This window comes from Pseudorhodoferax soli, from assembly GCF_003337555.1.
Classification (GTDB): domain Bacteria; phylum Pseudomonadota; class Gammaproteobacteria; order Burkholderiales; family Burkholderiaceae_C; genus Pseudorhodoferax; species Pseudorhodoferax soli.
This window is the reverse complement of the sequence record NZ_QPJK01000005.1, coordinates 506,673-563,165: the sequence shown is the minus strand read 5'-3', so window position 1 is coordinate 563,165 and position 56,493 is coordinate 506,673. Positions and strand designations below refer to the sequence as shown.

Below are 56,493 nucleotides of genomic sequence, written 5' to 3'. Positions count from 1 at the left end.
CACCAAGCTGGGCTACAAGAACCCTAAACACATCCAGGCGATGTTCGTGACCAACACGAACCCTGGCGGCTACTGGGAAGACCAGGGCTACAACTGGTTCGGAGGCAGTTGAGGGCAGCCGCCCTCAGCGCTTGCGAAACGTGCGGCTGCGTTCATGACGAACCGGCTCTTTCAAACCATCGACTCTCTCCCAAGGACAACTGCCATGAACAAGCTCACCACCACCCTGCTCGCCACCTTCATCGCCATCGGCTCGGTCTCGGCTTTCGCCGCCGACGAAATGAAGAAGGATGGCATGGCCAAGGACAGCATGGCCAAGGACGGCATGAAGAAGGACTCCATGGGCAAGGACGCCATGGGCAAGGACGCCATGGCCAAGGATGGCATGAAGAAGGATTCCATGGCCAAGGACGGCATGGCCAAGGACTCCATGGCCAAGGACGGCATGAAGAAGGACGCGATGAAGCCGTAAGCGCAACCCCGCCCCACCAGCGCCGCCACAAGGACACCCATGGTCTATTTCATCCTGTCGTACCTGGCCGGGGCGCTGACCCTTTTCGCTCCCTGCATCCTGCCGGTCGTGCCCTTCGTGTTCGCACGGGTCGACCAACCGTTCCGCACGAGCGGCCTGCCGCTGCTGGCCGGCATGGCGCTGACCTTCGCTGCCGTGGCCTCGCTGGGCGCCTTCGTCGGCGACTGGGCGGTGCAGGCCAACGAGTACGGCCGCACCGCCGCGCTGGTGCTGCTGGCCGCGATGGGCGCCATGCTCATCGCACCGCGGCTGGCCCTGCTGGCCACCCGCCCCCTGGTGGCCATGGGCAACCGGCTGTCGGCCACCGCGTCGCAACCCGGCGGCCGGGAACGCAACCCGGCCACCCTCTCCTTCCTGCTCGGAGCCGCCACCGGGCTGCTCTGGGCGCCCTGCGCCGGCCCGGTGCTGGGCCTGATCCTGACCGGTGCCGCGCTGCACGGCCCGTCGGTCCACACCTCGCTGTTGCTGCTGGCCTACGCCCTGGGCGCCGTCAGCGCGTTGGCCGTGCTGCTCGCGGTGGGCCAGCGCACCTTTGCCGCGCTGCGCCGCACCATGGGCATCGGCGAAGGGCTGCGCAAGGCCGTCGGCGTGGCCGTGCTCGCCGGCGTCGCCGCGATCGCACTCGGCCTGGACACCGGCACCCTGGCTGAACGCTCGCTGCCCGGCGCCAACGGGCTGGAGCAGCGGCTGATCGACCGCTTGCGGCCCCAGCCTGCGAGCGCCCCCGCCGCCATGCCGGCCGGCGGCTTCCTGCGCGTGCAGGCGCCCGCGCCGGTGCCTCGCCTCGACCTGCCGGTGCTGGGCGCGATGCCGCCCATCGAAGGCGCGGTCGGTTGGCTCAACTCCCCCGCGCTTTCGGCGCAGGACCTGCGTGGCAAGGTGGTGCTGGTCGACTTCTGGACCTTCGGCTGCATCAACTGCCGCAATGCCCTGCCGCATGTGCGCGAATGGCATCGCAAGTACAAGGACCAGGGCCTGGTGGTGTTGGGCGTGCACACCCCCGAGTTCGCCTACGAGAAGAACACCGCGAATGTGCAGCGCGCGCTCGTCGATCTCGACGTGCCGTTTCCGGTCGCGCTGGACAACAACTTCGCCATCTGGCGCGCGTTTCGCAACAACTACTGGCCGGCGCTCTACTTCGTCGACGCCAGGGGACAGATCCGCTTCCACCATGTCGGTGAAGGCGCGTACGAGAAGTCGGAGCAGGTGATCCAGCAACTGCTCGATGAAGCCAGAAAGGAACCAAGGCCGTTATGAAAAATACTGTCACCACCAGCCAACCCGTCCTGTCGCGGCGCGGCACGCTGACCGCCATGAGCTTGCTGCTGACCGGTGCCTTCGCCGCGTGGAAGGCCCTGCCGGCGATGGCCGCCGAGAGTGCGGTCGCCATCCCGCCACCCAAGGATGCCGGCACCCCGGCAGCCGGGGCCACCAGCGAGACCGCGGTGCTCGCAGGTGGCTGCTTCTGGGGCGTGCAGGGCGTGTTCCAGCACGTCAAGGGCGTCACGCGCGCTGTCTCGGGCTACGCGGGCGGCGAGGCGCGCACGGCCAACTACAACGCCATCGGCTCGGGCAGCACCGGCCATGCCGAGGCCGTGCGGATCACCTACGACCCGCGCGAGATCGGCTTCGGCCAGATCCTGCAGATCTACTTCTCGGTGGTGCACAACCCCACGCAACTCAACCGGCAGGGGCCGGACTTCGGCACGCAATACCGCTCGACCATCTTCGCGCAGAGCGCCGAGCAGGCCCGCGTGGCCAAGGCCTACATCGCGCAGCTGGACCAGGCCCGCAGCTTCGGCGCGCCCATCGCCACCACCATCGAGCTGGCCAAGCCGTTCTACGACGCCGAGGCCTACCACCAGGACTACATGACGCTGCATCCCAACCAGCCCTACATCGCCATGCACGACCTGCCCAAGCGCGAGAGCCTCAAGCGCGTGTTCCCCGACCGCTACCGCGACAAGCCGGTGCTGGTGGGTGCGAGCACTTGAACTGGAGGACCATCGTGATGAACGCCCGCAGACAACTGTTCCGCGCGCTGGGTGCCGGCGCCTTGCTGGCCGGCCCCGGCTGGGCGCTGTTGCCCACCGCGCGTGCGGCCAAGGCCTATGCCGTGAGCCGCACCGACGCCGAATGGAAGGCCCAGCTCACGCCCCAGCAGTACCAGGTGCTGCGCCAGGCCGGCACCGAGCGGCCCTACTCCAGCCCGCTGAACAACGAGAAGCGGGCCGGCACCTTCAGCTGCGCGGGCTGCCAGCTGCCGCTGTTCTCCTCGGCCACCAAGTTCGAGAGCGGCACCGGCTGGCCGAGCTTCTGGAAGCCGCTGCCCGATGCGGTGGACAACAAGAGCGACCGCAGCTTCGGCATGGTGCGCGACGAGACGCTGTGCGCACGCTGCGGCGGCCACCTGGGCCACGTGTTCGACGACGGCCCCAAGCCCACCGGGCTGCGCTATTGCATGAACGGGCTGGCACTGGCGTTCACGGCCGGCACTGCGCCGCCGGCCTGACCTCTCGCCGGCCTGACCTCTCGACTGGCGGCCAGGCCGCTGTCGATCCCGCAAAGCCGGGATGGACCGCCCCCCCGTCGCAGCGCACCATGCCGACCGGCACGGCTGCGATGAACGGGAGCACACCATGGACGGTCGCAAGCAAGGCGGCATGCGCCTTTCGGCACGCTGGCTGCTCGGGCTGGTGCCGGTTGGCGCGCTGACCCTGGCCGTCCTGCAGTGGCTGAACCACGACCGCGTGCACGGCGCCCTGTGCGCGCTGGACGGACTGGCGTGCACGGGGCCCCTGCTGCCCACGGCTTTCGACATGCAGGGCATGCCCAGCCAGCTGCCCGCCACGCTGCTGGCCGAGCCGCTGCACCTGCACGCCGACACCGGCTTGCTGCGCCGCAGCTGCGCCGGCGAATGGGTGCTGGGGTTCGGCGCCCGCATGCAGCTCGATCCGGTGTCCGTGGGCGAGCGCCTGGCCAGCGGGTCCGGCTGCGTCGATGTGCTGCGCCAGGGCCTGCATGCCAGCATGGCCGCTGGCCGGCTGCGCCATGGCGACTGCGAAGCCACGCTGGAATCGGCCACGCTCGACTGGACCGGCGCACTGACCGCCACGCTGCGCGCCCGGCTCGCCCCGCAAGCGGCGGCCGGCTGCGCCGCGCTGCTGCCGGCCGCCCTGGCGACTGCGCTCGCGCAGCCGGCCGGCGTGCAGCGCGTGGAACTGGGCCTGCGCTACGGCCTGCCCTACACGCGGCGCGAGGCCATGTTGGCGAGCCCCGGCAATGCAGAAGGCCCGACAGGCTGGGTGCGCCGCGCCCTGGCCGCCGCCGACACGCTGCAGCAGCTGCGCATCGACCTGCCGGACGGCAGCGTGTCGCTGCAATTGGCCAGCACGCCCGGCGCGCCGGCGACCGGCAGTTCACCGGCACTCACGCTCACTGCGCAGGCGCAGGGCAGCGTGGTCCGGCTGCTGCCCGAGGCGGTGAAGCCGCTGCTGGCCGCGCCGGCGCCGCTGACGGTGCGCTGGCACCTGGACCACGAGGAGGGCGCCGTGCAGGTCGACGGGCAGCGCTTCGAACGCGTGGCCGCGCAGCAGCGCCCGCCCGGCCCGACGCCGCTGCCGGCGGCCGAGTGCGGGCCGGCCCACGCGGCCGCGCCCGCGGCGCTGCACTTCGTCGAGGCGGACGACAGCGGCCAGCCGGTGGACCCGGCCCAGTCCACGGCGCTGTTCGGCGCGGTGGACGATGCGGTGGCCGGCCCGGGGGCGCTGGTCGCCGTCTTCGTGCACGGCTGGCAGCACTCCGCAGCCACCGGCGACAGCTACGTCTGCGACTACGGCAGGCTGATCGGCGCCATCGACACCATGGAGCAGCAGGCTGCCCGCGCCGCCGGCCGGCCAGCCCGCACGGTGCTGGGCGTGTACGTGGGCTGGCCCGGCCGCCTGTATGCCGGCGAGATCGCCAACGGCACGACCTTCTGGAACCGCCTGCAGGCGGCCGACCGCCTGGGCGCCCAGGGCGCGTTGCTGCGGCCCTTGATCGCCGGGCTGGCGCAGCGCGTGGCCCGGGGCCGCCCCGATCCGCGTGCCGACCGGCGCAGCGCCCTGGTGGTCACCGGCCACAGCCTGGGTGCGCGTGCCGTCTTCCAGTCGCTGCGCGACGCGCTGCTCTTGCCGGACGGCAGTGCGCAGGCCGCGGCGCGGCCCGACCTGGTGCTGCTGGTCAACCCCGCCTTCTCGGCCGAGCAGTACCGCGGCATCCACGACCGGGAGCGCCGGTGCGAGCCGATCGGCATGCCCCTGGTGTCCTTGTCGTCGGAAGCGGACCTGGTCACCCGCCAGGTCTACCCGGCCGGCCAGGCCGTGACCTTCGATGCGGCGGCGCGCCAGGCCGCACCCTTCCCGGAGCACGTCTACACGGCCGCCAACTTCGGCGCGTTCGTCACGCACCGCTTGCGCATGGAGGTGCTCGATGGCCAGCCGCCGCGCCCGGACGGTGCGCAGACCATCGTGCGCGGGTTCGCGCGGGTGCCCGCCGGATCGAACGAGCTGTACGCCGACAACCCGGTGACGGTGTTCCACCAGCCGCACAGCGGCCGCCCGGCGCCCGGCGACGCCTGGTACCGCCTGCATCTGCAGCCGGTGGCCGGGGCGACGTCGCCGTGCCCGCAGGATGCGTCGCGCGTGGTCGAGGTCGACGCGCGCGTGCTGCCGGACCACGGCACCGTCTTCACGCCGGCCTTCATGGAATACGTGGTGCGGCTGCTGAACCGCCAGACCATGGCGCACGCCAGCGCGTCGGCGCCGCCGCGCTAGCCTTTGCAGGCGCCAGGACCATGGCGATTGCCCGCCTGCACCGGGGGACCCGGGCGCCCGGCGGGACCGGCGTAGAGCTCCTGCATGGACTCGGCCGTGAGGCCCATGGCGGTGGCTTCGAGCGCACTGCCCTGCGCGCTGCGGCTGCCCCAGCCGCGCGCATGCACGGTGGTGCCGGGCTGCAGCCAGGGCATCAGCACGGCGCCCACGTGGCGCGGAAAGCGCACGATGCTGCCGCCAGCCAGCGCCTGAACCCTCCGAAATCAACAGCCTGCGAGCGAGCAAGGGGGGCGCCATGGATGCTGGCGGGACAGGGGATGTCCGCTTTGCGGACAGGGGCTGCGGAGCCCGCTCGCGTCAGCCTGGCCGATTCACCCCAGACGCAGGAGCGCGGCAGACGCGGCGCACACCAGCAGGAACGGGATGCTGAGGCGGTGGAATTCGCGCATGCCTTCCGGCAAGCGCGCCAGGCGCAGCGCGATCAGGTTGGCCAGCGAGCCCAGCACGCAGCCGAAGCCACCGACGCTGACACCGGCCGCCAGGGCCGGCAGGTCGCGCACGGTGCCGTCCAGCAGGATGGTGGCCGGGACGTTGCTGATGACCTGCGAGGCCACGATGGCTGCCAGGTAGGCGCGCCAGCCCTCGGCGATGGGCCACTGCTGCAACAGCGCAGCCATGGCTGGCAGCTCGGCCACCTGGCGCAGCACCACGAACATCAGGGCGATGGTGAGCAGCAACGCCCAGTCGATGCCGCGCAGGACGCGCGGCGCGGCCAGTGCGAATGCGCCGAACACCAGGCCCAGGCCGGCCAGCAGCCAGTGGCGGTCGAGCGCGACCACGAAGGCGACGAACAGCCCGGCCGCCAGGGCCAGAAGGCGCGGCTGCACGGCCGCCGCCTCGGTCGCGGGCTTGAGCGCAATCGGCGTGCGCGGCACCAGCCACCAGGCCGCTGCCAACAGCCAGAACAGCATCACGGCCACGGTGGGCGCCATCATGCCCATGAAGCCGACGAAGCTCTCGCCCGAGCGGTGCCACAGGTACAGGTTCTGCGGGTTGCCGATGGGTGTGAGCGCCGAGCCCGCGTTCACGGCCAGCGCCTGCAGCACCACCAGCCGGGCCAGCGGCAGGTGCGCCTGCGTGGCCAGCACGCGCGTGAGCGGCACCAGCAGGAACAGGCTCACGTCGTTGGTGACCAGGGCCGACAGCAGCGCCGCCGCGGCCGTCAGCAGCAGCGCGAGGCCGCGCAGCGTGGACACGCGCCCGAGCAGCCGCTGGGCCGTGGCCTGCAGCATGCCGCTGCGCTCCACCGCCTGGGTGATGGCCAGCAGGCCGGCCAGCGCCCCGATGGTCTGCCAGTCCACCAGCTGCAGCGTGGCCACCGGCCCGCGCGGCTGCCACCAGGCGAGCACGGCGGCCAGGGCCAGCAGGACCCAGAGCAGCGTGTTGCCGGCAGGCGCAGGTGCATCGCCGGCGGCAGGGGACGGGGGAGCGGTGGAAGAGTCGGACATGTTCAACAAAGTGGGCGCACGGCAGTGCAACCCCGGGATGGTTCGATTTCCGTGCCAGCCGGCCGGCCTTGCAGATCAAGGACTTGGCGCACGGCCGGCGCACGCGGTGGATGCAGGCGGACAGCCGGGTGTCTCCTTCGCGGACGTTTCGCGGACGTTTCGCGGCGTCTCAGTCCAACCCGTACTGCGCCATCTTGCGGTACAGCAGCTGGCGGTGGATGCCCAGCGCGCGCGGCCTCGGCGCGGTTGCCCTGGCTGCGCGCCAGCGCTTGGGCGATGAGCTGCCGTTCGAGCCGCTCCACCGCCTCGGGCAGGCCGGCCTGCAGCCAGTCGGCCGGCAGCGCGGCAGCGTCCTGCGCCACGGCCGGCGCGGCGCCGTCCAACCCCAGGTCGGCCGCGTCGATCACCCGCTGGCGCACCAGGGCCTGGCAACGCTCCATGAGGTTGCGCAGCTCGCGCACGTTGCCGGGCCAGCGCTGGCGCACCAGGGCCTGCGCGGCCGCAGCCGACAAGGCCTTGGGCGCCCCACCCTCCTGCCGCGCGGCGGCACGGCGCAGGAAGTGCTCGGCCAGCGGAATGATGTTGGCCAGCCGCCCGCGCAGCGGCGGCAGCCGCACGGTCAGCACATCGAGCCGGTAGAACAGGTCTTCGCGGAAGCTCCCCTCGCGCACGGCCTGCGCCAGGTCGCGGTGGGTGGCGGCGACCATGCGCACGTTCACCTTGTGCGTGCGGTGCCCGCCCAGCGGGGTGACCTCGCCTTCCTGCAGCACGCGCAAGATCTTGGCCTGCACGCCGGCGGCCATGTCGCCGATCTGATCGAGCAGCAGCACGCCGCCGTCGGCCGCGCGGAAGCAGCCGGGCCGGTCGGACGTGGCGCCCGTGAAGGCGCCGCGCACGTGGCCGAACAGCTCGCTCTCCAGCAGCTCCTTGGGGATGGCCGCGCAGTTGATGGCGACGAAGGGGCCGCCGGCCCTGGCCGAGTGGCGGTGCAGCGCGCGCGCCACCATGTCCTTGCCGCTGCCGGTCTCGCCCAGCACCAGCACCGGCGCCGGCGCCGCGCTGGCGGCCGCCAGGCCGGTGCGCTTGTGCACCGCGCGCATGGCCTCGCTCGGTCCCACCAATGCGTCGTCCTCGTCGTCGTTGTCGACCGCATCACCGGCGCCCTGCCCGGCCCCGGCCGGCGCCGCGGTGCGCAGGGCGCGCGCCAGCACGTCGGCCACCTCCTGGCGCGTGACCGGCTTGGCCAGGTGGTCGAACGCGCCCAGGCGCATGGCCTCGATGGTGTTGCCGGCACTCGCGTAGGCGGTCAGCACGATGACCGGGGGAAGGCTGGCCAGCCGGGCACGCAGCGCGGCCAGCACCTCCAGTCCGTCCATGCCGGGCATGCGGTGGTCGAGGAACACGGCCGCGAAACGGGTGCGCACGGCCAGCGCCAGCGCGTCCACCCCGCTGGCGGCCTGCACCGCCTCGTGGCCCAGGCCCTGCAGCGTCTCAGCCAGCGTCTCGCGGCAGGCGTCGTCGTCGTCGACGATCAGCAGGCGTGCCACGACATCTCCAGTTCGAAGCGAGCGCCGGGCGTGCGCGCCACATGGCGCAGTTCGCCGTCGTGGGCCAGCGCCACCTCGCGGGCCAGCGCGAGGCCCAGGCCGGTGCCACCGGCGCGCCCGGTTGCGAAGGGCTCGAACAGCTGGGGCAGCAGGCCGTCGGGCACGCCCGGGCCGTCGTCGTCCACCGCGATCAGCAGCGCCCCGGCGAGCGTGCGCCCGGCCGACAGCAGCACCTCGCCGCCCGGTGGCGCATGGCGCACGGCGTTGTCCAGCAGGTTGTCGACGGCGCGCGCCAGGTGCACCGGGTCCAGGCGCGCAGCCGCTTGCCCGGCGTGGCGCAAGGCCAGCCGCACGCCCCGCTGGGTGGCCTGGCGCTCCACGGCGGCCAGCCGCTCGGCCAGCCAGGCCGGCAGGTCGGTGCAGTGCATCGCCAACTGGACCGGCTGCACCAGTGCCAGCAGGCTTTGCACCAGGCCGTCGAGCCGGTCGATCTGGCCGACGATGGCGGCCAGCGCGTTCTCGGCCTTCAGCCGCATGGCCGCGATGGGGTTGCGGCTCTCGTGCGCGATGCCGCCGGTCATGCGTCCGAGCGCGGCCAGCCGCTGGTCGCGGCTGCGCTGCTGCGCGGCCTGCTGCAGCTGCGCGCGGGCCTGCTCGAACCGCGCCCGGTAGCGGTTGAAGCTGTCGACGATGCGGTCGAACTGCGGCGCGGCCGGCGTGGGCACGGGCACGGATTGCGCGTAGCGTGCCGCAATGGCGCCGCAGGCCTGCTGCGCGACGGCCCGCTGCGTCTCGACCTGGGCGCCGGCGCTGCTGCGGTACAGCACGACCATCACCACGGCAAGCGTGGCCCACAGGGCCACCAGCAGGAGGCCGAACAGGGTGAGCTGGACACGGAGTGAGCGCATGGGGATGGGCAGGCGGCGGCCATGCGCCGCGACGGGCCGGATGATCGCATGCGCGGCATGCGCGGCATGTGCGGCATGTGCGGCATGTGCGGGCGCTGTGGATCGGCCTCCACCCGGCGGCCCGGCCGGCGGGGCAGAGATGCGCCGATCTGCATAGCAGCCCTGCGGCAGCCGGCGTAGCGGCGCCAGGTCAGCGTCCCTAGACTGGCATCTTCGAGAAGACACGCGGCCCGCCGCACATTGGAGACCCATGGACGACCTGACCCAACTCATCTACGCACTCGACGGCCACGTGGCCACGCTGACCATGAACAGCCCGCCCGTCAACGCACTGACGCGCACGCTGAACGACGAGCTCACGATGGCACTGGACCGCATCTCCGAGATGGACGAGGTGCGCGCCGTGGTGCTGACGGGCGCCGGCAAGGTCTTCTGCGCCGGGGCCGACTTGAAGGGCCGCGCATCCGTCATCAAGGGCCCGGGCGACCTGCCCGCGCATTCGCGCCGCACGCGCGAGTGCTTCCACGCGATCCGCGAATGTGCCAAGCCGGTGGTCTGCGCCATCAACGGCGCGGCGCTGGGCTCGGGCGTGGCCATGGCCGCGTCCAGCGACATCCTGGTCGCGTCCGAGAAGGCATCGCTGGGCCTGCCCGAGGTCGACGTCGGCCTGCTGGGCGGCTGCCGCCACGCCATGCGCCTGTTCAGCCATTCGCGGCTGCGCCGCATGGCACTGACCGGCATGCGTGTGCCAGGCGCAGAACTGTACCGGCTGGGCATCGTCGAGGCCTGCGTTGCACACGAGGAGCTGATGGCCACGGCCATGGAGATCGCGCAGACCATCGCATCCAAGAGCCCGGTCTCCACCCGCATGGGCAAGCACACGCTGAACGTGATCGAGGACATGAGCCTGCGCGACGGCTACCGCTACGAGCAGGACATGACGGCGCAGATCGGCAAGACCGACGACGCCAAGGAAGCGCAACGCGCCTTCGCCGAGAAGCGCGCGCCCGTGTTCACGGGCCGCTGAGATGCGCCGCCAACTGCTGCTGTGCGCCGCAGCGCTGTGCCTGGGCGCCCACGCCAGCGCCAGCGCCGCCGACTACCCCGACAAGCCCATCCGCCTGGTCGTGCCCTTCCCGGCCGGCGGCGCCACCGACCTGATGGCCCGCACCCTGGGCCAGCGCCTGGCCGAGCGGCTGGGCAAGGGCGTGGTCATCGACAACCGGGCCGGCGCGGGCGGCGGCATCGGCGCCGAGGCCGTGGCCACGGCGGCACCGGACGGCTACACGCTGCTCTTCGCCACCATGGGCTCGCTGACCATCAACCCCAACCTGTACAGAAGCCTGCGCTACGACCCGGTGAAAAGCTTCGTGCCGATCACGCTGACGCACAGCACCTCCAACCTGTTGGTGGTGCACCCCGGCGTGCCCGCGCAGGACGTGGCCGAGCTGGTGGCGCTGGCCCGCAGCAAGCCCGGCGAGCTGACGTTCGCCTCGGCCGGCAACGGCACCACCAGCCATTTGTCGGGCGAACTGTTCAAGAGCCTGGCCGGGGTCGATCTGACGCACGTGCCCTACAAGGGCAGCGCGCCGGCCATGACCGACTTTCTGGGCGGGCGCATCTCGATGATGTTCGACACCACGTCCAACTTCGTCGACTACGCCAAGACCGGCAAGCTGCGCCCGTTGGGCGTGACGGGCAGCAAGCGGTCCCCCGCCCTGCCCCAGGTCCCGACGATTGCGGAGGCGCCCGGCATGGCCGGCTACGACATGACGCTGTGGCTGGGCGTGCTGGCGCCGGCCGGAACGCCGCAGGCCATCGTCGACACGCTGCACCGCGAGATCGGCGCGGCCATGTCCACGCCCGGGATGGCGCGGCAGATGGCCGATGCCGGCATCGAGGTGCGGCTCAGCACGCCGCAAGAATTTGCCGGCCTGATCCGCAGCGATCTGGCCAAGTGGGGCCAGGTCGTGCAGCGGGCCGGCATCCGCCTGGATTGAAGGGCCGCTGCCTGTCCATCGAGTGACCCGCACAGCCGGGCGCGCGTGCTACCGTCGATCGCCGCGCGCCCGGTGCGGTCCACGCAAGGAGACAACGATGTTCGCCGAACCATCCGCCAAGACAGCCGACCTGCTGCAACGCATGCGGGACTTTTTCGACCGCTACATCTATCCCAACGAAGCGCGCCACCATGAAGAGATGGCCGCCTTTCGCCGTGCCGGCAATCCCTGGCAACTCTCGCCGCTGATCGAGGAACTCAAGCCCATCGCACGCGAAGCCGGCCTGTGGAACATGTTCCTGCCGCACGAGCACCGTGGCGTGCCCGGCATCTCCAACCTGGACTACGCGCCGCTGTGCGAACTGATGGGCCGCGTCTCGTGGTCGGGCCAGGTGTTCAACTGCTCGGCGCCGGACACCGGCAACATGGAAACCATCGAGCGCTACGGCACCGAGGCGCAGAAGGATGAGTGGCTGGAGCCACTGCTGGCCGGCAGGATCCGCTCTGGCTTCCTGATGACCGAGCCGGCGGTGGCTTCGTCCGACGCCACCAACATCCAGTGCTCCATCGTGCGCGATGGCGACCACTACCTCATCAACGGCCGCAAGTGGTTCTCGTCCGGCGCCGGCAGCCCGGACTGCAAGATCTACATCGTGATGGGCAAGACCGACCCGGACGCGCCACGCCACGCGCAGCAGTCCATGGTGCTGGTACCGCGCGACACGGCGGGCGTCAAGGTGGTGCGCCACCTGTCGGTGTTCGGCTACGACGATGCGCCGCACGGCCACATGGAGGTGCTGCTGGAGAACGTGCGCGTGCCGGTGTCCAACATGCTGCTGGGCGAAGGGCGCGGCTTCGAGATCGCGCAGGGCCGCCTCGGCCCGGGGCGCATCCACCACTGCATGCGCTCCATCGGCGCTGCCGAGCGCGCGCTGGAGATGATGGTCGACCGGCTGCAGGCCCGCATCGCCTTCGGCAAGCCGCTGGCCGCGCAGTCGGTCTGGCATGAGCGCATCGCCGAGTCGCGCTGCATGATCGACCAGGCCCGGCTGCTGACGCTGAACGCCGCCTGGAAGATGGACACCGTGGGCAACAAGGAAGCGCGTGCCGAGATCGCGATGATCAAGGTGGTGGCGCCCAACATGTCGTGCAAGGTGGTCGACTGGGCGATCCAGGCGCATGGCGCGGCCGGCGTCAGCCAGGACTTCTGGCTGGCCGAGGCTTACGCCCACCAGCGCACCGTGCGCATCGTGGACGGGCCGGACGAGGTGCACCGCAACGCGATTGCGAAGCTGGAGCTGGCCAAGCGGCGTTGAGGCTGCGGGTGCGGACACGGACGCGCCGTGCCGCACTTCAGCTTTGAGGCCACCCAGAGAATTGCTGCGCCAACTGACGCAGGCCCGATCACCGCAACCGACTGCCTACCAAGCTCCGCTACCGGGTCCGCCTTTGAAGGGCCCAGCCAAGTCCGGGGTGATCCAGCCACCATAGAAGGCCCCAGCCTGTGGATGGGCCTTCGATCCGCCGACGCGGCAGTCGAGATTGTGGGCATAGAAGGCCACACAGTCGGCGAGCGGCTCGGCACCAGACAGGGGTTGGGGGTAGCTCCAGGCCACCTGGTCCAGGCGGCGTGCGCCATCTACCAGATTCCAATACTGCGCCGGTCCCTTCCACTCACAGAAAGAGCCACCGCCAGCGGGCTCCAACAGTCCAGGCTGAACGTCGGCCAGCGGCAGGTAGAACGTCGGTGGGTGGGCCGTTTCGCGGACCGCCCAGGCGGCGCGTGTGCGCGCTACCTCGAGGTGGCCCCAGAACACGACGATCTCACGCGCTTCACGCACGAGCTCTGGCGGCCTCGGGAAATCCCAAACCGACACCTGCCCCAACGCTGGGACATCGGCGAAGGGGGGCCGATCCTTCCCTCGCCAAAGCCACTGCGCACGGGCGCTATCGAGCCACTTGGAGTCGCTGCTCATGGTGGCTCAGAGCATACAAGACGAGGCAAGAATGCCGAGAACCCAAGGCGGTTCAGCACAAACAAGTGCGCCACGAAACTCTTGGGGAAAGGCTGCGCGGCAGCACGGGGCAGGCGTGCCGCGCACCCGGTCGTGCGCGCCCTCCCGCCCCTACTCCACCGTGCAGCGGTAGCTGCCACCCTGGCGCGCGTCCCCCGCGATGTAACGAGGATACGCAGGGTAGCGGCACATCGGTCGCGTCGCGGTGACGGTGTACGGCGGCAGCGCTTCCATGGCTGACAAGACCGGCGCGTCCGCCGGCAGCATGTTCTTCTCCACCCAGTCCGTCGACATGCGGATGAGGTCGACGTACTGCGGCTCTGCGGTGCGGGCCGGCAGGCTCTGCACGCCGCCGTTGTGGTCGCCGTTCGGCAGCATGTAGAAGCGCACATGGCGATCTACCGCGCGCTGTCCGAAGCGCTGCACCAGGCCGTCGTAGTAGCGCATCACCGTGTGCGGATTGGACGCGTAGTCTGAGCCTTGGGCCTTGATGATCAATCGGCCACCCCGCGCGAAGAACCGGCCCAGGTCGGTGTTGGTCGAATCGATGATGGCCGACGACTGCACGATGCGGTCCTTGAATGCCGCCACGGAAAAGTTGCTCAGGTTGAACCCCGGATCCTTGATGATTCCGTAGCTGACGGTCGCGCCCGGCTGGCCCAGTGCCGGCTGGGCCTGCAGGGAAGGCTGGGGCGCGATGTTGAGCCAACCTCCTTCGGACTCGCGGCCCACCTGGTAGCCCGGGAACTCGGACCAGCCATTCGCCAGCGCGAATCCGAAGCGCAGTGGCGCATGCATCTGGTCCAGGGTTTCGATCTGGCGGTCCGAGACACAGGCATCCCCCGTGTCCCCGCCATCAGCGCAACGGATGGCGGCGTAAGGGTGCTGCACTTTCAGCGGATCGAACCGCGCCGAACACGCCAGGTAGTTCGCGATCACGCCATCGGCCAGGCCGTCCAGGGCGTCGCACTGGCGCAGCACTTCCGCCCCGATCGCGACCTGCTTGGCGGGTGGAATCCACCGTGCCCCGGTCTGTGCCGCGGCCAGCAGCGTCTTGTGGATCACATGCGCTGAATAGCCGATCAAGGGCGATGTCGCGACGATGCCGTCGTAGTCCTCCGGGTAGCGTTGGGCCACCTCCATCGCCTCCCGACCACCTTGCGATTGGCCCATGAAGTAGCTGACGCGCGGGCGCGAACCGTAGAGCGTCTCGACCAGCGCGAAAACCGCGTCGTGCGTCTTCTTGAGTGCCGCGTGACCAAAATTGACCCAGGCTTCGTCATTCAGCGCCCAGTCGGCCGCCGTGCTCGACACCTGGTGTCCGGAGTCGCTGCCGAACATCGCGTAGCCGCTGGACAGCGGATAGGGAGCGTCCGGCGGGAATGCCCCACTGGTCGGAGAACCCGAAGCGCCGATGGCAGCGAGGTTGGCCGGGATCGATCCGTTCAGGCCACCGCCGCCGACCTGGATCGTCTTCTGGTTCCACTGCGTCGGAATGTTGAGCTGGAAGTTGATCGGAGGTGCTGCAGGATCGACCGGGCGGATCGACCCGAGGACGCGGCAGTACTCGGGCAGCGCCCGCGTGACCCGTGCCGCGCCCACCAGCTCGGGGGCTGCCGGCACCAGGGTGGCGGACGTGACCGTGCCGCCCGAGGTCGGCAAGCCGACGGCCGCGGCCGGAATGTCCGTTCCGCTCAGTGCGGCACAGCTTGAAAGCGGAGTCTTGAACGCCAGGGCGCTGGTGTCGACGAAGGGGATGTCGGCGTCGCCACCACCGCCGCATGCGCCGATGGCCAGGCAGGCGAATGCAGCGGCGATGCGCGCGGGTGATGGACGCGGAGCCAGGGATTTGGTGTGGGGCACGAGACCTCCTTGGAAGACATGAGAGAAGTTGACTGACGCGCGTTGCCGAACACGAAGGCCAGCACGCGGCTGCGATTCATCGCGTCAGCGCAGGGCGCGCTCTGCGGTGGCGGCGTAGCGCGCACGCGCTGCGGCGCGCGCGCCCTTGCGCCTATTCCAGCTTGGCGCCGACCGCCTTGGCCAAGGCCCCCCAGCGTGCCGACTCGGCCGCGATGAACGGCGCGAACTCCTCGGGCTTGCTGCCCACCACCTCCACGCCCTGCTGGTCGAACTGCTTCTGCAGGTCGGGCGAGCGCAGCGCAGCACCCACGCTGCTGTAGAGCTTGGCCACGATGTCGGCCGGGGTGCGCGCTGGCGCGAGCATGCCGTACCAGTTGTAGGCCTCGACCTTGGGCAGGCCCAGCTCGGCCACGGTTGGCACGTCCTTCAAGACCGGGATGCGCTTGTTGTTCGTGACGGCCAGCGCGCGCAGCTTGCCGGACTGGATGAAGGGCAGCGCCACCGGAATGTCGACCACCATCATGTCGACCTGGCCGCCCAGGATGTCGGTGATGGCCGGGGCCGCGCCGCGGTAGGGGATGTGGTTGATCGTCAGCCCGGCCTCGCGCCGCAGCAACTCGGCCTGCAGGTGCGGCGTGGTGCCGCTGCCGGCCGATGCGTAGTTGATCTTGCTGGAGGGGCCAGTGGCGGCAGCCTTCAGTTCGGCAAAGTTCTTGTACGGCGAGGCGCTTGAGACCACCAGCACGGCCGGCACCTTGAGCGCCTGGGTGACGGCCATCAGATCCTTCTGCGGGTCGTAGGGCATGCTGGCCGCGATGTGCGGCACGATGGCCAGCGCACCGGCGGACGAGAACAGCACGGTGTAGCCATCGGGCGCGGCCTTGGCCACCGCGTCGGCACCGAGCAGGCCGCCAGCGCCGCCCTTGTTGTCGATCAGCATGTTCTGGCCCAGCGCGGTGCCGACCTTGGCGCCCAGCGCACGCGCCGTCTGGTCGACCGGGCCGCCGGCCGGGAACGGCACGACCACGCGGATCGGCTTGCTGGGCCAGGCTTGCGCGAAGGCAGAGAACGCAGCCATGCCCAGTGCGATGGCCGCGGCGGATTTCAAGAACTTGTGCATGTCGATGTCTCCACGGGTTTGAACGTGCTGGCACTGTAGGAAGCCGCCCGCCGCCTGCCACCAAGGCCACGCGCATACCTGCTATGCAAGCCCGGCCGCATCCGGCGCCTGCTATGCGCCAAGGCGCATCACAGCCTTGCCGGCTGGCTGGTAGCCCCGGGCGGGCGCAGCTTCCAGAATCGGCCACATCCCCCAAAGGAAACCATTCAGATGACCACCGCCCAAGGCCCGCTCTCGCACGTCAAAGTGCTCGACCTCAGCCGCATCCTCGCCGCCCCCTGGGCCAGCCAGATCCTGGCAGACCTGGGGGCCGAAGTCATCAAGGTCGAGCGCCCCGGCGCCGGCGACGACACGCGCACCTGGGGCCCCCCGTTCCTGAAAGATGCCGAAGGCCGCGACACCAAGGAGGCCGGCTACTACCTGGCCGTGAACCGCGGCAAGCGCTCCATCACCGTCAGCCTGGACACGCCCGAGGGCCAGCAGATCGTGAAGGACCTGGCGCTCAAGGCCGACATCGTGCTGGAGAACTACAAGGCCGGCACGCTGAAGCGCTACGGCCTGGACGAGACCTCGCTGCGCAAGATCAATCCGCGGCTGATCTATTGCTCCGTCACGGGCTTCGGCCAGACCGGCCCGCGCCGCGACCAGCCGGCCTACGACTTCCTGATCCAGGCCATGGGCGGCATGATGAGCGTGACCGGCGAGCGCGACGACCGGCCCGGCGGCGGCCCACAGAAGGTGGGCATCCCCATCGTCGACCTGATGACCGGCATGTACACCGCCGTCGCGGTGCTGGCCGCGCTGGCGCGCCGCGACCAGACCGGCGTGGGCGACAGCATCGACATCGCCATGCTCGACGTGCAGGTGGCCACGCTGTCGAACCAAGCCATGAACTACCTGGTATCGGGCAAGCTGCCCAGACGCAACGGCAACGCGCACCCCAACATCCAGCCGCAGGACGTATACGCCTGCGGCGACGGCGACGTGATCCTGGTGGTGGGCAACGACGGCCAGTTCGCCAAGCTGTGCGAGGTGCTTGGCCGCGGCGCGTGGAGCACGGACGAGCGCTTCGCCACCAACGCCCAGCGCGTGCGCAACATCGGCGAGCTCTCGGCCCTGCTGCGCGCGCAGTTCGCCGAGTGGCCGCGAGAGCAGCTGATCGCCGCGCTGGACAAGGCCGGCGTGCCCTGCGGTGCCATCAACAGCGTAGCCGAGGTGTTCGAGGAGCCACAGGTGCAGGCGCGCGGCATGCTGCGTCACGTGCCCCACCCCGCTGGCGTGGACGTGCCACAGGTCGCCAGCCCGATGCGCTTTGCCGAAGCGCCGCTGCAGACACAAACTGCACCGCCGCTGCTGGGCCAGCACAGCGACGCCATCCTGACCGAGCTGGGCTACACCGCCGAGCGCATCGCCGGCCTGCGCAGCGCGGGAGCCATCTGATGGCGGCCAGCACGATGCGGCTGCACTGGTCGCCAAAGTCGCCCTATGTGCGCAAGGTCATGGTCTGCGCGCACGAACTGGGCCTGCTGCCGCAGCTGGAGCTGGTGCGCTCGGTGGCTGCCATGCAGAAGCCCAATGCGGCGCTGATGCAGGACAACCCGCTGTCCAAGATCCCCACGCTGGTCTGCGCCGATGGCACACGGCTGTTCGACTCGGTGGTGATCTGCGAGTACCTGAACGCGCAGGCCGACGGCCTGCTGTTCCCCCAGGAGGGCACCGCCCGCTGGCAGGCGCTGCGTTGGCACGCCCTGGGCGACGGGCTGCTGGACCTGGCCATCCTGTGGCGCAACGAGCGCGAACGCGTCCAGCCCCTGCAGGCGCTGATCGATGCCTTCGAACTGAAGGCCCGTGCCACGTTGGTCCTGCTGGACGCCGAGGCCGGCGCGCTGCAGGTCGCGCCCATGTCCATCGGCACCTTGACCGTGGGCTGTGCGCTGGGCTACCTGGACTACCGCTTCGACAGCTTCGGCTGGCGTGAACAGGCGCCGCAGCTGGCACAGTGGTTCGAGCAGCTCAGTGCCCGGCCGTCGTTTCAGGCCACGGTGGCCGTCGATGGCTGAGCCGAGCGCGGGCTTCGTCTGTGTTGACGGGCAGGCTCTGGACACCGAGACCGCCTACCGCCTGGTCATCGGCTGCGTGGCGCCGCGCCCCGTGGCCTGGATCACCAGCGTGGACGAAGAGGGCCGCGCCAACGCAGCGCCCTTCAGTTCGTACAACTATGTGGCGACCAGCCCGCCGATGCTGGCCATCAACATCGCCCAGCGCGCCGGCGACGGCCGCACCAAGGACACGGCGCGCAACATCCTCACGTGCCGCGAGTTCGTCGTGAACGTGGCGACCGAGCACAACATGGAACTGATGCACCAGAGCGCGCAGGAATTCGCGCCCGAGGTCAGCGAGGTGGAGGCGCTGGGCATCCCGCTGCTGCCCAGCCGCCACGTGAAGCCGCCGCGCATCGCCATCGCGCCGGTGCAGATGGAGTGCCGGCTGGACCAGGCCATCGTGCTGGGCCGCGGCATCAACACGCTGTACATCGGCGAGATCGTGGCCTTCCATCTCTCGACCGAGATCTATGACGGCCAGCGCGTGGACACCGCGCGCATGCGGCCCATCGCGCGCCTGGGCGGCCCGTTCTACGCAGGCCTGGGCGAGATCTTCCACCGGCCCATGCTGCAGCGCCCGCCGGGCGGCGAAGGCTGGGGCCCGCTCCCGACAAACAACTGAAGAGTGAGACAGAAATGCGCCCGATCCACCGACGTTCTGTGCTGCAGGCGGCCGCCGCGCTGGGCCTGGCGCCGGCGCTGCACGCCCAGGACGCCTACCCCACGCGCCCGATCAAGCTGGTCAACCCCTACGCGGCTGGCGGGCCGGCCGACACGCTGGCGCGCGGCCTGGCACGCCTGCTGGAACAGCGGCTGAAGCAGCCTATCGTGGTCGACAACAAGGCCGGCGGCGCTGCCACCATCGGCACCGGCTTCGTCGCGCGCTCGCGGGCCGACGGCTACACGCTGTTGATCGGCACCTCGGCCGGTCACGTGGTCACGCCGCTGATGCAAAAGGTCCCGTACGACGGCCTGGGCGATTTCGCCTTCATCGGCGGCGTGGGCAACCAGCCCAGCGTGCTGGTGGTGCACCCCTCGGTGGGCGTGTCGACCGTGCAGGAACTGATCGCGCTGGCGAAGAAGGAGCCCGGCAAGCTCAACTACGCCTCGGCCGGCAGCGGCGGCGGCACCCACCTGGCGGCGGAATCCTTCTTGCAGCGTGCCGGCATCCAGATCAGCCACGTACCCTATGGCGGCGCAGCGCCCGCGATCAAGGATGTGCTGGGCGGCCAGGTGCAGATGGGCATGCTGAACCTGGCGGCCACGCAGGCCTTCATCGCCGACGGCAGGTTGAAGCCCCTGGCCTATGGCGGGGCCCAGCGCTCGCCCCTGCTGCCGCAGGTGCCGACCATGGCCGAGGCCGGCTTCAAGGGGTCGCAGGTATCCACCTGGTACACGCTTGCCGCGCCCAAGCGCACGCCGGTCGACGTGATCGAGACCCTGCGCAAGGCCATGGCCGATACGCAGGCCGACCCGGCCTACCAGACGCTGCTGTCGTCGCTGGGCGCCGAGCGGCTGGACTTGTCGCCCGCGCAGACCACGGCCTTCGTGCAGGCCGACAAGGTGGCGATGACACATTTGCTGGGCAAGTTGAATCTGTTGGACAAGTAAGCCTGGCTCATTAGCGACAGGGGATGCAGGCCGCGCCACTGGTCGACGAAGCACATCCCGTCCGGGCCACGACGATGGTCTGCTCCGCGCAGCGAAATCGTGGAGGAGCCGCGCGCGGCCTGCACCTCCACGCGCGGCGACTCATGAACGGCTCGATCTGCTTTCTCGGGCGTGGTTGAGCGGTCACGGCGCAGTGCAGCGAAAGCTGGCTGCATCGTCGACGCTTCCCGAGCCGACGTATCGTGCGATCTGGGGGTAGGCGCAGATGTTTCGCGTGCGGCCGGGGAACCGCGATCCCGTGGCCACCAAGAAGTCGGGCGCCACGCCCTTCTCGACCCATTCCTGGATGGCGGCGACAGGATCGAACCGGTCAAGCGCGGCACCGCCAACGGAATGGCCCATGCCCGGAAAGTTGAAGAGGCGCGCGAACTGTTTGGTCGCCTCGAGTCCGCCATTGGCCGCCACCAGCTCGCGATACCAGCGATTGACCCCGCTGGGGTTCACCAGCGTGTCGGCCAGTCCCACGTAGACGATGTGCTTGCCCTTGCGCGCCTTGAAGCCGTCGTAGTTGGTCGAGTTGGTTGCGGTGTAGGCGGCCGATGCGAGCATGCTGGCCGGGTCGGTGTCGAAGTTGAACTTGAGGTAATCGAAGTCCGGCGCGGCCGGTGTCATGAAGACGTACTTGATCGACTGATTGCTGAACTTGCTGGAGTTGGGAATGGGTCCGGTCGCCGTACCGATCTGGTCACTGCGCCATTCGGGTTCGCCGATGCCGGTGTCCCACGGTGCCGGCGGATAGAGTAGCGCGCCCGCCGAGTTGCGCGGCCCGGTCATGACCTTGTTGAATGCGGTCACTTGCGGGGCGGACAAGCATGTGTCGGCCTTGCCCCCCGGACACTGCAGTTCGCTCGCGTCGAAGGTGCACGCGGGGTAGTTCTCGATCAAGCCATCGGCCACACCGTCCAGCGCATCGCACTTGCTCAGCACTGCTGCGGCAATGAGCTTGAGGTCGCCGTCGGTGTAGGCCTTGCTGAGGATCGGCTGCCCATTGGCGTTCTTCGGGGCGATGGCGGTGAACTCCTGCAGCATCTGCATGGAGCCGATCTGGGCCAGGTGCTGCTCCAGGATCGGCGCGCCGGAAACGATGCCGTCAAAGTGCAGCGGAAAGCGCTGCGCCATCATCATTCCCTGGCGGCCGCCGCCCGAGGTCCCGACGTAGTAAGAGTACTGAGGCGCCTTGCCGTAGAACTTGCCGATGACCTCCTTGGCCATCACCGTCACCTTGTCCATCGCGTTGTAGCCCCAGTCGATGCGGGCTTGTTGGTCGAGCCCGAAAGTGGCGTCACGTCCGTTGACGCCGGTATGCCCCATGTCGCTGGTGACGACGGCAGCACCTTGCGCCAACGCAGGAACTCCGCCTGTGCGCTGGAAGCCGTAGGCCAGCGGAATGCTTCCGTCAACGCCGCCGCCGCCGAGGAATTGAAAACGTCCGTTCCACGTGAGCGGCAACCTGAGTTCGAAGCCGATGCTGTAACGCACTCCGTTCACGCCGGTACGGGGGTTGATCTCACCCGTGACAACACAGTGTGCCGGCATCGTGACAGTGCCTGAACGCACCACATCGGTGTCGATCTGGATTGCGCTCTTGAACACGGTGTTCGCATGGCTGAGTCTCTGCACCGCGGTGCAGTCCGGCGCGAGCGCCGTTGCCGCCGGCGTGTCAGGAGTGGCGTCGTCGCCACCGCCGCATCCGGTCGCCAGAAGTGCGATGGAAGCGATCGCGCCGAGGGTTTTGCTGTTCATGGGTGTCTCCAGTGTCAGACGTTGATGGCCGGGCTTTCCGCCCGGGAAAGCGACTCTATGGGTGGCGTCGTCGGCGAGCCAGACGCCGCCAGGCATAGCTGTCTTTCGCAAAGCCGCAAAGCGCAGTGGGTGCGTCGCGCTGCGCAGGTTCAGCGCTACAGGGTGTCGGGGCTGGTCTGCACAACCCGCGGCACCACGGCCTCGTGGCCGGCCACGGGGCGCCCCAGGCCCTGGGTGGGCTCCAGCGCCATCGACACGATGCGCTGAAGCCCCGGTGCGCACCACTCAGGTCGTTGCTCAGCGTGGCAGGCGGTCGGCCCAATCGGCCACGGCGTCGGCGGTGGCCAGCGGCTTCTCGGCGGGCAAAGCGTGGCTGGCCCCTTCGATGACCTGGACCGTCACGCGATCGGGAAACTCGTCCTTCAGTTCGTTGCGCGAATTCGCCGGACGGAACGGGTCGGCGCCGGCCATCAGATCGAGCATGGGCGCCCGGCCCGCGGCCCACCAGTCGGCCTGCCGGGTGCGCTGGCGCGCGGCGCGCTGGCTGCGCGTGACGTCCTGGTGCCAGCCGTCCAGCCAGGGCCGTGGGTCGTTGCCCTCGGCGAAGAATCCCAGCCGCAGGCCGGCCAGGCGCTGCGCTTGGGTCGACGCGGGGTCGTTGATCATGGTGATCGCGTCGCTGAGTTCCTTGGGCCAGGTGCGCGCGCCGGCCGCCAGCAGCACCACGCCGCGGGTCAGCGCGGGAAAGTCCGTTGCGATCACGCGCGCGATCCAGTTGCCATAAGCATGGCCGGCCACGATGGCCGGGGTGCCGCCCTCCTGCTCGATCACGGCGGCGAAGTCCTTGGCGAAATCGTGGAAGCTGATTCCGTCCATCGCGCCGACGCTGCCACCGATGCCGCGCGGCTCGGGCCGCAGCACGCGGTATCCGCGCGCGGCCAGGCGTTCGGCCAGCAGGCCGAACTCCTCGGTGCCGCGACCGGTCGACGCAATGACCATCACCAGCGGTCCGCTGCCCTGTGCGTGGTAGACGATGGTGGCGCCGGGGGCCTGCACCGTCTTGCGTTCGGGGCCGCTCGCGGCCACGGCGAAGGGCAACAGGCAGGCAGCGGCCACAAGGCCCTGCGCGACGCGGCGCCGGGCGCGGTCGCGCAATGGCGGCGCTGCATGGTCATGGCGGTGCATGCAGTCGTGCGTGGATGGGTTGGCGTTCATGGCGGTCTCCTGAAATCGATGGATGGCGTGTCGCGGCGCGCATGCAGCGCCGCGTGGTCGCAGTGTCAGGACCGAACTGCTCGCACGTAAGGCTGCAGCCGGCAATGCAGCTATGCACCGGCCGCCAACTCCAGACGCGAACGAGCGCCCGTATTGCGCAACGGGAGAAGACAGCTTTGCGCCGCGTGGGCTGGCTGCCGCGTGCCCCGATTCCTAGACTGCCCGCCACCCTTTCGCAGCAGGCGAACGGGCCTCATCCACCACCTCGAAGAACCATGAAGACAATACGTTCCACTGCCACGTTTCCCTGCATCCTGGCGTTCGGCCTCGGGCTGGCCACCGCGGCCCATGCACAAGGCGAGCCTGCTGGCGGCGTCACCATCTACGGGCTGATGGACGCATGCCTGACCCGCTCGGACCGAGGCGCCGACAGGGCGACGGCGATCAACAGCGGCTGCCTCTACGGCTCGCGCCTTGGGTTTCGCGGCACCGAGGACCTGGGCGGCGGCCTGCGTGCCTCTTTCGTGCTGGAGACCGGGCTGACCATCGACACCGGGGAGCTGGCGCAGGGCGGTCGCGCGTTCGGACGCAAGGCGCTGGTGTCTCTGGCCGGGCGCTGGGGCGCGATCGAGATGGGTCGCGACTATGCACCGGCGTTCTACGTGGTACAGCCCATCGATCCGATGGCGCTGGGGATCGGCACCGCCAGCAGCACGCTGTGGACCGGGGCCGCGAGCACGAGTGCGGCGCGCAACAACAACGTGGTCAACCTGCTGTCCCCGACCTGGAATGGTTTGTCGCTGCGCCTGCAGGCCACGGTGGGCGACGAGCGCGCGGACGGCAGCCGCAAGGCCCGAGGGCTGAACGTGTTGTACCGCAGCGGCAAGACGCTGGCAGGCATTTCGCACACCCGCGTCGACAACGCCGACGACCTGGCCCACGATGCCGGCACCACCGTCGGCGTGCGCCATGACTTCGGCGCATTCACGCTGGCCGGCATCGCGCAATCCGGCGCCTGGCGCGGCACGCGAACGACCAGCGCAGCGAGCGCGACCAGCATCTTCAGCCGCAGCTACCGCAGCTATCTTGTTGGGGGCTCCGTGCCGGTGGCTGCCACGACAAAGGTCAACGCCTCATGGAAGCGCTACGACGACCGCACCGCGGGCAACTTCGATGCAAGCCAACTGAGCGTCAACGTCGTGCACACGCTGTCGCGCCGGACCGACCTCTACGCCGGCTACTCGCGGCTGAAGAACCTGCGCGCATCGTCCTACAGCGTGTCCGATGCAAGCACCGCCTACACGGGCGTGACGCCAGGTGCGTCTACATCGCTGCTGGCGGCAGGCATCAAGCACACGTTCTGATGCGGCAACGCCCGGCCCACTGGATGTGGGCCGGCGCTGCTGGTCAGCGGTACAGGGTTTCGGGATTGGCCTGCAGGATCTGCTCCGCCACGGCCGCGCTGCCGGCCCAGTCCTTGAACATCGCCAGCAGTTGCGCAGCGTCGGGCTCGGGCGTCACACGCAGGTGCGGCCAGTCGCTGCCCCAGACCAGGCGCTCGGGGTTGGCCTCGGCCATCTTCTGCTGGAAGGCGCGGCCGGCCTGCCAGTCCGGCGCACTCAGCAGGTTGCGGTAGGCGCAGAGCTTGACCCAGACCTTGCCCGTGGCCAACAGATCCAGCAGCGTGCGAAAGCCCGGCTCGTCCACACCGGCCGCCACGTCGAAACCGCCCATGTGGTCGATGACGACCGGCAAGGGCAAGGCCTTGAGCTGCGCCGCGATATCGGGCAACACCTTGCAATCGGTCCACAGCTCGGCGTGCAGGCCGGCATCAGCCAGTTGCGGCGCGAGCGCCAGCAGGTCGTTGAACGAGGCGCTCCCGGCGAAGTTGGCTGCGCCGCTGCGGTGGCTGAAACGCGCGCCGCGCACACCGCGCGCGCGCAGGCCGGCCAGCGGCAGCGCGTCGCCAGGCTGCACGACGACCACGCCGCGCCAGTCGGGCCGGGCGGCCAGCGCGTCGAGCAACAGCTGGTGGTCCTTGCCGTAGGCGCTGGCATGCACGAGCACGCCACGGGCCAGGCCCAGGCGCTGCAGCAAGGCTTCGTACTGCGCCTCGACGGCCTCGGGCGGCGTGTAGCTGCGCTCGGCCGCCAGCGGGTAGCGCGCGTAAGGGCCGAACAGATGGGCGTGGCAGTCCCAGCCAGCGCGGGTCATGCCAGCGCTCCGTGTTGGGGCAGCGGGAACGCCGGCGCCACGCCTTCGGGCAGCGGGATCTCGTGGCAGTTCAAGGTCATGGCGACCAGCGTGTAGTAGCCGATCAGCGCCGTGAGCTCGACCACGCCGCGCTCGCCGAAGCAGCCCAGCGCGCGCGCGTAGGTGGCGTCGGAGACGGAGCGGTGGCGGTTCAATTCGACAGCGTAGTGGTAGAGAGCCGCATCGTCTTCCGCCAGGTCGGCCGGTTCGGTCTGCGCCAGCAGGGCCGCGATGACGGCGGGCTCGATGCCGGCCTTCTCGGCTTCGCTGCGATGGGCGTACCACTCGAAGGGCGACTGGCAGGCGCGGCCGGTGACGAGGATGGCGATCTCGGATTGGCGCGGTGTGAGCGTGGTGCCATAGCGCAGCAGCGCGCCGAAGGCCTGCCATCTGTCGGCCAGCTCGGAGTTGTGCAGTGCGGCGCGCAGCGGGCCCTGGATGCGGCCACGCGGGCCGGAGACGATGCGGTCGTGGACTGCGCGCTGCCCGTCGTCCATGGTGTCGTTGGGGAATAGCGTGATGCGGGGCATGCGGTCATCTCCTGTCGGCCAAAGCTGGCCTGCCAGCTTAGAGGCTGCGGCGGGGCCCGCGTGTGCTGGCTCGTCAAGGCTGATATGCGGCAGGCGGCAAGCCGCCGGTCGCTGCGGTGCCCGAGCGCCACATGCCGCTGCGCGCGCTGTCCTCGACGATCTGCACGATCTCGGCCGCCACGGCGGCCACGGCCCGGCTCGGGCCCTTGCTGCGCGCCAGCGCCATGGACACGATGCGCTCCAGGGTCGGCGACGCGATGCGGGCCGCCTGCAGCTTGCCTTCCTTCACCTCGGACCACACGGCGTGGATGGGCAGCACGGTGTAGAGCCGGGCCTCGGCCACCGTGGAGCGCATCAGCGGCAACGAATCGGCCTCGATGACCGGGGCCAGCGTGATCCGCTCGTGCCGGGCCATGGCGTCCAGCGCGGTGCGCAGGCCATTGGGCACACCGGGCAGGATGAAGGGCAGCTCGTGCAGCGCGGAGAACGGCACTTCTTCGGCGGCCGTCAGCCGGTCGCCCGCGGCGCCGATCAGGTAACTGTCCACCGTGGCCAAGGCCTGCTCGCTCTCGGGCGGAGCACTGCCGTAGCGGTACAGGATGGCGATGTCGACCCGCGCGTCGGCCAGCCATTCCTCGACCTGGCCGCTCGAGCCCTCCAGCACCTTGAGCTGCACGGCAGGGTGCTTCTCGCGCAATTGCTTGAACAGGCGTCCGACCATGGGGTTGGTGATGGAAGGCAGCGAGCCGATGGTGACGCGGCCGGCCGGCTCGCGCGCCTCGCCCAGGATTTCCGCCTCCAGCTGCTCGGCATCCGACAGCAATGCCTTGACCAGCGGGAAGATGCGCTGGCCGACATCGGAAAGCGCCACACCGCGGCCGGTGCGGTTGAACAAACGCGCCTTGCACTCGCGCTCCAACGCGTTGAGGTGGCGGCTCAGCAGCGACTGATTGCTGTCCAGGAATAAGGCCGCGCGGGTGAGGCTCCCCAGCTCGGCGATGGCCAGGAAGGCGCGCCACTTCTGCAGGTCGGAGGTCAGATCCAGCCGCAACTGCGTGGGCTTGTGGGACTGCATGGGAATCACCGTCTCCAGGTGAACGAAAAGGGCTGGATTGTGGCGCTACTGGTTCAGCTGCGCCCAGGTCTTGTCCAGCCGCTTCACGCTCACTGGCTGCGGCGTGCGCAGCTCCTGCGCGAAGAAGCTCACGCGCAGCTCCTCCAGCAGCCAGCGCAGCTCCTGCATGCGGCTGTCGACCTGGCCCTTGCGCTCGGCCACCAGGCGCCAGTAGCGCTGCTCCTGGGGCCTCAGTTCCGCCAGGCGCGTGGCGTCGCGGGCTGGATCGGCACGCAGCTTGTCCAGCCGCAGCACGACGGCCTTGAGGTAGCGCGCGAAGTGCTGCAGCTGCGGCCAGGGCGTGACAGCCAGGAAATCCTTGGGTACCAGGCGCTGCAATTGCTGCTGCACGTCGGCGGCCACGTCGGCGTTCGGCCTCGCGTCCTTGAGCTTGCGCAGCGCGGCGGCGTACTCGACGAGGATGGTGCCGGCCAGCCGCGCCACTTCGTTGGCGATGAGCGTGAGCCGGCCGCGGCCTTCGTCGATGCGGCGCTTGAAGGCCTGGGCGTCGGTGGGCAGCGGGTCGAGCAGGAAGGCGCGGTCCAGCGCCACGTCGATGATCTGGGTGCGGAGCATCTCCTGTGTGCCGAGAGGCATGTAGGCCACGGCCATCTTCTGCAGGTCGGGGATGTTCTTTTCGAGGTACTTGAGCGCGTCGCGGATCTGCAGCGCGAACAGCCGGCGCAGGCCGGCGCGGTGCCTGGCAGCGGCCACATCGGGCTCGTCGAAGACCTCGATGCGCACCGCGTCGCCATCGTCGATGAGCGCCGGGAAGCCGATCACGCTCTGGCCGCCCTTGCGGATCTCCAGAAGCTCAGGCAGTTCGCCGAAGTCCCATTGCGTGTGGCGCTGGTTGGCGGGCAGCGTGGGTGCGGGCGGCGCAGCGGGCGGTGCCGCGGTGGCCGGCGCAGCGGCCCTGGCGGCAGCGGGCGCCGGTGCCGGCGCCGCGGTGGTCTTCAGTGCTGCCAGGGCCTGGAACGCGCCCCGCGCCTGCGTGCCGAGTTCGGCCTTGAGCGCGCCCAGGTTGCGGCCCATGCCACGCTGGCGGCCGTGCTCGTCCACCACCTGCAGGTTCATGAACAGGTGCGGGCTCAGCGTGTCGAGCTTGAAATCGGCCTTCTTCACGTCGATGCCGGTCTGGTCGCGCACGGCCTTGAGCAGCACGTCGACCAGGCCGCCCTGGCCGAACGGCAGTTCGGCCGCGAGCCGCGCGGCCGATTCCGGCAGCGGCACGAAGCGCGAGCGCGGGCGCTGCGGCAGGCTCTTGAGCAGGGCCTGGATCTTGTCCTTGAGCATGCCGGGCACCAGCCACTCGCAGCGCTCCTCGGCCACCTGGTTCAGCACGAACAGCGGCACCGTCACGGTCACGCCGTCGCGCGGGTTGCCGGGCTCGTGCAGGTAGCTGGCCGCGCAGTCCACGCCGCCCAGGCGCACGGTGCGCGGGAAGGTCTCGGTGGTGATGCCGGCGGCCTCGTGCCGCATGAGTTCTTCGCGCGTGAGCTGCAGCAGCTTGGGGTTGGTGCGCGAGGCGTCGCGCCACCAGGCCTCGAACAGGCGGCCACTGTGCACCTCGGCCGGCAGCTGCGCGTCGTAGAAGGCGTAGATGAGCTCCTCGTCGACCAGCACGTCCTGCCGGCGCGACTTGTGCTCCAGGGCCTCGACCTGGGCGATGGTGCGCGCATTGGCGGCGGCGAACGGCAGCTTGGTCTCCCATTCGCCGGCCACCAGGCCCTGGCGGATGAAGATCTCGCGCGCGCCGGCCGCGTCCACGCGGCTGTAGGGCATGCGGCGGTTGTTGTAGATGACCAGGCCATACAGCGTGGCGCGCTCCAGCGCCACCACCTCGGCCGCCTTCTTCTCCCAGTGCGGGTCGAGCAGCTGCTTCTTGAGCAGGTGCGCGCCGACCTCTTCCAGCCACTGCGGCTCGATGTTGGCGATGCCGCGGCCAAAGAGGCGCGTGGTCTCGACCAGCTCGGCCACGGCGATCCAGCGGCCGGGCTTCTTCTTCAAGTGCGCGCCCGGGTGGCGGTGGAACTTGATGCCACGCGCGCCCAGGTAGAGGTCTTCGTCCTCGGGCTTGAAGCCGATGTTGCCGAGCAGGCCGGCCAGCATGGCCTTGTGCAGCTGCTCGTAGCTGGCGGGCTGGTCGTTGAGCTTCCAGCGGTGCTCGGTGACCACCGTCAGCAGCTGGCTGTGGATGTCGCGCCATTCGCGCACGCGGCGCATGTTGATGAAGTTCTGGCGCAGCAGCTGCTCGTACTGGCGGTTGCTGAGCTTGTGGGTTTCACCATGGCCGCCGCGTGCATCGTGGATCCATTGCCACAAGCGCAGGTAACCGCTGAACTCGCTCTTCTCGTCGTCGAATTTGGCGTGCTGCTGGTCGGCCTGGGTCTGCGCGTCCATGGGCCGGTCGCGCACGTCCTGCACCGACAGGGCCGAGGCGATGATGAGCACCTCGGTCAGAGCCTGGCGTTCGCGGCCGGCCAGGATGATGCGGCCCACGCGCGGGTCCAGCGGCAGCCGGGCCAGTTCCGCGCCCACGGGCGTCAGCACGTTGTTGTCGTCCACCGCGCCGAGTTCGTTGAGCAGCTGGTAGCCGTCGGTGATGGCGCGCTTGGAGGGGGCCTCGACGAAGGGGAAGTCCTCGACCTCGCCCAGGTGCAGCGACTTCATGCGCAGGATCACGCCGGCCAGCGAGCTGCGCAGGATCTCGGGGTCGGTGAAGCGTGGGCGGCCGTTGAAGTCGTCCTCGCCATACAGGCGGATGCAGATGCCGTCGGCCACGCGGCCGCAGCGGCCGGCGCGCTGGTTGGCCGCGGCCTGGCTGATCGGCTCGACCAGCAGCTGCTCGACCTTGCTGCGCAGGCTGTAGCGCTTGACGCGTGCGGTGCCGGCGTCGACCACGTAGCGGATGCCGGGCACCGTCAGCGAAGTCTCGGCCACGTTGGTGGCCAGAACGATGCGCCGCTTGCCGCGCAGCACGAAGATCTCGTCCTGCTCGGCCTGCGAGAGGCGCGCGAACAGCGGCAGCACCTGGGCGTCGCGCAGCACGGGCTGGTGCTGCAGGTGGCCGCGCAGGTGGTCTGCCGCCTCGCGGATCTCGCGCTCGCCGGGCAGGAAGACCAGGATGTCGCCGCCCTGGCGCGGATCGCGCCAAAGTTCGTCCACGGCATCTGCGATGGCTTCGTTCAGGCCGTAATCGCGCGACTCCTCGTACGGGCGCCAGCGCTGCTCCACCGGGAACATGCGGCCCGAGACGTAGAGCACCGGCGCCGGGCCCTGGTCGCTCTTGAAGTGTTGGGCGAAGCGGTCGGCGTCGATGGTGGCCGAGGTGACGATGACCTTGAGATCGGGCCGGCGCGGCAGGATCTGGCGCAGGTAGCCCAGCAGGAAATCGATGTTGAGGCTGCGCTCGTGCGCCTCGTCGATGATCAGCGTGTCGTAGGCCTTGAGCAGCGGATCGGTCTGCGTCTCGGCCAGCAGGATGCCGTCCGTCATGAGCTTGACCGAGGCGTTGCGCGAGAGCCGGTCCTGGAAGCGCACCTTGAAGCCGACCACGTCGCCGAGCGGGGTCTTGAGCTCCTCGGCGATGCGCTTGGCGACCGAGCTGGCGGCAATGCGGCGCGGCTGGGTGTGGCCGATCAGGCGGCCCTGCCCGGCCGGGGCGTTGGCCTTGCCGCGGCCCATGGCCAGCGCGATCTTGGGCAGCTGCGTGGTCTTGCCGGAACCGGTCTCGCCGCAGACGATGACCACCTGGTGGGCGGCGATGGCGGCCTGGATCTCGTCGCGGCGGCCGGAAACGGGCAGCGATTCGGGAAAGCTCAGCGTGTAGGCTGGCGCCGGGGGCGCCGCGAAGGCTTCGGGCATATGGAAAGGGGGCGCGTCCCGCGCAGGGACTTCGTAGAGAATCCGGGATTATCCCAGTGCAGCCTCTGCACTGCCCCGCCCCACGCGCAGACCCGCCACCCATGTCCGCTGTTTTCAATTTCACCTTCGTCCCGTGGTTCCGCTCGGTCGCGCCGTACATCCACACGCACCGGGGCAAGACCTTCGTGGTCGGCATGGCCGGCGAAGCCATCGCCGCCGGCAAGCTGCAGTCCATCGCGCAGGACCTGGCGCTGATCCAGGCCATGGGCGTGCGCATCGTGCTGGTGCACGGCTTTCGGCCGCAGGTGAACGAACAGCTGCGCGCCAAGGGCCACCAGGCCCGCTATTCGCACGGCATCCGCATCACCGACGAGGTGGCGCTGGACTGTGCCCAGGAAGCCGCCGGCCAGCTGCGCTACGAGATCGAAGCCGCCTTCAGCCAGGGCCTGCCCAACACCCCGATGGCCGGGGCCACGGTGCGCGTGATCTCGGGCAACTTCATCACGGCGCGGCCGGTGGGCATCGTGGACGGCGTGGACTTCCAGCATTCGGGCTCCATCCGCAAGGTCGACGTGGCCGGGCTGTTGCGCACGCTGGACATGGGCGCGCTGGTGCTGCTGTCGCCGTTCGGCTTTTCGCCCACGGGCGAAGCCTTCAACCTGACCATGGAAGAGGTGGCGACGAGCGTGGCCACCGCGCTGCAGGCCGACAAGCTGATCTTCCTGACCGAGGTGCCGGGCATCCGCATGCAACCCGGCGAGCCGGCGTCCGACGACAACCCCATCGACACCGAGCTGCCGCTGGCGGCCGCCGAGCAGCTGCTGGCCCAGCTGCCGACGCCGCAGCAACCGACCGACACGGGCTTTTACCTGCAGCACTGCGTGAAGGCCTGCAAGACCGGCGTGGAGCGCAGCCACATCCTGCCCTTCGCGCTGGATGGCGCGCTGCTGCTGGAGATCTACGTGCACGATGGCATCGGCACCATGGTCATCGACGAAAAGCTGGAGAGCGTGCGCGAGGCTTCCAGCGACGACGTGGGCGGCATCCTGCAGCTCATCGAGCCGTTCGAGAAAGACGGGACGCTGGTCAAGCGCAGCCGCACCGAGATCGAGCGCGACGCCCACCTGTACACGGTGATCGAGCACGACGGCGTGATCTTCGCCTGCGCGGCGCTGTACCCCTACCCAGAGGCCAAGACGGCCGAGATGGCCGCGCTCACGGTGTCGCCGCAAAGCCAGGGCCAGGGCGACGGCGAGAAGGTCTTGAAGCGCATCGAGCACCGCGCGCGCCAGGCGGGCCTGAACAGCATCTTCGTGCTGACCACGCGCACCATGCACTGGTTCATCAAGCGCGGCTTCCAGCCGGTGGACCCGGATTGGCTGCCCGAGGCGCGCAAGCGCAAGTACAACTGGGACCGGCGCAGCCAGGTGCTGGTCAAGAAGCTCGGCTGATCACTCGGCCGCCGGCTCCAGCGCGGCGGGGGGCACGACGTCCATCTGGCCGCTGTCCAGGAAGCGCTCGGCGTAGCGGCGGTAGACGGCCCGGTTCATGAACACGTCGAAGAGGTCCGGGTCGATGTGGCCGTTCTTCTTGAAGCGCACCATGATTTCCAGCGCCTTGGACACCTTCATGCCCGGCTTGTAGGGGCGGTCGGCCGCCGTGAGCGCCTCGAAGATGTCGGCGATCCCCAGCATGCGCGCCTGCAGCGACATCTCGTGGCGCATGAGCCCCTTGGGATAGCCGCGCCCGTCCATGCGCTCATGGTGGCCGCCGGCGAACTCCGGCACGTTGCGCAAGTGCTTGGGCCAGGGCACCTGCTCGAGCATGCGGTTGGTCGCGACGATGTGGTAATTGATGATGTCGCGTTCCTTGGCGGTCAGCGTGCCGCGCCGGATCGACAGGTTCTCCACCTCGTCGTCGGTGAAGAAAGGCAGGTCTGGGCCCTGGGGGCCAGACCAGCGGCGGCGCTCGGACAGCGACTGCAGCTGCGCCACCGTGCCTTCGTTGAAGTACTCGGTGCCGCGGTTGAGCTTGCGGATGAACTCGCGCTCCTGGTCCAGCGCCGCCTGTTCGGTCGTGCAGGCCGCCGCCGCCACGGCTTCTGCGACCGGATCGACGGAGGGGCGCAGCGCCAGCTGGCGCTTGAGCGCCGCGATCTCCAGGTCGCGCCGCACCACCTCGAAGCGCGTGTCGACCAGCGCGATGCGGTCGAACAGGGTTTGCAGCTTGGTCGCCTTGTCGACCACGTGCACGGGCGTGGAGATCTTGCCGCAGTCGTGCAGCAGGCCGGCGATCTTCAGTTCATAGCGGTCGCGCTCGGTCATCTTGAAGCTGGCCAGCGGACCGTCCTCGGTGGCGTCCACCGCGTCGGCCAGCATCATGGTCAGTTCCGGCACGCGGTTGCAGTGCCCACCCGTGTACGGCGACTTGTCGTCGATCGCCATGTTGATCAGGTGGATGAAGGACTCGAACAACTCCTCCAGCTGGATGATCAGTTGCCGGTTCGAGAGCGCGATGGCCGCCTGCGAAGCCAGCGACTCCACAAGCCGCTGGTCGGCCTCGGAGAAGGTGACGACACGGCCCAGGTCAGGCTCCTGCGCATTGATGAGCTGCAGCACGCCGATGACCTCGCCGTCGTGGTTCTTCATCGGCACCGTCAGGAAGGACTGCGAACGGTAACCGGTGCGCTGGTCGAAGGCGCGCGTGCCCGAGAAGTCGAAGCCCTCCTCGGCGTAGGCGTCGGCGATGTTGACGGTGCGGTCATGGATGGCGGCGTAGGTGGCCACCATGCTGTCGTTGAAGCTGCCGTCGGCGTTGACCAGTTGCAGCAGCGGAAATCCGATCGGCCGTCCGGTGGTGCCGCCCAGGAAGATGTCCAGCGAGTTCGTGCGCATGATCTCGAAGCGCAGGGCGCTGCCGTCCTCGGTCATGCGGTACAGGGTGCCGCCGTCGGCATGCGTGATGTTCTTGGCCGCGATCAGGATGCCCTCGAGCAAGGCATCTGTGTTGCGCTCCTTGGACAAGGCGGCGCCGATTGCATTGAGCTGGTCCAGCCGGGCCAGCAGATCCCCCACGAGGTCCATCGCCATTGGTCTTTGTCCTTGTCCTGGATTGCGCACTCCATACCAGCGACCACCCAGCGGGAAAATGAAGCGTGCACCGCATGTACTGCGCACCGGTTGCGTGGCGCGATGTGCCATTATTTGTGCAGAGCCAAGCCACAACGCAGTCGTGACAGCACTTTGGCGCGACTACCTCAACACAAGTGAGCATCAACGTGCGCATCATCGACCGCGGGCGGGCCCTGTGCGGCTGATCCCAACGCCATTCGTCCAGCCCGGACTTCCGCCGGGCGCACCCTGGCCATGACGCCGCGCCGCCCTGCCCTGCCCTGGCTCGCGCCCGGAGAACCGCTGCCCCCGGTGGTCCAGGCCTGGGGGCCGGAGGACCCCGCCCCCGGCCTGCTGGCCGCAGGTGGCAGCCTGGACGTGGACAGCCTGCGCGCGGCCTACGGCCACGGCGTCTACCCCTGGTTCAGCGAAGGCCAGCCTATCCTGTGGTGGAGCCCGGACCCGCGCATGGTGCTGCGAACCGGCGCGTTCCGGCTGCACCGCTCGCTGCGCAAGACGCTGCAGCGCTTTGTCGCCACGCCGGGCTGTGAAGTGCGGTTCGACAGCGCCTTCGGCGATGTGGTCCGCGCCTGCGCCAGCAGCCCGCGCGAAGGCCAGGCCGGCACCTGGATCGTGCCCGAAATGGTGCGCGCGTACGAGGATCTGCACGCGGCCGGCACCGCGCACAGCGTGGAGACCTGGGTCGACGGGCGGCTGATGGGCGGCCTGTACTGTGTTGGCCTGGGGCGGGCCGTGTTCGGTGAATCCATGTTCGCGCGCGCCACCGATGCATCCAAGATCGCGCTGGCCGCCCTGGTGGCGTGGTGCCGGGTGCATGGCGTGGTGCAGGTCGATTGCCAACAGAACACGCGGCACCTGGCCTCGCTCGGCGCCGCCGAAATGCCGCGCGCGGACTTCGTGTCGCGGCTGCGCCAGGATGCACAGGCGCCCGATCCGCCGTGGTTATTCGACCCCGTATACTGGTCCGCATTGTTCACTCCAGTGTCCCGTACGGCGTGGCCCACCTGAACGATCTCCCACTGCAGACGCTGCAGTTCTACGCGACCGCGCCGTATCCGTGCAGCTATCTGGCGGAACGGCAGGCCAGGTCGCAGGTTGCGACACCCGGGCATCTCATCCAGAGCGACACCTATTCGGAACTCGTGCAGAAGGGTTTCCGGCGCAGTGGCATGTTCACCTACCGTCCGCATTGCGACGGCTGCCAGGCCTGCCTGCCGCTGCGGGTGCTGGCCAACCGCTTCCGGCCTGACCGCAGCCAGCGCCGGGCGCTGGCGCGCCACGCCGACCTGCAGGTGCGCGTGCTCAAGCTGTGCTTCGTGCCCGAGCACTACCAGTTGTACCTGCGATACCAGAACGGCCGCCATGCCGGTGGCGGCATGGACCACGACAGCATCGACCAGTACACGCAGTTCCTGCTGCAAAGCCGCGTCAACTCGCGGTTGGTGGAATTCCACGAACCCGGCGTGAACGGCGCGCCGCCCCGACTCAAGATGGTGTCCATCCTGGACATCCTGGACGACGGCCTGTCGGCCGTCTACACCTTCTACGAACCCGAAGCCCATGCCAGCTACGGCACCTACAGCGTGCTGTGGCAGATCGAGCAAGCCCGCAGCCTGGGCCTCGCGCATGTCTACCTGGGCTACTGGATCGGCCAAAGCGACAAGATGAACTACAAAGCCCGCTTCCAACCCCACCAGCTGCTGCGCGATGGCCATTGGCAGGACGGCCCTGCCCAGCCATGAAGAAGACCGAACAGCAAGCTGGCGGCACCCCCACGGTCCAGGTCATCGAGCGCATGTTCGCGCTGATCGACGTGCTGGCCTCGCGCGAAGACGCCATGTCGCTCAAGGAGATCAGCGAGAAGACCGGGCTGCACCCGTCGACCACGCACCGCATCCTGAACGACCTGGCCACGGGCCGCTTCGTCGACCGCCCCGAGCCGGGCAGCTACCGGCTGGGCATGCGCCTGCTGGAGTTGGGCAACATCGTCAAGGGGCGGCTGAGCGTGCGCGACGCGGCGCTGACCCCCATGCGCGAGCTGCACCGGCTGATCCAGCAGCCCGTGAACCTGAGCCTGCGCCAGGGCGACGAGATCGTCTACATCGAGCGGGCCCTGTCGGAGCGCTCGGGCATGCAGGTGGTGCGCGCCATCGGCGGCCGGGCGCCGCTGCACCTGACATCGGTCGGGAAATTGTTCCTGGCGGCCGACGATGCGCAGCGCGTGCGCGCCTATGCCACGCGCACGGGCCTCGCCGGCCACACGCGCAACAGCCTCACGCAGCTTCCGCTGCTCGAGCGCGAACTGGCCAAGGCACGCGTGACGGGTGTGGCGCGCGACAACGAGGAACTGGAACTGGGCGTGCGCTGCATGGCCGCTGGCATCTACGACGACCAGGCCCGGCTTGTCGCTGGCCTGTCGATCTCCTCGCCGGCGGACCGGCTGGACGAATCATGGCTGCCCAAGCTGCAGCAGACGGCCAACGAGATTTCAGCCGCGCTGGGCCACCGCGCCGGCAACAACGACATCTGATCCGCGCGGGCGCCCGGCCCGCGCCCGGTCAGCGGCGCGTAGAGATCGGCACCAGCGCCGCCGCACTGTGGCCGCCAGCGGTGATGGCGGCAGCGGTGGTGGACTCGACCCACTTGCGCACCCGCTCGGCATCACCCAGACGGCTCAGCTTGCCGGCCGAATCCAGGAACACCATGATGACCTTGCGGCCCGCGATGCTGGCCTGCATTACCAGGCACTGGCCGGCTTCGTTGATGAAGCCGGTCTTCTGCAGGCCGATGTCCCAATCCGGGTTCTTCACGAGCCGGTTGGTGGTGTTGAACTGCAGCGTACGGCGGCCGACGTCGACGGCGTAGCTCGGCGAGGTCGACAGCTCGCGGATCAGCGGCTCGCGGTAGGCGGCGCCGACCAAGAGCGCCAAGTCATGGGCGCTGGACTGGTTGTTGGGCGACAGGCCCGTCGGCTCGACATAACGCGTGTCCTTCATGCCCAGCTGCTCGGCCTTGGCGTTCATGCGGCTCACGAAGGTCGCCATGCCGCCCGGGAAGGTGCGGCCCAGTGCGTGGGCGGCGCGGTTCTCGCTGGACATCAGCGCCAGGTGCAGCAGTTCGCCGCGGCTCAGGCTGGCGCCGACGACCAAGCGCGAACGGCTCCACTTCTCGGTGTCCACGTCGTCCTGGGTGATCGTGATGACCTCGTCCATCGGCAGCTGCGCCTCGTTGACGACCACGCCCGTCATGAGCTTGGTCAGCGAGGCGATCGGCAGCACGGCGTTCTCGTTCTTGCGCAGCAGGACTTCGTCGGTTTCCTGGTCGATGACCAGGGCGACGCTGGACTTCAGGTCGAGCGGATCGTCGGCGGCGTGCAGGCCGGCCAGCTGGCCGAACGAGGGGCGCACGGGAATGATGGCGGCCCGCGGCGTCTCGATGCGCTGGCGGCCCTGCACGCTGACCTTGATACGGCGTTTCGGCGTGGCGGCGGCGGTCTTGCGCTCGGCCTGGCGCTTCTCGGCCACGACCTTTTTCTTGCGCGGAGCGGCATCGGCCTGGGGCAAGGCCAGCATGAACAGGCAGGAAAACACGACGAGCGCTTGCGTCAAACGATGCAAGCCGGAAAAACGAGAAGAAGTCATGCGCCCACCTACTGAAACCGCCGAGGATGCGGGAGTGTAGCCACTCCAAAAAGCTCACACAACATCAAAGACTTGCGCGGTCAACTTAATGTGATGGACGGCTGGCTTGTCGCCCCGCGGCAACAAAAAAGCCGACCCTGGGGTCGGCTTTTCGTGGCCCGGAGGCCTCAGCCTGCCGTCGCTTCCTCGGCCTCGGGCTTGGCCCGGCCTTCCTTCTTGGGCAGCGGCTGGATGTCCAGCTGCACCTCGCCGGTCTCCACGCCCTTCTCGTCCTTGGACAAGGCGATGTCGACCACCAGGCGGCCTCCGTCGGTCAGGCGGCCGAAGAGCAGCTCGTCGGCCAGCGCGCGCCGGATCATGTCCTGGATCAGGCGCTGCATCGGCCGTGCCCCCATGAGCGGGTCGAAGCCCTTGCGCGCCAGGTACTTGCGCAAGCCGTCGGTGAAGGTGACTTCTACCTTCTTCTCGGCCAGCTGCGTTTCCAGTTGCAGCAGGAACTTGTCGACCACGCGCAGGATGATGGTCTCGTCCAGCGCCTTGAAGCTCACGATCGCGTCCAACCGGTTGCGGAACTCGGGCGTGAACAGGCGCTTGATGTCGCCCATTTCATCACCCGCCTCGCGCGGGTTCGTGAAGCCGATGGTGGCCTTGTTCATGGTCTCGGCGCCCGCATTCGTCGTCATGATGATGATGACGTTGCGGAAGTCGGCCTTGCGCCCGTTGTTGTCCGTCAGGCTGCCATGGTCCATGACCTGCAGCAGCACGTTGAAGATGTCCGGGTGCGCCTTCTCGATCTCGTCGAGCAGCAGCACCGCGTGCGGCTTCTTCGTGACGGCCTCGGTCAAGAGGCCCCCCTGGTCGAACCCGACATAGCCGGGAGGCGCACCGATCAGGCGGCTCACGGCATGGCGCTCCATGTACTCCGACATGTCGAAGCGGATCAGCTCAATGCCCATGATGTAGGCCAGCTGCTTGGCGGCCTCGGTCTTGCCGACGCCGGTGGGGCCGCTGAACAGGAAGCTGCCGATCGGCTTGTCGCCCTTGCCCAGGCCGGAGCGTGCCATCTTGACCGACGACGCCAGAACTTCCAGCGCCTTGTCCTGGCCGAACACCACGCTCTTCAAGTCGCGCTCCAGCGTCTGCAGCTTGCCGCGGTCGTCGTTGGACACGTTCGCAGGCGGAATGCGCGCGATCTTGGCCACGATTTCCTCGACCTCACTCTTGCCGATGGTCTTCTTGCGCTTGGACGCGGTCAGGATGCGCTGGGCAGCGCCGGCCTCGTCGATCACGTCGATGGCCTTGTCGGGCAGGTGCCGGTCGTTGATGTACTTCGCCGACAGCTCGGCCGCCGCCTGCAGCGCCGCAGCAGCGTACTTGACGTTGTGGTGCTCCTCGAAGCGCGACTTCAGGCCCTTCAGGATTTCCACCGTCTGCTCGACCGTGGGCTCGACCACGTCGACCTTCTGGAAGCGCCGCGACAAGGCCGCATCCTTCTCGAAGATGCCGCGGTACTCGGTGAAGGTGGTCGCGCCGATGCACTTGAGCTGGCCGCTGGACAGCGCCGGCTTGAGCAGGTTGGACGCATCCAGCGTGCCGCCCGAGGCTGCACCAGCGCCGATCAACGTGTGGATCTCGTCGATGAACAGCACGGCGTTCGGGCGGTCCTTGAGCGACTTGAGCACGCCCTTCAGACGCTGCTCGAAGTCACCACGGTACTTGGTGCCGGCCAGCAGCGCGCCCATGTCCAGCGAATACACCTGGGCCTCGGCCAGGATCTCGGGCACGTCCTTCTGGGTGATGCGCCAGGCCAGGCCCTCGGCGATGGCGGTCTTGCCGACGCCGGCCTCACCGACCAGCAGCGGGTTGTTCTTGCGCCGGCGGCACAGGATCTGGATCACGCGCTCGACTTCGTATTCGCGGCCGATCAGCGGATCGATCTTGCCTTCCTTGGCCAGCTGGTTCAGGTTCTGGGTGAACTGTTCGAGCGGCGAGGCCTTCTCGTTCTTCTCGGCCCCGCCCTCTTCGCTCTCGGGCTGGGCATCGCTCGACTTGGTCGGCTCGGGCGGATCGCTCTTCTTGATGCCGTGGGCGATGAAGTTGACAACATCCAGGCGCGTCACGCCCTGCTGGTGCAGGTAATAGACGGCGTGCGAGTCCTTCTCGCCGAAGATCGCCACCAGCACGTTGGCGCCGGTCACTTCCTTCTTGCCGCTGCCGGTGGACTGCACGTGCATGATGGCGCGCTGGATCACGCGCTGGAAGCCCAGCGTCGGCTGGGTGTCCACATCGTCGGTGCCCGCCACCTGGGGGGTGTTGTCCTTGATGAAATTCGTCAGCGACTTGCGCAGGTCGTCGATGTTGGCCGAGCAGGCCCGCAGCACCTCGGCGGCACTGGGGTTGTCCAGCAGGGCAAGCAGCAGGTGTTCGACCGTGATGAACTCGTGGCGTTGCTGGCGCGCTTCCACGAAGGCCATGTGCAAACTGACTTCCAATTCCTGGGCGATCATGAAGATTCCTTTGACACCATGCTGATAACGTGCGCTCTACTTGGGTGTGGGAGCGGGCTTTTCAACCCATCATTCCACAGGCTCGCTGACGCATTGGAGCGGGTGACCCGCCTGACGAGCCGCCTCCAGGACCTGGTCGACCTTGGTGGCCGCCACGTCTTTCGAATACACGCCACAGACCGCTCGGCCATCCAGGTGGATCTTGAGCATGATCTGCGTCGCCGTCTCCTTGTCCTTGCTGAAGAACTCCTGGATGACCACGACCACGAACTCCATCGGGGTGTAGTCGTCGTTGAGCATCAAGACCTGGTACATCTGCGGCGGCTTGGTCTTCTGGGTGCGCCGTTCGAGCACGACCGATCCGCCGTCGTCCGGCGCCGCAGGCTTGGCCCTGGGCTGCGCAGGTTTGGAGGGAATTTTGGTGGCCATGCGGACCATTCTATCGGTCGCAAAACGGCCGCGCAGGGCGAGGAATTCACGGCCCGGCGAGCGGGCGTGAAGGAGGCTCAGACGGTCTCGGGAGCCTGGACGGCGACAACGACGGTTTGGCGCTGGCCGTCGCGTTCACGGGTGCGCAGCCACCACACCGCGCCCTTGCGGATGGGCATCTCGGCGATCTGCGCCTGCAGCAGCTGGGCCACGGCCTGGCCGAGCGTCGGCTGGTGGCCGACCACGACGACCACACCCTTGCCATGCGGCCACTGCACGGCATCCAGCAGCGCCTGGGCGGAAGCGTCCGGTGCGATCTCGGGCCGCACCTTGTACTTGCGGCCCAGGGCATCGGCGGTCTGCAGCGCGCGCTGCGCCGGGCTGCTGATGACGCGGGCGCCGTCGGGCAGCTGGCGATCCAGCCAGTTCGCCACGCGGCTGGCTTGCTTGAGGCCCCGCGATGTCAATTCGCGCGCCAGGTCCGTGCCATCGGCGCTTTCTTCGTGCGCTTCGGCGTGGCGCCAGAAAATCAGATCCATCACAACCCCCTCGGGTAGGCGAAACGTTGGGCCAGGGCCAGTTGCGCGCTGTGGCGCTGGCCATCGGGGCCGATGCAGTTCTCCGCGCGCGTGTAGCGGCCGTCCGGCCCCAGTGCCCAGGCGTCGCAGCCGTCGTGCAGGTAGGGCACCAGGCATTCGTCGATGACACGCTGGCGCAGCGCCGGGTCCGTTACCGGCCAGGCCAGTTCGATGCGGCGCAGCATGTTGCGGCCCATCCAGTCGGCACTGGACAGGAACAGCTGTTCTTCCTCACCCTGGCGGAAATAGAACACGCGCGTGTGCTCCAGGAAGCGGCCGACCACCGAGCGCACGCGGATGTTGTCGGACACGCCCGGCAGCTGGGCCGGCAGGATGCAGGCGCCGCGCACGATCAGGTCGATGACCACGCCCTGCTGGCCAGCCTTGAGCAAGGCCCGCACAAGTTGCTCGTCGGTCAGCGCGTTGGTCTTGACGATGATGCGCGCCGGCTGCCCGGCGGCTGCCGCTTCGCCGGCTGCCGCCACGCGCTCCAGCATGGCCTTTTGCAGGTGAAACGGCGCCACCAGCAGCCGGGACATGTGGGCCAGCCGGCTCTGGCCGGCGATGTGCACGAAGACCTGCTCCATGTCGGCCGTGAGCTTGTCGTCGGCCGTGAAATAGCTGAGGTCCGTGTACAGCCTGGCCGTGCGCGGGTTGTAGTTGCCGGTGGACAAATGGCCGTAGCGGCGCAGCTTGCGGCCCTCGCGCCGCGTGATGAGCAGCATCTTGGCGTGGGTCTTCAGGCCCACCACACCATAGACCACCTGCGCGCCGATGCCTTCCAGCATCTCGGCCCAGTTGATGTTGGCCTCCTCGTCGAAGCGCGCCTTGAGCTCCACCACGACCATGACCTCCTTGCCGCGGCGCACGGCCTCGCGCAAGAGGCCCATGAGCTCGGGGTCGCTGCCGGTGCGATAGATGGTCTGGCGGATGGCCAGCACGGCCGGGTCGTGCACGGCCTCGCGCAGCAAGGCCAGCACCGCGTCGAAGCTTTCGAAGGGCTGGTGCACGAGCACATCGCCTTCGCGCAGGCGCTCGAACAGCGAGCCGTCGACGGGCAATCCCAGCGGCCAGACCGGCTTGTGCTCAGGGAACATGAGCCGCCGGTCGTTGACGAGGTCGACCAGCTGGGTCAGCCGCGCCAGGTTCACGGGCCCGTGCACGCGGTACAGCGCCAATTCGGGCAGCTTGAACTGCTGCAGCAGGAAATCGGCGAGCTGCACATCGCAGTTGGCCGAGACCTCCAGCCGCACGGCCTGGCCATAGTGCCGGTACTCCAGGCCCTGGCGCAGCGCGGTGCGCAGGTTGTTGACTTCTTCCTCGTCCACCGCGAGGTCGGAATGGCGCGTCACACGGAACTGCGAGAACTGGCCGACCTGGCGGCCCGGGAACAGCTCGGACAGATGGGCGCGGATCACGCTGGACAACAGCACCGCCAGCGTGCGCCCGCCCGAGAGCTTGTCCGGCATGCGGATCACGCGCGGCAGCACGCGCGGCACCTTGACGATGGAGATGTCGTTCTCGCGGCCGAAAGCGTCGCGGCCGGTCAGCTGGACGATGAAGTTCAGCGACTTGTTGGCCACCAGCGGAAAGGGATGCGCAGGGTCCAGCCCGGTGGGCACCAGCAGCGGCCGCACCTCGCGCTCGAAGTACTGATGGACCCAGGCGCGCTGGGCCGAATCGCGCTCGGAGTGCGACAGGATCTGGATCTTCTCGCGTGCCAGCGCGGGCGCCAGCACGTCGTTGAACAGCGCGTACTGGCGCGCCACGAGGTCGTGCGCGGCCTCGGACAGCGCGCGGTAAGACTCCGGCGTGTACACGCTGCTGCTGCCGGCGGCGCGCATGCTGTGCGCCTCCAGGTGCGCGGCGGCGCGCACCTCGAAGAACTCGTCCAGGTTGGACGACACGATGCACAGGTAACGCAGCCGCTCCAGCAGCGGCACATCGTCCCGGCGCGCCCAGTCGAACACGCGTTCGTTGAACGCCAGGATGCTGTGGTCGCGGTCGAGCAAGGCCAGCGGCGCTGCGGCGGCTTCAGGCTTGCTCGAATCGGAAGAAGGAGGCATGGAGCTTGGGCACTCAAAAAGGGCAGCGAATGTAGCCCGAGTGTCTAGCCCATTCGTGACGTTTTGATGTCATTCATGAAACAGTCACTCGCGTGCCTCATTCGTAAACCACGGTGGCCTGCCCCTCGTGCGCCTGCGCCCGCAAGCCGGCCAGCGCCGCGTCGGTCGGAAAGCAGCGCCTGTCCTCCAGGCGCACCACGTCCTCCGCCACGAAACCCGGGAACATCATCGACAGGCGCAGCGGCAGGCCGCGCTGCAGCTCCCCGTGCTCGGACATCTCGGTCTTGGCCGGGTAGTCCTGCAGCAGCTGGGCGATCGCCGGCGGCTTGTGCCCGTTCGTGCGGTCGACCTTGATGCGCAGGAACTTGCCGAAGCGGCAGCGCGCGCCAGCCAGGTCCCAGACCTGCTGCACCGTCATCTGCAGGCCACCGCTGAAGCGGTCGGGCATCAGCTTGCCCATGACCACGATCATCTCGTCGTCCTTGAGCGTGTCCTTGTGCTGGTTGATGAGCGCCTCGTCGGCCCGCGCGTCGATCACGCCGGACTTGTCGTCCAGCTTGAACAGCGCCAGTTTGCCGCGCTGCCCGTTGATCACCCGCAGGTCGGTCACGATGCCGGCGAACAGCTGCGGCTCGCGCGTGTCGATCAGGTCGCCCAGGCCCCGCTTGACGAACTGGCGCACCTCGCGCGCCACCTCGTCGAACAGATGGCCCGACAGGTAGAAGCCGATGGCCGTCTTCTCGAAGGTCAGCTGCTCCTTGATGCCCCAGGGCGTGGCCTCGACCAGGTCGGGCTCCTGCGTGCTGGAGGCGTGCGAATCCTCCATGTCGAACAGGCCATGCTGGTTGGCGTTGGCCGCGCTCACGCTGGCGAAGGCGAAGGCCTGGTCGATGGAGGCGACCAGCGCGGCGCGGTTGCGCTGCAGGTTGTCGAAGGCGCCCGCCTTGATCAAGGCCTCCAGCGTGCGCTTGTTCAGCTTGGTGCGGTCCACGCGCAGGCAGAAGTCGTACAGGCTCTTGAACTCCCCGCCCTCCTCGCGCGCCGCGACGATGGCCTCGATCGCCTGCTGGCCCGTGCCCTTGATGGCGCCCAGGCCGTAGCGGATCACCTTGTCGGTCACCGGCTCGAAGCGGTGGCGGCCGCGGTTCACGTCGGGGAACTCGAAGGTCAGGCCCATCTTGAGCGCGTCTTCGTACAACACCTTGAGCTTGTCGGTGTCGTCCATTTCCACGGTCATGTTGGCGCAGAAGAACTCGGCCGTGTAGTGGACCTTGAGCCAGCCAGTGTGGTACGCCAGCAGCGAGTAGGCGGCGGCATGCGACTTGTTGAAGCCGTAGCCCGCGAACTTCTCCATCAGGTCGAAGACCTCGTCGGCCTTCTCCTGGTTGATGCCGTTCTTGGCCGCGCCGGCGCGGAAGATCTGCCGGTGCTCGGCCATCTCCTCGGCCTTCTTCTTGCCCATGGCCCGGCGCAGCATGTCGGCGCCGCCCAGCGAGTAGCCGCCCAGGATCTGGGCGGTCTGCATCACCTGCTCCTGGTAGACCATGATGCCGTAGGTCTCGCTGAGCATCTCGGCCACCAGGGGGTGCGGGTACTCGACCTCCTCGCGGCCGTGCTTGCGGTTCACGAAGCTCGGGATCAGGTCCATCGGGCCCGGCCGGTACAGGGCGTTCAGCGCGATCAGGTCTTCCAGGCGCGTGGGCTTGGCGTCGCGCAGCATGCCCTGCATGCCGCGGCTTTCGAACTGGAACACGGCCTCGGTCTTGCCCTCCTGGAACAGCCGGTAGGTCGCCTTGTCGTCCAGCGGGATGTTGGCGTAGTCGAACGCCTCCTGTCCCTTGTGGCGCTTGACGATGAACTCGCGCGCGATCTCCAGGATCGTCAGCGTGGCCAGGCCCAGAAAGTCGAACTTCACGAGGCCGATGGCCTCGACGTCGTCCTTGTCGTACTGGCTCACGGCCGATTCGCTGCCGGGCTGCTGGTACAGCGGGCAGAAGTCGGTGAGCTTGCCTGGCGCGATCAGCACGCCGCCGGCGTGCATGCCGATGTTGCGCGTCATGCCTTCCAGCGCCTGCGCCATCTCGATGAGGTTCTTCACGTCCTCCTCGTTGCGCACCCGGTCGTACAGCTGCGGCTCCAGTTCCAGCGCGTAGTTGTTCTTGTCGCCTTCCTTCTTCGGCTCGGGCGGGTAGGCCAGCGTGTACGACATGCCCGGCTTGGCCGGCACCAGCTTGGAGATGCCGTCGCAGAAGGTGTAGCTCATGTCCATCACCCGGCCCACGTCGCGGATGGCCGCCTTGGCCGCCATCGTGCCGAAGGTGGCGATCTGGCTCACCGCCTCCTTGCCGTACTTCTGCTTCACGTAGTCGATCACGCGGTCGCGGTTGCTCTGGCAGAAGTCGATGTCGAAGTCGGGCATGGACACCCGCTCCGGATTCAGGAAGCGCTCGAACAGCAGCTTGTAGTGCAGCGGATCCAGGTCGGTGATCTTCAGCGCATAGGCCACCAGCGAACCGGCGCCCGAACCGCGGCCCGGCCCCACCGGGCAGCCGTTGAGCTTGGCCCAGCCGATGAAGTCGCCCACGATCAGGAAGTAGCCCGGGAACCCCATCTTGAGGATGGTGTTGATCTCGAACTCCAGCCGCTCCACGTAGCGCGGGCGCTCGGCATCGCGCTTGGCGGGGTCCTTGTAGAGGTGCGCGAGGCGCTCCTCCAGCCCTTCGTGCGAGACATGGCGGAAGTACTCCTCCACCGACATCTGCCGGCCGTCCACCAGCGGAATCGGGAAGTTGGGCAGCTGCGGCTTGCCCAGCACCAGCGTGAGGTTGCAGCGCCTGGCGATCTCCACGGTGTTGGCCAGCGCCGTGGGCACGTCGGCAAACAGCGCCTGCATCTGGGCCGAGGTCTTGAAGTACTGCTCGCGCGTGAAGCGCCGCACGCGGCGCTGGTTGGCCAGGATCTCGCCCTCGGCGATGCAGATGCGGGCCTCGTGCGCCTCGTAATCCTCTTCGGCCATGAACTGCACGGGGTGCGTGGCGACCACCGGCAGGTTCAACCGGCCGGCCAGGCCTACGGCGGCGATCACGTGCGGCTCGTCGTCGGGCCGGCCCGCGCGCTGGATCTCGATGTAGAAGCGATGCGGGAAGATACCCGCCAGCTGCAGCGCCAGGCCGCCGGCGCGCGAGGCGTCGCCCTGCACCAGGGCCTGGCCCACAGGACCGGCCTGGGCGCCGGACAGGCAGATCAGCCCGGCGTTGAGCTCCTGCAGCCAGGCCAGCTTGGCCACGGCCTGGGAGCGCTGCACGTTCTGGGTCCAGCCCCTGGCGAGCAACTCGCACAGGTTCAGGTAGCCCTGGCGGTCCTGCACCAACAGCAGCACGCGCGAGGTGGCGGCCGGATCCTGGCCCATGCCCTCGATCTGCACCTCGGCGCCGATCACGGGCTTGACCCCCTTGCCGCGTGCGGCCTTGTAGAACTTGATGCCGCCGAACAGGTTGTTCAGGTCGGTGATGCCCAGTGCGGGCTGGCCATCGGCGGCGGCCTTGGGAACCAGCTCGTCGATGCGGTTGGTGCCGTCGACGACGGAAAATTCGGTGTGGATGCGCAGGTGAACGAACATTGGGGCGATTCTAGGAGCCCCCTCTCCTGCGCCCCGACCTTCAGCCCTGGTCTTCCAGGTTCTCGTGGTGGGCGATGGCGCCGCGCTTCCAGTAGGCTGCCGCGCGGATGGCCTTGCGGTCATGGCCCTTCTCGTCCACGAGGATGCGGCGGGCGGCGGCTGCCACACCGGCTTCGGCCGCGCACCAGGCATAGCCGTGGCCAGCGGGCAGTTCCAGCGCGCGCACGGCGTCCAGCAGGCTGGCTTCGTCGTCCACCCACTGCAGGTCCAGCGCGGCGGCGCTGGCCAGGGCCTGGCGGTCGGCGGCCGCCACATGCAGGCGGACGATGGCGCGGCTGCCCGCCGGCAGTTCTTCCAGGCGCCGGGCCACGGCCGGCAAGGCGGTCTCGTCGCCGACCAGCAGATACCAGTCGAAGTCCAGCGGCACCACGAAGGAGCCGCGCGGCCCGGCCACGGTCAAAGGCTGGCCTGGCTGGGCCTGGCGCGCCCAGTCGGCGGCCGGGCCGTCGCCATGCAGCGCGAAGTCCACGGCGAGTTCACGGGCGGCCTGGTCGTAGCGGCGCGGCGTGTAGTCGCGCGCCACTGGCCCTTCGGCCGTCGGGAAGAAGACCTTGACATGGTCGTCGTAGGAGGCGCTGACGAAATCGGCCAGGGCTTCACCCTGGAACACCACGCGGCGCATCTGCGGGCTCAGGGTCTCGACACGTGCCACCTGGAGCTCTCGGCGCTTGATTTCATGGCGCACGCGCTGCACCTGGCGTGGTGTGTTGGTTTCCAAATTCATTGGGATTCTTGTTGATGGTTGATAATGTCCCCAATCATGCGCGAATCAGTTGATAAGGTCAACCGTCGGGGTCGTCAAGACCCTGCCGACGACGAGGTTCTAGAGCTGGTGCACCAGGTCATGCACCAGTTCCGCTCGCAGCTGTTCCAGGCCCTGCGCCAGGGCGAGCACGAACTGACCCACATGGAAAGCAAGGTCCTGGGCTTCTACGCCCACCGCCCCGGAGCCACGCAGAGCGACCTCGTGCAGCACACGGGCCGCGACAAGGCCCAGCTCGCGCGCCTCATCAAGGGCCTGCGCGAGCGCGGCCTGCTGCATGGCGAGGCCGATGCGGCCGACCGGCGCAACGTGCGCCTGCAGCTGACGCCCGAGGGCCAGGCGATCCAGCAGGCGCTGCGCCAGCAGGCCAAGGCGCTGGAAGCCCAGGCCGTCCTTGGCCTGGCGGAAGAAGAGAAAGCCCAGCTGCTGGCGCTGCTGCGCCGCGTGCAGGGCAACCTGAACGCCTGATCAGTCGCGCAGCACGTGCAGCACCTCGGAGCGGAACTCCCGGCTGTACAGGATCAACACCACGGCCGCCGTCGCCACCGCGAAGGCCAGCGATGAGAAAAACCAGGCCGTGGCCGCGAACGACATGTAGTAGGCCCGCACGCCGCCATTGAAGGTCTCGGCCGCCATGCCCAGCATCTTGCCGGCGCGGTCGGCGAAGTGCTTGCGGTCGAACTTGCCGGCTGCAAAATCCTCCGGGTCGGGCATCGAGCCGATCACCAGCGCTGCGAAGGTGTATTGCCGCATCGACCAGGTGAAACGGAAGAACGCATAGACGAAGATGCTGGCCAGCAGCATCACCTTGAGGTCGAACACCAGCACAGAGGTGCGCACCGCGAAGGGGATCTCGCGCACGAATTCCGAGGCCTTGTCGGTCGCGCCCAAGAGCGCCAGCAGGCCGCCGATGATGATGATGGTGGTCGAGGCGAAGAACGAGGGGCTGCTGGACAGCCCCTGCACGATGATGCCGTCCAGCACGCGCGGGTCCCGCGCCGTGGCCTGCTCCATCCAGTAGCGGCGGTAGCGGTTGGTGGTTTGCAGCAGCGTGGCCTGCTGGGTGCTGCCCGAAAACCGCGCATAACCCAGCCACAGCCCGAAGAACCACAGCAGGGCCAGCCAGTCGTACCAGGGCAGAAACTTGAGTGCGCTCATCGGCCTAGGATAATCGTGCCCGTGCCTGCGATCCTCAACATCTCCGCCTACAAATTCGTCCCCCTGCCCGATGCCGCCGCGCTGCGCGAACGGCTGCTGGCCTGCGCCACCGCGCACCAGCTCAAGGGCACCGTGCTGCTGGCCGAGGAAGGCATCAACCTCTTCGTGGCCGGCCCCGAGGCCGACGTGCGCGCCTTCGTCGCGCTGCTGCATGCCGATGCCCGCTTCGCCGACATCGCGCCCAAGGAAAGCTGGTCCGACGCACAGCCCTTTCGCAAGATGCTGGTCAAGGTCAAGCGCGAGATCATCCGCATGGACCAGCCGCAGATCCGCCCCGACTTCAGCGCCGACGGTGGCCGTGCCCCTGCCGTGCCGGCCGCCACCGTGCGCCGCTGGCTCGACACCGGCCACGACGACGAAGGCCGCCCCGTGGTCACGCTGGACACGCGCAATGCCTTCGAGGTGGACTGCGGCGCGTTCGAGAACGCCGTCGACTGGCGCATCGACAAGTTCAGCGAATTCCCGGCCGCGCTGGCCGCGCACCAGGCCGAGCTCGAAGGCAAGACCGTGGTGAGCTACTGCACCGGCGGCATCCGCTGCGAGAAGGCCGCCATGCTGATGCGCGCGAGCGGCCTCACGCACGTCTACCAGCTCGAAGGCGGCATCCTCAAGTACTTCGAGGAGACCGACGGCAAGCACTACAAAGGTGGCTGCTTCGTGTTCGACGAACGCCGCGCGGTGGACAGCGCACTGCAGCCCGATCCCTCTGCCGCCGCCTGATGTGGCGCTGCCTGGTCATCGAGGACGAGCCCGAGCACGCCCGCTACATCGCAACCGGCCTGCGTGAACTGGGCCATGCCGTCGTGCACTGCCGCGACGGCGTGACGGGCCTGGCCCGCGCCGTCGAGGAACACTGGGACGTGGTCGTGCTCGACCGCATGCTGCCCGGCGACGTGGATGGCCTGGCCATCCTCGCCACGCTGCGCCGCCTGGGCAAGAAGACACCCGTTCTCGTGCTCAGCGCGCTCAGCGCCGTCGATGAGCGCATCCGCGGCCTCAAGGCCGGCGGCGACGACTACCTCACCAAGCCCTTCGCGTTCTCCGAACTGGCCGCCCGGCTCGAAGCCCTGGTGCGCCGCGCCGGCAGTGCGCCCGAGGTGCGCCACCTGCAGGTGGCCGACCTGCGCATCGACCTCATGACGCGCGGCGTGGAGCGCGCCGGCCAGCCCATTGCGCTGCAGCCGCGCGAGTTCCGGCTGCTGGCCTTCCTGGTGTCCAACGCCGGCCAGGTGCTCACGCGCACCATGCTGCTCGAATCGGTGTGGGACTACCAGTTCGACCCGCAGACCAACGTCATCGATGTGCACATCAACCGCCTGCGCAAGAAGATCGACCACGGCTTCGCCCAGCCGCTGATCCACACGGTGCGCGGCGCCGGCTACCAGCTGGCGGCCCAGCCGCCGGCATGAGCGGGAGACAGCGCGTCTGGCGGCATTCCGCCGCGTTCCGGCTCGCGCTGGCCTTCGCCGGCATGGCCATGCTGATCATGGTCATCACGCTGTCGGTGTTCTACATCCGCACCGTGGTGTTGCTGGAGCAGCGCACGCTGCGCCAGATCGCCAGCACCACGCAGCAGCTGCAAGCGCGCTTCGACCAGGGCGGCCGCGCCGCGCTGGTGCAGGCCATCGACGAATCCCTGGGCGATGGCGAGGACTCCGACCGCGAACTGCTGGTGCTGCTGGATGCCGAGGGCCGGCGCATCGCCGGCAGCAGCCGCTTCGCCGATCCGCCGGCCTCCGGCAGCGACATCGAGGAGCAGACCCTGCTGCGCAGCGGCCACCCCGCGCCCGGCTACCTGACCACCCGCAAGCTGCCCGACGGCTCGCGCCTGGTGGTCGGCCACGACCGCAGCGAGCAGATCCAGATGGCCGAACTCGTCGGCGATGCCATCAAGGCCGCCACCTTCCTGGCGCTGCTGTTGGTGGTCGGCGGCACCTACCTGTTCCGCGACCTGCTGGAGCAGCGCATCGGCGCGCTGCGGCGCACCGCCGCCCAGGTCGCGGCCGGCCGGCTGGCCGAGCGCGTGCAGCCCTCCGAGCGCGACGACGAGTTCGCGCTGCTGGAGCACGACATCAACCGCATGCTCGACCGCATCGAGGGCCTGATGCAGGGCGTGCGCCATGTCTCCGACACCATCGCGCACAACCTGCGCACGCCGCTCACGCGCGCACTGGCGCGGCTGCACGAGGCGCAGCGCGAAGGCAGCGATCCCGCGGCCCTGCGGGCGGCCAGCGCCGCCACCATCGCCGAACTCGAGCAGCTCAACGCCGTCTTCCACAAGCTGCTGCAGATCGCCGAGGCCGAGGCCGGCGCGCAGCGCCAGCAGTTCACGCCGCAGTCGCTGCACGCCATCGCGGCCGACGTGGTGGAGCTCTACGCCGCCGTGGCCGAGGACCAGGGCTGCACGCTGCAGCTGGTCGGCGACGCCCCGGCCCAGGCGGCGGGTGACCGCGACCTGCTGGCTAGCGCGATCGCGAACCTGGTGGACAACGCGCTCAAGTACAGCGCGCACACGCCGGGCGCGCGCGTCGAAGTGGCCGTGCGCGCCCGCCACGACACGGTCGAGCTCGCCGTGCGCGACAACGGCCCCGGCGTGGCCGCCGTGGCATTGGCACGGCTGGGCCAGCGCTTCTTCCGGCTCGACGAGCGCCTGCCCGGCACCGGCCTGGGCCTGGCCAGCGTGCGCGCCATCGCCCAACTGCACGGCGCCAGCCTCGTCTTCGAGGATGCCGCGCCCGGCCTGTGCGCGCGGCTGAAGCTGCCGGCCGGCTGACCACCGCGCGCACCTAACCAAACGTTCATCTTCTCGTCATGCACGGCGAGGAGCCGCATTCCTACGATCGCCCCGCGCGCCGCCATGGCGCCGTTCCCCACACGCAGGAGGCCATTTTGGGAATCAAGAGCCAGAGAGACTTTTATTCGGGCGCCATGTTCAGTGCGTTCGGCGTCGCGTTCGCCTGGGGCGCGACAAGCTACACCGTCGGTGACGCCGCGCGCATGGGCCCGGGCTACTTTCCGTTGATCGTGGGCGTGCTGATCGCCGTCCTCGGCTCGTTGATCATGCTCAACGCCTTGCGCCACGGCGGCGCGGACGGCGACCCGATCGGCAAGATCGCCTGGAAACCGCTGTGCTATGTGATCGGCGCCAACCTGGCCTTCGGCGTGCTGCTGGCGGGCCTGCCGTCACTGGGCATCCCGGCCATGGGCCTGATCGTGGCGATCTATGCGCTGACCTTCATCGCCAGCATGGCCGGCGAGCAGTTCGACAGGAAGAGCGTGGCCATCCTGGCCACCGTGCTGGCCATCGGCAGCTATGTCGCGTTCGAACTCGCGCTGAAGCTCAATTTCCCGATCTGGCCGACGTTCATCGCCTGATCCACCACAACGACAAGAACATTCCATGGATCTGATCGACAACCTCTCCATCGGCTTCGGCGTCGCGTTCACCTTCCAGAACCTCGCCTATGCCTTCGTCGGCTGCCTGCTGGGCACGCTGATCGGCGTGTTGCCCGGCATCGGCCCGGTGGCCACCATCGCCATGCTGCTGCCCGCCACCTACGCCCTGCCCCCGGTGGCCGCGCTGATCATGCTGGCCGGCATCTACTACGGTGCGCAGTACGGCGGCTCCACCACCGCCATCCTGGTCAACCTGCCTGGCGAAGCCTCGTCTGTCGTGACCGTGATCGACGGCTACCAGATGGCGCGCAAGGGCCGGGCCGGGCCCGCGCTCGCCGCGGCCGGCCTGGGCTCGTTCTTCGCGGGCTGCGTGGGCACCCTGATCCTCGCGGCCTTCGCTCCGCCGCTCACCGAGGTGGCCTTCAAGTTCGGCCCGGCCGAGTACTTCTCGCTGATGGTGCTGGGCCTGATCGGCGCCGTGGTGCTGGCCTCGGGCTCGCTGCTGAAAGCCATCGCGATGATCCTGCTGGGCCTGGCCTTCGGCCTGGTCGGCACCGACGTGAACTCGGGCGTGGCGCGCTACAGCTTCGACATCCCCGAACTGACCGACGGCATCAGCTTCATCGCCATCGCCATGGGCGTGTTCGGCTACGGCGAGATCATCGCCAACCTGGGCAAGTCCGACAGCGAGCGCGAGGTCTTCACGGCCAAGGTCACCGGGCTGATGCCGACCAAGGAGGACTTCAAGCGCATGACGCCGGCTGTGCTGCGCGGCACGGCACTGGGCTCGGCCCTGGGCATCCTGCCGGGCGGCGGCGCGCTGCTGTCGGCCTTCGCGTCCTACACCATCGAGAAGCGCACCAAGCTCAAGCCGGGTGAAGTGCCGTTCGGCCAGGGCAACATCCGCGGCGTGGCCGGCCCCGAGTCGGCCAACAACGCCGGTGCGCAGACTTCCTTCATCCCGCTGCTGACGCTGGGCATTCCGCCCAATGCGGTGATGGCGCTGATGGTGGGTGCGATGACCATCCACAACATCCAGCCGGGCCCGCAGGTCATGACCAGCAACCCCGAGCTGTTCTGGGGCCTGATCGCCTCGATGTGGATCGGCAACGCCATGCTGATCATCCTGAATTTGCCGCTGATCGGCGTCTGGATCAAGCTGCTGACCATCCCCTACAAATGGCTGTTCCCGGCCATCGTGTTGTTCTGCGCGGTGGGCGTGTACTCGGAGAACAACAACAGCTTCGAGATCTGGATGGTCGCCATCTTCGGCATCGTCGGCTACCTGTTCCACAAGCTTGGCTGCGAGCCTGCGCCGCTGCTGCTCGGGCTGATCCTCGGGCCGATGATGGAAGAGAACCTGCGCCGCGCGCTGCTGCTGTCGCGCGGCGACTGGAGCGTGTTCGTCACGCGGCCGCTGTCGGCATCGCTGCTCGCGATCGCGGCCGTGCTGCTGATCGTGGTGCTGCTGCCCTCGGTCAAGTCCAAGCGCGAGGAAGCTTTCGTCGAGGATTGACGGCCCTGCCCCCGGCGCCAAGCCGGCGCACGCCGCGCCGAGCGGCACCCACCCCACAGGGCGTCAGGCGCGGCGCGGCAGCAGCGCCGCCAAGTGCCCCAGGGCTTCCGTCAGTTCGTCGAAGCGGGGGCCGCCCAGGCAGATCCGCAGACCGCTGGCGCTGTCGTCCTCGTGCACCATCATGGCCTGTGGCGGCGTCAGCTTCAGGCCGATGGCCGCCGCAGCGGCGACCACGCCATCGGCAGCATCGCGCGGCATCGCCAGCCAGGCGTTGTAGGCCTCGGGATGCCAGGCAAGCGCCCCGGTGCCGAGCAGTGTGGCGGCCAGCCTGGCACGCCGCTGGGCCTCATGGCGCAGGTCGCGCTGGATGGTGGCGACCGCGCCGGTGGCCAGCCATTCGTCGACCACGGCGCAGGAGAGCGCCGAGGGGGCCATGGGCAGGTCCTGCAGCAGCGCTTGCGCGGCATCGCGCAGGCCGGCCGGCAGCGCCAGCACGCCGATCTGCAGGCCCGGCCCCAGCGATTTGGAGAGCCCGTTCACGTGCAATGCGATGTCGGGCGCCAGCGCCGCCAGCTGCGGCAATCCGGGCAACGCGGACGCATACACGCCGTCTTCGATGATCCAGGCGCCCGCCTGGCGGCAGATGTCCACGATGGCCTGCCTGCGCGCCGCGGGCATGGTGGCCGTCGTCGGGTTGTGCAGCGTGGGCGTGAGGTAGACCGCCCTGGCGCTGGCGGGCCCGGCCGCGTGCAGTGCCTGGGCGAGCGCCTGCGGCACCATGCCCTCGGCATCGATCTCCACGCCCTGCATGCGGTACCCCGCACGCCGCGCCAGCGCGATCGCGCCGGGGTAGGTGATCCGCTCGGTCAGCAGCAGCCCAGCACGGCCGCACACCAGCGCGAAGGCCACCGACAGCGCCTGGCGTGCGCCGCTGGTCAGCACCAGCTGCGCCGGGTCGACGGCCAGCCCGATCGTCTCCAGCCAGCGGGCGAGAACGCGGCGGTGTTCCAGATGGCCGCCGGGTGGCGCATACAGCGTGAAGTGGTCCGCGTCGACCCGGCGGGCGATCGCCGCCAGCGTCCGCGCGAGGAAGCGGGTGTGCAGCGCGGCCGGTGGCGCGTTGGTGGAGAGGTCGATCTGCCGGTCGCTGTGCGACCGGTCGATCGCGACGAAGGTGCCGCGGCCCTTGACGCTGCGCGTGAGGCCCCTGCGTTCGAGGACGGCGTAGGCCTTGGTCACCGTGCCCAAGCCGATCTGCAGCGCCTTCGCGATGTCCCGCTGGGCAGGCAGGCGGTCGCCACCAGCCAGGCGTCCCTCGACGATGTCGTCGGCCAGTGCCCGTGCCAGCCGTTCGCCGGCGCTTGCGCCGGTGCTGGCAAGGCGGGGCGTCCATGGAGAGCGCAGCAGCATGGTCGGGGTCTCGAATAAAGGTGTCTCGATACACTTTTGAATTTCTTCCTTAGTGTATCGTCAAGGCGCATGCCACCGGGCCTGGGCTGTGCGATGCCTGCGGCCTCGACGCTGGCGCATCGCTTGTCAACGGGAGCACAGCAGCATGGCCGCCAGCCAGATCGCCATCGTCTACGCAACCTATCTCATCGCCACCGCCAGCCCGGGGCCGAGCAACATGGCCATCATGGGCACGGCGATGCGCGACGGCCGCCGCCCCGCCCTCGTGCTGGCGGCCGGCGTGGTCAGCGGCTCCCTGTTCTGGGCGGTCCTGGCGGCAACCGGCGTCTCCGCGCTGCTGGCCGCGTACGCCGAGGCACTCTGGTTCGTCAAGATGGCGGGCGGCGCCTACCTGCTCTACCTGGCGTGTCGCGCGGGCAGATCGGCCATGGGCCCGGCCACCGGCATGGCGGTGCCGCGCGCGGACCGCGGGCCGCTGCGCTACGGCTTGCTCTACCGCCAGGGCCTGCTCATGCACATCGGCAACCCCAAGGCCATCCTCTCCTGGACCGCCATCATCTCGCTGGGCATCCAGGCGGATGCCGCCGCGGGCGGCTTGCCGGCGATCGTGGGTGGCTGCGTGGGCCTGGGCGTGCTGGTGTTCGGCGGCTACGCCATCGCCTTCTCGACGGCCGCGATGGTCGCCCTCTACGCGCGGTGGCGGCGCTGGATCGAAGGCACGCTCTCGGCGGTGTTCGCGCTCGCCGGACTGAAGCTGCTGTTCTGGCGCAGCTGAGGCGCCGGCCCCTGGACCGTCACCCTTCCCGCCACCACGCACCCTCACCCAGGAGCGGCACCATGCCCCAGTCCATCCATCTCGTCGATGTCTTCGGCACCGGCCCGCTGTCGGGCAATCCGCTGGCGGTCGTCACCGGCGCCGATGCCTTCAGCACGGAGGACATGCAGCGCCTGACGCGCTGGTTCAACCTCTCGGAGACCGCCTTCCTGCTGGCGCCCACGCAGCCGCAGGCGCATTACCGCGTCAGGATCTTCACGCTGGACCGGGAGATGCCTTTTGCCGGGCATCCGACGCTGGGCAGCTGCCACGCCTGGCTTGCCACGCACGGCGCGCCCGCAGGCGCTGCGCAGCTCATCCAGGAGTGCGGGGCCGGCCTGGTGCCCATCCGGCGGGACCACGGACGCCTGGCGTTCGCCGCGCCACCGCTGATCCGCAGCGGCGCGCCCGCGCCGGATGCGCTCGACGCGGCGTTGCGCATGCTGGGGATCGCTGCTGCCGACATCCTCGATGCGGCCTGGATCGACAACGGCCCCGGATGGCTGGGCATCAGGCTGGCCTCTGCCGAGCAGGTGCTGGCCCT

At 69.0% G+C, this 56,493-nt stretch carries 48 protein-coding genes and 1 pseudogene (2 of these 49 running past the window's edge); 26 read left to right on the top strand and 23 right to left on the bottom strand.

Features of this window, described 5'->3' with window-relative positions; all coding sequences use genetic code 11:
• From DES41_RS20480 to DES41_RS20455, 6 genes are all read left to right on the top strand, one after another.
• Positions 1 to 112, top strand: partial view of a molybdopterin-dependent oxidoreductase gene (locus DES41_RS20480; RefSeq protein WP_114469482.1) — the 3' portion only. The gene continues 680 nt to the left of window position 1, outside the view; 112 of the gene's 792 nt are visible here — the last part of the coding sequence; the start codon falls outside the window, past its left edge; it ends in the stop codon at positions 110 to 112.
• Positions 113 to 205: 93 nt separating this feature from the next.
• Entirely contained in the window at positions 206 to 472 is a 267-nt protein-coding gene (locus tag DES41_RS20475) for a pentapeptide MXKDX repeat protein (RefSeq protein ID WP_114469481.1), read from the top strand.
• A 39-nt stretch (positions 473 to 511) separates the two neighbouring features.
• On the top strand, positions 512 to 1,789 hold the full coding sequence (locus tag DES41_RS20470; protein WP_114469480.1) for a cytochrome c biogenesis protein DipZ: 1,278 nt from the start codon (positions 512 to 514) through the stop codon (positions 1,787 to 1,789).
• Positions 1,786 to 2,526, top strand: a complete 741-nt coding sequence (msrA, locus tag DES41_RS20465) for a peptide-methionine (S)-S-oxide reductase MsrA (protein WP_211333016.1) — start codon at positions 1,786 to 1,788, stop codon at positions 2,524 to 2,526. The genes DES41_RS20470 and msrA overlap by 4 nt, the downstream gene beginning before the upstream one ends.
• A gap of 17 nt (positions 2,527 to 2,543) precedes the next feature.
• Positions 2,544 to 3,044 (top strand): peptide-methionine (R)-S-oxide reductase MsrB, encoded by a 501-nt coding sequence (gene msrB, locus DES41_RS20460; protein ID WP_114469479.1) that lies wholly within the window; start codon positions 2,544 to 2,546, stop codon positions 3,042 to 3,044.
• A gap of 127 nt (positions 3,045 to 3,171) precedes the next feature.
• Positions 3,172 to 5,346 carry a hypothetical protein gene (locus DES41_RS20455; protein WP_147282905.1) on the top strand — a complete coding sequence of 725 codons (2,175 nt, stop codon included), beginning with the start codon at positions 3,172 to 3,174 and terminating at the stop codon, positions 5,344 to 5,346.
• Here the strand turns inward: DES41_RS20455 and DES41_RS20450 are convergent.
• From DES41_RS20450 to DES41_RS20435, 4 genes and pseudogenes are all read right to left on the bottom strand, one after another.
• Complete coding sequence (locus DES41_RS20450) at positions 5,343 to 5,573, bottom strand: hypothetical protein (protein ID WP_114469477.1); 231 nt, start codon at positions 5,571 to 5,573, stop codon at positions 5,343 to 5,345. The two genes, DES41_RS20455 and DES41_RS20450, sit on opposite strands and share 4 nt — an antisense overlap.
• Positions 5,574 to 5,717: 144 nt before the next feature.
• A complete protein-coding gene (locus DES41_RS20445) occupies positions 5,718 to 6,854 on the bottom strand; it encodes an SLC13 family permease (protein WP_114469476.1) in 1,137 nt (378 codons plus the stop codon).
• Positions 6,855 to 7,023: 169 nt separating this feature from the next.
• A pseudogene (locus DES41_RS20440) lies at positions 7,024 to 8,401 on the bottom strand (sigma-54-dependent transcriptional regulator).
• The gene (locus DES41_RS20435; protein ID WP_114469475.1) at positions 8,386 to 9,309 is read right to left on the bottom strand and encodes a sensor histidine kinase; all 924 of its coding nucleotides are present in this window, start codon (positions 9,307 to 9,309) and stop codon (positions 8,386 to 8,388) included. Before DES41_RS20435 ends, DES41_RS20440 begins: the two are co-directional and overlap by 16 nt.
• 250 nt (positions 9,310 to 9,559) lie before the next feature.
• Between DES41_RS20435 and DES41_RS20430 the strand changes: the two genes are divergently transcribed.
• The 3 genes from DES41_RS20430 to DES41_RS20420 all read left to right on the top strand — a co-directional run bounded on the left by DES41_RS20430 (position 9,560) and on the right by DES41_RS20420 (position 12,624).
• Positions 9,560 to 10,336 (top strand): enoyl-CoA hydratase/isomerase family protein, encoded by a 777-nt coding sequence (locus DES41_RS20430; protein WP_114469474.1) that lies wholly within the window; start codon positions 9,560 to 9,562, stop codon positions 10,334 to 10,336.
• Position 10,337: 1 nt separating this feature from the next.
• On the top strand, positions 10,338 to 11,309 hold the full coding sequence (locus tag DES41_RS20425; protein ID WP_114469473.1) for a Bug family tripartite tricarboxylate transporter substrate binding protein: 972 nt from the start codon (positions 10,338 to 10,340) through the stop codon (positions 11,307 to 11,309).
• A 97-nt stretch (positions 11,310 to 11,406) separates the two neighbouring features.
• Entirely contained in the window at positions 11,407 to 12,624 is a 1,218-nt protein-coding gene (locus DES41_RS20420) for an acyl-CoA dehydrogenase family protein (protein WP_114469472.1), read from the top strand.
• Positions 12,625 to 12,729: 105 nt separating this feature from the next.
• Here the strand turns inward: DES41_RS20420 and DES41_RS20415 are convergent, their stop codons facing one another.
• The 3 genes from DES41_RS20415 to DES41_RS20405 all read right to left on the bottom strand — a co-directional run bounded on the left by DES41_RS20415 (position 12,730) and on the right by DES41_RS20405 (position 16,306).
• Complete coding sequence (locus DES41_RS20415; RefSeq protein WP_114469471.1) at positions 12,730 to 13,284, bottom strand: DUF427 domain-containing protein; 555 nt, start codon at positions 13,282 to 13,284, stop codon at positions 12,730 to 12,732.
• A 150-nt stretch (positions 13,285 to 13,434) separates the two neighbouring features.
• Complete coding sequence (locus DES41_RS20410; protein WP_114469470.1) at positions 13,435 to 15,186, bottom strand: tannase/feruloyl esterase family alpha/beta hydrolase; 1,752 nt, start codon at positions 15,184 to 15,186, stop codon at positions 13,435 to 13,437.
• Between the two features lie 151 nt (positions 15,187 to 15,337).
• The gene (locus DES41_RS20405; RefSeq protein ID WP_114469469.1) at positions 15,338 to 16,306 is read right to left on the bottom strand and encodes a Bug family tripartite tricarboxylate transporter substrate binding protein; all 969 of its coding nucleotides are present in this window, start codon (positions 16,304 to 16,306) and stop codon (positions 15,338 to 15,340) included.
• 210 nt (positions 16,307 to 16,516) lie between these two features.
• On the opposite strand from DES41_RS20405, the gene DES41_RS20400 reads away from it, so the two are divergent.
• The 4 genes from DES41_RS20400 to DES41_RS20385 are packed head-to-tail and all read left to right on the top strand — an operon-like array spanning position 16,517 to position 20,019.
• The gene (locus DES41_RS20400; RefSeq protein WP_114469468.1) at positions 16,517 to 17,746 is read left to right on the top strand and encodes a CaiB/BaiF CoA transferase family protein; all 1,230 of its coding nucleotides are present in this window, start codon (positions 16,517 to 16,519) and stop codon (positions 17,744 to 17,746) included.
• Positions 17,746 to 18,366 (top strand): glutathione S-transferase family protein, encoded by a 621-nt coding sequence (locus DES41_RS20395; RefSeq protein ID WP_245965791.1) that lies wholly within the window; start codon positions 17,746 to 17,748, stop codon positions 18,364 to 18,366. Before DES41_RS20400 ends, DES41_RS20395 begins: the two co-directional genes overlap by 1 nt.
• Complete coding sequence (locus DES41_RS20390) at positions 18,359 to 19,030, top strand: flavin reductase family protein (protein ID WP_114469467.1); 672 nt, start codon at positions 18,359 to 18,361, stop codon at positions 19,028 to 19,030. Before DES41_RS20395 ends, DES41_RS20390 begins: the two co-directional genes overlap by 8 nt.
• A 14-nt stretch (positions 19,031 to 19,044) precedes the next feature.
• Positions 19,045 to 20,019 (top strand): Bug family tripartite tricarboxylate transporter substrate binding protein, encoded by a 975-nt coding sequence (locus DES41_RS20385; RefSeq protein ID WP_114469466.1) that lies wholly within the window; start codon positions 19,045 to 19,047, stop codon positions 20,017 to 20,019.
• A gap of 183 nt (positions 20,020 to 20,202) precedes the next feature.
• On the opposite strand, the gene DES41_RS20380 is transcribed toward DES41_RS20385, so the two are convergent.
• Together DES41_RS20380 and DES41_RS20375 are read right to left on the bottom strand one after the other, a co-directional pair.
• A complete protein-coding gene (locus tag DES41_RS20380) occupies positions 20,203 to 21,822 on the bottom strand; it encodes a tannase/feruloyl esterase family alpha/beta hydrolase (RefSeq protein WP_170168239.1) in 1,620 nt (539 codons plus the stop codon).
• Between the two features lie 297 nt (positions 21,823 to 22,119).
• Entirely contained in the window at positions 22,120 to 23,037 is a 918-nt protein-coding gene (locus DES41_RS20375) for an alpha/beta fold hydrolase (RefSeq protein WP_245965790.1), read from the bottom strand.
• A 275-nt stretch (positions 23,038 to 23,312) separates the two neighbouring features.
• Between DES41_RS20375 and DES41_RS20370 the strand changes: the two genes are divergently transcribed.
• Entirely contained in the window at positions 23,313 to 24,401 is a 1,089-nt protein-coding gene (locus DES41_RS20370) for a porin (RefSeq protein WP_170168238.1), read from the top strand.
• 43 nt (positions 24,402 to 24,444) lie between these two features.
• On the opposite strand, the gene DES41_RS20365 is transcribed toward DES41_RS20370, so the two are convergent.
• The 4 genes from DES41_RS20365 to hrpA all read right to left on the bottom strand — a co-directional run bounded on the left by DES41_RS20365 (position 24,445) and on the right by hrpA (position 30,801).
• Positions 24,445 to 25,251, bottom strand: a complete 807-nt coding sequence (locus tag DES41_RS20365; RefSeq protein ID WP_114469464.1) for an amidohydrolase family protein — start codon at positions 25,249 to 25,251, stop codon at positions 24,445 to 24,447.
• Positions 25,248 to 25,820 carry a carboxymuconolactone decarboxylase family protein gene (locus DES41_RS20360; RefSeq protein WP_114469463.1) on the bottom strand — a complete coding sequence of 191 codons (573 nt, stop codon included), beginning with the start codon at positions 25,818 to 25,820 and terminating at the stop codon, positions 25,248 to 25,250. The genes DES41_RS20365 and DES41_RS20360 overlap by 4 nt, the downstream gene beginning before the upstream one ends.
• 73 nt (positions 25,821 to 25,893) lie before the next feature.
• Positions 25,894 to 26,895, bottom strand: a complete 1,002-nt coding sequence (locus DES41_RS20355; RefSeq protein WP_114469462.1) for a LysR substrate-binding domain-containing protein — start codon at positions 26,893 to 26,895, stop codon at positions 25,894 to 25,896.
• A gap of 45 nt (positions 26,896 to 26,940) precedes the next feature.
• Positions 26,941 to 30,801, bottom strand: coding sequence for an ATP-dependent RNA helicase HrpA (gene hrpA, locus DES41_RS20350; RefSeq protein ID WP_114469461.1), 3,861 nt, complete (start codon positions 30,799 to 30,801; stop codon positions 26,941 to 26,943).
• Positions 30,802 to 30,902: 101 nt separating this feature from the next.
• Between hrpA and argA the strand changes: the two genes are divergently transcribed.
• Complete coding sequence (gene argA, locus DES41_RS20345) at positions 30,903 to 32,252, top strand: amino-acid N-acetyltransferase (RefSeq protein ID WP_114469460.1); 1,350 nt, start codon at positions 30,903 to 30,905, stop codon at positions 32,250 to 32,252.
• Here argA and DES41_RS20340 read toward each other — a convergent pair whose 3' ends face one another.
• A complete protein-coding gene (locus DES41_RS20340; RefSeq protein ID WP_211333015.1) occupies positions 32,253 to 33,890 on the bottom strand; it encodes an HD domain-containing phosphohydrolase in 1,638 nt (545 codons plus the stop codon).
• 276 nt (positions 33,891 to 34,166) lie between these two features.
• Between DES41_RS20340 and aat the strand changes: the two genes are divergently transcribed.
• From aat to DES41_RS20325, 3 genes are read left to right on the top strand one after another with little or no spacing between them, the layout of a single operon-like run.
• A complete protein-coding gene (gene aat / locus DES41_RS20335; protein WP_114469459.1) occupies positions 34,167 to 34,940 on the top strand; it encodes a leucyl/phenylalanyl-tRNA--protein transferase in 774 nt (257 codons plus the stop codon).
• Positions 34,928 to 35,674, top strand: coding sequence for an arginyltransferase (locus DES41_RS20330; RefSeq protein ID WP_114469458.1), 747 nt, complete (start codon positions 34,928 to 34,930; stop codon positions 35,672 to 35,674). Before aat ends, DES41_RS20330 begins: the two co-directional genes overlap by 13 nt.
• On the top strand, positions 35,671 to 36,462 hold the full coding sequence (locus tag DES41_RS20325; RefSeq protein WP_114469457.1) for an IclR family transcriptional regulator: 792 nt from the start codon (positions 35,671 to 35,673) through the stop codon (positions 36,460 to 36,462). The genes DES41_RS20330 and DES41_RS20325 overlap by 4 nt, the downstream gene beginning before the upstream one ends.
• A 28-nt stretch (positions 36,463 to 36,490) precedes the next feature.
• Here DES41_RS20325 and pbpG read toward each other — a convergent pair whose 3' ends face one another.
• The 7 genes from pbpG to DES41_RS20290 all read right to left on the bottom strand — a co-directional run bounded on the left by pbpG (position 36,491) and on the right by DES41_RS20290 (position 47,556).
• Positions 36,491 to 37,573: a D-alanyl-D-alanine endopeptidase gene (gene pbpG / locus DES41_RS20320; RefSeq protein ID WP_114469456.1), complete on the bottom strand. Its 1,083-nt coding sequence runs from the start codon at positions 37,571 to 37,573 to the stop codon at positions 36,491 to 36,493.
• Between the two features lie 167 nt (positions 37,574 to 37,740).
• Positions 37,741 to 40,080 (bottom strand): ATP-dependent Clp protease ATP-binding subunit ClpA, encoded by a 2,340-nt coding sequence (gene clpA, locus DES41_RS20315; protein WP_114469455.1) that lies wholly within the window; start codon positions 40,078 to 40,080, stop codon positions 37,741 to 37,743.
• A gap of 69 nt (positions 40,081 to 40,149) precedes the next feature.
• Positions 40,150 to 40,509 carry an ATP-dependent Clp protease adapter ClpS gene (clpS, locus tag DES41_RS20310; protein ID WP_114469558.1) on the bottom strand — a complete coding sequence of 120 codons (360 nt, stop codon included), beginning with the start codon at positions 40,507 to 40,509 and terminating at the stop codon, positions 40,150 to 40,152.
• Positions 40,510 to 40,586: 77 nt separating this feature from the next.
• A complete protein-coding gene (locus DES41_RS20305) occupies positions 40,587 to 41,048 on the bottom strand; it encodes a SixA phosphatase family protein (RefSeq protein ID WP_114469454.1) in 462 nt (153 codons plus the stop codon).
• Positions 41,048 to 43,153, bottom strand: a complete 2,106-nt coding sequence (gene ppk1 / locus DES41_RS20300; RefSeq protein WP_114469453.1) for a polyphosphate kinase 1 — start codon at positions 43,151 to 43,153, stop codon at positions 41,048 to 41,050. Before ppk1 ends, DES41_RS20305 begins: the two co-directional genes overlap by 1 nt.
• Before the next feature lie 97 nt (positions 43,154 to 43,250).
• On the bottom strand, positions 43,251 to 46,772 hold the full coding sequence (dnaE, locus tag DES41_RS20295; protein WP_114469452.1) for a DNA polymerase III subunit alpha: 3,522 nt from the start codon (positions 46,770 to 46,772) through the stop codon (positions 43,251 to 43,253).
• Between the two features lie 40 nt (positions 46,773 to 46,812).
• A complete protein-coding gene (locus DES41_RS20290; protein WP_114469451.1) occupies positions 46,813 to 47,556 on the bottom strand; it encodes a siderophore-interacting protein in 744 nt (247 codons plus the stop codon).
• Positions 47,557 to 47,592: 36 nt separating this feature from the next.
• On the opposite strand from DES41_RS20290, the gene DES41_RS20285 reads away from it, so the two are divergent.
• A complete protein-coding gene (locus DES41_RS20285; protein WP_114469450.1) occupies positions 47,593 to 48,063 on the top strand; it encodes a MarR family winged helix-turn-helix transcriptional regulator in 471 nt (156 codons plus the stop codon).
• On the opposite strand, the gene DES41_RS20280 is transcribed toward DES41_RS20285, so the two are convergent.
• Positions 48,064 to 48,753 carry a DUF599 domain-containing protein gene (locus DES41_RS20280; RefSeq protein WP_114469449.1) on the bottom strand — a complete coding sequence of 230 codons (690 nt, stop codon included), beginning with the start codon at positions 48,751 to 48,753 and terminating at the stop codon, positions 48,064 to 48,066.
• Between the two features lie 21 nt (positions 48,754 to 48,774).
• On the opposite strand from DES41_RS20280, the gene DES41_RS20275 reads away from it, so the two are divergent.
• The 5 genes from DES41_RS20275 (at position 48,775) to DES41_RS20255 (ending at position 53,725) form a co-directional block, all read left to right on the top strand.
• Positions 48,775 to 49,533 carry a sulfurtransferase gene (locus DES41_RS20275; RefSeq protein ID WP_114469557.1) on the top strand — a complete coding sequence of 253 codons (759 nt, stop codon included), beginning with the start codon at positions 48,775 to 48,777 and terminating at the stop codon, positions 49,531 to 49,533.
• Positions 49,533 to 50,222, top strand: a complete 690-nt coding sequence (locus tag DES41_RS20270; RefSeq protein WP_114469448.1) for a response regulator transcription factor — start codon at positions 49,533 to 49,535, stop codon at positions 50,220 to 50,222. Before DES41_RS20275 ends, DES41_RS20270 begins: the two co-directional genes overlap by 1 nt.
• Positions 50,219 to 51,586: a sensor histidine kinase gene (locus tag DES41_RS20265; RefSeq protein ID WP_114469447.1), complete on the top strand. Its 1,368-nt coding sequence runs from the start codon at positions 50,219 to 50,221 to the stop codon at positions 51,584 to 51,586. The genes DES41_RS20270 and DES41_RS20265 overlap by 4 nt, the downstream gene beginning before the upstream one ends.
• Positions 51,587 to 51,702: 116 nt before the next feature.
• The gene (locus DES41_RS20260; RefSeq protein ID WP_114469556.1) at positions 51,703 to 52,188 is read left to right on the top strand and encodes a tripartite tricarboxylate transporter TctB family protein; all 486 of its coding nucleotides are present in this window, start codon (positions 51,703 to 51,705) and stop codon (positions 52,186 to 52,188) included.
• A 25-nt stretch (positions 52,189 to 52,213) separates the two neighbouring features.
• On the top strand, positions 52,214 to 53,725 hold the full coding sequence (locus tag DES41_RS20255; protein WP_114469446.1) for a tripartite tricarboxylate transporter permease: 1,512 nt from the start codon (positions 52,214 to 52,216) through the stop codon (positions 53,723 to 53,725).
• A gap of 63 nt (positions 53,726 to 53,788) precedes the next feature.
• Here DES41_RS20255 and DES41_RS20250 read toward each other — a convergent pair whose 3' ends face one another.
• The gene (locus DES41_RS20250) at positions 53,789 to 55,135 is read right to left on the bottom strand and encodes an aminotransferase-like domain-containing protein (RefSeq protein WP_114469445.1); all 1,347 of its coding nucleotides are present in this window, start codon (positions 55,133 to 55,135) and stop codon (positions 53,789 to 53,791) included.
• A 145-nt stretch (positions 55,136 to 55,280) separates the two neighbouring features.
• Between DES41_RS20250 and DES41_RS20245 the strand changes: the two genes are divergently transcribed.
• Positions 55,281 to 55,910: a LysE family translocator gene (locus DES41_RS20245; protein ID WP_114469444.1), complete on the top strand. Its 630-nt coding sequence runs from the start codon at positions 55,281 to 55,283 to the stop codon at positions 55,908 to 55,910.
• A 62-nt stretch (positions 55,911 to 55,972) separates the two neighbouring features.
• Positions 55,973 to 56,493, top strand: partial view of a PhzF family phenazine biosynthesis protein gene (locus DES41_RS20240; protein WP_114469443.1) — the 5' portion only. 322 nt of this gene lie beyond the right edge of the window; 521 of the gene's 843 nt are visible here — the first part of the coding sequence; it begins with the start codon at positions 55,973 to 55,975; its stop codon lies beyond the right edge, outside the window.

Excerpts from the sequence above, each read along its gene's own strand:
- DES41_RS20475 (WP_114469481.1), top strand. The coding sequence starts at position 206 with ATGAACAAGCTCACCACCACCCTGCTCGCCACCTTCATCGCCATCGGC.
- DES41_RS20470 (WP_114469480.1), top strand. The coding sequence starts at position 512 with ATGGTCTATTTCATCCTGTCGTACCTGGCCGGGGCGCTGACCCTTTTC.
- msrA (WP_211333016.1), top strand. The coding sequence starts at position 1,786 with ATGAAAAATACTGTCACCACCAGCCAACCCGTCCTGTCGCGGCGCGGC.
- msrB (WP_114469479.1), top strand. The coding sequence starts at position 2,544 with ATGAACGCCCGCAGACAACTGTTCCGCGCGCTGGGTGCCGGCGCCTTG.
- DES41_RS20455 (WP_147282905.1), top strand. The coding sequence starts at position 3,172 with ATGGACGGTCGCAAGCAAGGCGGCATGCGCCTTTCGGCACGCTGGCTG.
- DES41_RS20445 (WP_114469476.1), bottom strand. The coding sequence starts at position 6,854 with ATGTCCGACTCTTCCACCGCTCCCCCGTCCCCTGCCGCCGGCGATGCA.
- DES41_RS20435 (WP_114469475.1), bottom strand. The coding sequence starts at position 9,309 with ATGCGCTCACTCCGTGTCCAGCTCACCCTGTTCGGCCTCCTGCTGGTG.
- DES41_RS20430 (WP_114469474.1), top strand. The coding sequence starts at position 9,560 with ATGGACGACCTGACCCAACTCATCTACGCACTCGACGGCCACGTGGCC.
- DES41_RS20425 (WP_114469473.1), top strand. The coding sequence starts at position 10,338 with ATGCGCCGCCAACTGCTGCTGTGCGCCGCAGCGCTGTGCCTGGGCGCC.
- DES41_RS20420 (WP_114469472.1), top strand. The coding sequence starts at position 11,407 with ATGTTCGCCGAACCATCCGCCAAGACAGCCGACCTGCTGCAACGCATG.
- DES41_RS20415 (WP_114469471.1), bottom strand. The coding sequence starts at position 13,284 with ATGAGCAGCGACTCCAAGTGGCTCGATAGCGCCCGTGCGCAGTGGCTT.
- DES41_RS20405 (WP_114469469.1), bottom strand. The coding sequence starts at position 16,306 with ATGCACAAGTTCTTGAAATCCGCCGCGGCCATCGCACTGGGCATGGCT.
- DES41_RS20400 (WP_114469468.1), top strand. The coding sequence starts at position 16,517 with ATGACCACCGCCCAAGGCCCGCTCTCGCACGTCAAAGTGCTCGACCTC.
- DES41_RS20395 (WP_245965791.1), top strand. The coding sequence starts at position 17,746 with ATGGCGGCCAGCACGATGCGGCTGCACTGGTCGCCAAAGTCGCCCTAT.
- DES41_RS20390 (WP_114469467.1), top strand. The coding sequence starts at position 18,359 with ATGGCTGAGCCGAGCGCGGGCTTCGTCTGTGTTGACGGGCAGGCTCTG.
- DES41_RS20385 (WP_114469466.1), top strand. The coding sequence starts at position 19,045 with ATGCGCCCGATCCACCGACGTTCTGTGCTGCAGGCGGCCGCCGCGCTG.
- DES41_RS20380 (WP_170168239.1), bottom strand. The coding sequence starts at position 21,822 with ATGAACAGCAAAACCCTCGGCGCGATCGCTTCCATCGCACTTCTGGCG.
- DES41_RS20375 (WP_245965790.1), bottom strand. The coding sequence starts at position 23,037 with ATGAACGCCAACCCATCCACGCACGACTGCATGCACCGCCATGACCAT.
- DES41_RS20370 (WP_170168238.1), top strand. The coding sequence starts at position 23,313 with ATGAAGACAATACGTTCCACTGCCACGTTTCCCTGCATCCTGGCGTTC.
- DES41_RS20365 (WP_114469464.1), bottom strand. The coding sequence starts at position 25,251 with ATGACCCGCGCTGGCTGGGACTGCCACGCCCATCTGTTCGGCCCTTAC.
- DES41_RS20360 (WP_114469463.1), bottom strand. The coding sequence starts at position 25,820 with ATGCCCCGCATCACGCTATTCCCCAACGACACCATGGACGACGGGCAG.
- DES41_RS20355 (WP_114469462.1), bottom strand. The coding sequence starts at position 26,895 with ATGCAGTCCCACAAGCCCACGCAGTTGCGGCTGGATCTGACCTCCGAC.
- hrpA (WP_114469461.1), bottom strand. The coding sequence starts at position 30,801 with ATGCCCGAAGCCTTCGCGGCGCCCCCGGCGCCAGCCTACACGCTGAGC.
- argA (WP_114469460.1), top strand. The coding sequence starts at position 30,903 with ATGTCCGCTGTTTTCAATTTCACCTTCGTCCCGTGGTTCCGCTCGGTC.
- DES41_RS20340 (WP_211333015.1), bottom strand. The coding sequence starts at position 33,890 with ATGGCGATGGACCTCGTGGGGGATCTGCTGGCCCGGCTGGACCAGCTC.
- aat (WP_114469459.1), top strand. The coding sequence starts at position 34,167 with ATGACGCCGCGCCGCCCTGCCCTGCCCTGGCTCGCGCCCGGAGAACCG.
- DES41_RS20325 (WP_114469457.1), top strand. The coding sequence starts at position 35,671 with ATGAAGAAGACCGAACAGCAAGCTGGCGGCACCCCCACGGTCCAGGTC.
- pbpG (WP_114469456.1), bottom strand. The coding sequence starts at position 37,573 with ATGACTTCTTCTCGTTTTTCCGGCTTGCATCGTTTGACGCAAGCGCTC.
- clpA (WP_114469455.1), bottom strand. The coding sequence starts at position 40,080 with ATGATCGCCCAGGAATTGGAAGTCAGTTTGCACATGGCCTTCGTGGAA.
- clpS (WP_114469558.1), bottom strand. The coding sequence starts at position 40,509 with ATGGCCACCAAAATTCCCTCCAAACCTGCGCAGCCCAGGGCCAAGCCT.
- DES41_RS20305 (WP_114469454.1), bottom strand. The coding sequence starts at position 41,048 with ATGGATCTGATTTTCTGGCGCCACGCCGAAGCGCACGAAGAAAGCGCC.
- ppk1 (WP_114469453.1), bottom strand. The coding sequence starts at position 43,153 with ATGCCTCCTTCTTCCGATTCGAGCAAGCCTGAAGCCGCCGCAGCGCCG.
- dnaE (WP_114469452.1), bottom strand. The coding sequence starts at position 46,772 with ATGTTCGTTCACCTGCGCATCCACACCGAATTTTCCGTCGTCGACGGC.
- DES41_RS20290 (WP_114469451.1), bottom strand. The coding sequence starts at position 47,556 with ATGAATTTGGAAACCAACACACCACGCCAGGTGCAGCGCGTGCGCCAT.
- DES41_RS20285 (WP_114469450.1), top strand. The coding sequence starts at position 47,593 with ATGCGCGAATCAGTTGATAAGGTCAACCGTCGGGGTCGTCAAGACCCT.
- DES41_RS20280 (WP_114469449.1), bottom strand. The coding sequence starts at position 48,753 with ATGAGCGCACTCAAGTTTCTGCCCTGGTACGACTGGCTGGCCCTGCTG.
- DES41_RS20270 (WP_114469448.1), top strand. The coding sequence starts at position 49,533 with ATGTGGCGCTGCCTGGTCATCGAGGACGAGCCCGAGCACGCCCGCTAC.
- DES41_RS20265 (WP_114469447.1), top strand. The coding sequence starts at position 50,219 with ATGAGCGGGAGACAGCGCGTCTGGCGGCATTCCGCCGCGTTCCGGCTC.
- DES41_RS20255 (WP_114469446.1), top strand. The coding sequence starts at position 52,214 with ATGGATCTGATCGACAACCTCTCCATCGGCTTCGGCGTCGCGTTCACC.
- DES41_RS20250 (WP_114469445.1), bottom strand. The coding sequence starts at position 55,135 with ATGCTGCTGCGCTCTCCATGGACGCCCCGCCTTGCCAGCACCGGCGCA.
- DES41_RS20245 (WP_114469444.1), top strand. The coding sequence starts at position 55,281 with ATGGCCGCCAGCCAGATCGCCATCGTCTACGCAACCTATCTCATCGCC.